Annotated in this window: 62 protein-coding genes and 1 riboswitch (2 of these 63 running past the window's edge); of the genes, 27 read left to right on the forward strand and 35 right to left on the reverse strand. The window is 57.6% G+C overall.

Going from position 1 to position 55,228, the window contains the following annotated elements:
* Positions 1-86, forward strand: partial view of a hypothetical protein gene (locus ACR0KG_RS18700; protein ID WP_480551476.1) — the 3' portion only. The gene continues 301 nt to the left of window position 1, outside the view; 86 of the gene's 387 nt are visible here — the last part of the coding sequence; its start codon lies off the left edge, out of view; it ends in the stop codon at positions 84-86.
* A 34-nt stretch (positions 87-120) separates the two neighbouring features.
* Here ACR0KG_RS18700 and ACR0KG_RS18705 read toward each other — a convergent pair whose 3' ends face one another.
* Genes ACR0KG_RS18705 through ACR0KG_RS18745 form a run of 9 tightly spaced genes read right to left on the reverse strand, consistent with a single transcriptional unit; the run spans position 121 to position 4,692 of the window.
* Positions 121-651 (reverse strand): flagellar basal body-associated FliL family protein, encoded by a 531-nt coding sequence (locus tag ACR0KG_RS18705; protein WP_480551475.1) that lies wholly within the window; start codon positions 649-651, stop codon positions 121-123.
* A 9-nt stretch (positions 652-660) separates the two neighbouring features.
* Entirely contained in the window at positions 661-1,392 is a 732-nt protein-coding gene (flgH, locus tag ACR0KG_RS18710; RefSeq protein WP_480545199.1) for a flagellar basal body L-ring protein FlgH, read from the reverse strand.
* A complete protein-coding gene (gene flgA / locus ACR0KG_RS18715) occupies positions 1,392-1,808 on the reverse strand; it encodes a flagellar basal body P-ring formation chaperone FlgA (RefSeq protein WP_480545200.1) in 417 nt (138 codons plus the stop codon). The genes flgH and flgA overlap by 1 nt, the downstream gene beginning before the upstream one ends.
* The gene (gene flgG / locus ACR0KG_RS18720; RefSeq protein WP_480545201.1) at positions 1,808-2,593 is read right to left on the reverse strand and encodes a flagellar basal-body rod protein FlgG; all 786 of its coding nucleotides are present in this window, start codon (positions 2,591-2,593) and stop codon (positions 1,808-1,810) included. The genes flgA and flgG overlap by 1 nt, the downstream gene beginning before the upstream one ends.
* 21 nt (positions 2,594-2,614) lie before the next feature.
* Complete coding sequence (locus ACR0KG_RS18725; protein ID WP_480551474.1) at positions 2,615-3,325, reverse strand: flagellar hook-basal body complex protein; 711 nt, start codon at positions 3,323-3,325, stop codon at positions 2,615-2,617.
* Positions 3,325-3,597: a flagellar biosynthetic protein FliQ gene (locus ACR0KG_RS18730; RefSeq protein ID WP_480551472.1), complete on the reverse strand. Its 273-nt coding sequence runs from the start codon at positions 3,595-3,597 to the stop codon at positions 3,325-3,327. The genes ACR0KG_RS18725 and ACR0KG_RS18730 overlap by 1 nt, the downstream gene beginning before the upstream one ends.
* Positions 3,598-3,600: 3 nt before the next feature.
* Positions 3,601-3,891 carry a flagellar hook-basal body complex protein FliE gene (gene fliE, locus ACR0KG_RS18735; protein WP_480551471.1) on the reverse strand — a complete coding sequence of 97 codons (291 nt, stop codon included), beginning with the start codon at positions 3,889-3,891 and terminating at the stop codon, positions 3,601-3,603.
* Positions 3,892-3,903: 12 nt separating this feature from the next.
* Complete coding sequence (gene flgC, locus ACR0KG_RS18740; protein WP_170537180.1) at positions 3,904-4,290, reverse strand: flagellar basal body rod protein FlgC; 387 nt, start codon at positions 4,288-4,290, stop codon at positions 3,904-3,906.
* A gap of 12 nt (positions 4,291-4,302) precedes the next feature.
* Positions 4,303-4,692, reverse strand: a complete 390-nt coding sequence (locus ACR0KG_RS18745) for a FlgB family protein (RefSeq protein WP_480551469.1) — start codon at positions 4,690-4,692, stop codon at positions 4,303-4,305.
* A 105-nt stretch (positions 4,693-4,797) separates the two neighbouring features.
* On the opposite strand from ACR0KG_RS18745, the gene ACR0KG_RS18750 reads away from it, so the two are divergent.
* The 6 genes from ACR0KG_RS18750 to ACR0KG_RS18775 all read left to right on the forward strand — a co-directional run bounded on the left by ACR0KG_RS18750 (position 4,798) and on the right by ACR0KG_RS18775 (position 12,014).
* Positions 4,798-6,117, forward strand: coding sequence for a FliI/YscN family ATPase (locus tag ACR0KG_RS18750; RefSeq protein ID WP_480828155.1), 1,320 nt, complete (start codon positions 4,798-4,800; stop codon positions 6,115-6,117).
* Between the two features lie 88 nt (positions 6,118-6,205).
* Entirely contained in the window at positions 6,206-7,039 is an 834-nt protein-coding gene (locus tag ACR0KG_RS18755; RefSeq protein ID WP_353012684.1) for a flagellar motor protein MotB, read from the forward strand.
* A gap of 91 nt (positions 7,040-7,130) precedes the next feature.
* Positions 7,131-8,426 carry a flagellar hook protein FlgE gene (locus ACR0KG_RS18760; protein ID WP_480551465.1) on the forward strand — a complete coding sequence of 432 codons (1,296 nt, stop codon included), beginning with the start codon at positions 7,131-7,133 and terminating at the stop codon, positions 8,424-8,426.
* A 32-nt stretch (positions 8,427-8,458) separates the two neighbouring features.
* Positions 8,459-9,910 (forward strand): flagellar hook-associated protein FlgK, encoded by a 1,452-nt coding sequence (flgK, locus tag ACR0KG_RS18765; protein ID WP_480551463.1) that lies wholly within the window; start codon positions 8,459-8,461, stop codon positions 9,908-9,910.
* Positions 9,911-9,912: 2 nt separating this feature from the next.
* Positions 9,913-10,920: a flagellin gene (locus ACR0KG_RS18770; protein WP_480828121.1), complete on the forward strand. Its 1,008-nt coding sequence runs from the start codon at positions 9,913-9,915 to the stop codon at positions 10,918-10,920.
* Complete coding sequence (locus ACR0KG_RS18775) at positions 10,917-12,014, forward strand: flagellar basal body P-ring protein FlgI (RefSeq protein ID WP_480828122.1); 1,098 nt, start codon at positions 10,917-10,919, stop codon at positions 12,012-12,014. The genes ACR0KG_RS18770 and ACR0KG_RS18775 overlap by 4 nt, the downstream gene beginning before the upstream one ends.
* 13 nt (positions 12,015-12,027) lie before the next feature.
* Here ACR0KG_RS18775 and ACR0KG_RS18780 read toward each other — a convergent pair whose 3' ends face one another.
* Genes ACR0KG_RS18780 through ACR0KG_RS18825 form a run of 10 tightly spaced genes read right to left on the reverse strand, consistent with a single transcriptional unit; the run spans position 12,028 to position 19,755 of the window.
* Positions 12,028-12,672, reverse strand: a complete 645-nt coding sequence (locus tag ACR0KG_RS18780) for a DUF1523 family protein (RefSeq protein WP_480551457.1) — start codon at positions 12,670-12,672, stop codon at positions 12,028-12,030.
* Between the two features lie 10 nt (positions 12,673-12,682).
* Positions 12,683-12,949 carry a hypothetical protein gene (locus ACR0KG_RS18785; RefSeq protein WP_480545212.1) on the reverse strand — a complete coding sequence of 89 codons (267 nt, stop codon included), beginning with the start codon at positions 12,947-12,949 and terminating at the stop codon, positions 12,683-12,685.
* A 1-nt stretch (position 12,950) separates the two neighbouring features.
* Positions 12,951-14,288, reverse strand: coding sequence for a DUF6638 family protein (locus ACR0KG_RS18790; RefSeq protein ID WP_480828123.1), 1,338 nt, complete (start codon positions 14,286-14,288; stop codon positions 12,951-12,953).
* A complete protein-coding gene (locus ACR0KG_RS18795; RefSeq protein ID WP_480828124.1) occupies positions 14,285-14,785 on the reverse strand; it encodes a hypothetical protein in 501 nt (166 codons plus the stop codon). Before ACR0KG_RS18795 ends, ACR0KG_RS18790 begins: the two co-directional genes overlap by 4 nt.
* 5 nt (positions 14,786-14,790) lie before the next feature.
* Entirely contained in the window at positions 14,791-14,931 is a 141-nt protein-coding gene (locus ACR0KG_RS18800) for a hypothetical protein (protein ID WP_480828125.1), read from the reverse strand.
* 5 nt (positions 14,932-14,936) lie between these two features.
* A complete protein-coding gene (locus ACR0KG_RS18805) occupies positions 14,937-15,227 on the reverse strand; it encodes a hypothetical protein (RefSeq protein ID WP_480828126.1) in 291 nt (96 codons plus the stop codon).
* Entirely contained in the window at positions 15,227-17,158 is a 1,932-nt protein-coding gene (locus ACR0KG_RS18810) for an AAA family ATPase (protein ID WP_480828127.1), read from the reverse strand. The genes ACR0KG_RS18805 and ACR0KG_RS18810 overlap by 1 nt, the downstream gene beginning before the upstream one ends.
* A gap of 57 nt (positions 17,159-17,215) precedes the next feature.
* Positions 17,216-18,340: a hypothetical protein gene (locus ACR0KG_RS18815; protein ID WP_480828128.1), complete on the reverse strand. Its 1,125-nt coding sequence runs from the start codon at positions 18,338-18,340 to the stop codon at positions 17,216-17,218.
* Positions 18,337-18,675, reverse strand: a complete 339-nt coding sequence (locus ACR0KG_RS18820) for a hypothetical protein (RefSeq protein WP_480551448.1) — start codon at positions 18,673-18,675, stop codon at positions 18,337-18,339. The genes ACR0KG_RS18815 and ACR0KG_RS18820 overlap by 4 nt, the downstream gene beginning before the upstream one ends.
* The gene (locus tag ACR0KG_RS18825; protein ID WP_480551446.1) at positions 18,676-19,755 is read right to left on the reverse strand and encodes a hypothetical protein; all 1,080 of its coding nucleotides are present in this window, start codon (positions 19,753-19,755) and stop codon (positions 18,676-18,678) included. It abuts the gene before it with no gap.
* Between the two features lie 247 nt (positions 19,756-20,002).
* Between ACR0KG_RS18825 and ACR0KG_RS18830 the strand changes: the two genes are divergently transcribed.
* Positions 20,003-21,478 carry an NAD-dependent succinate-semialdehyde dehydrogenase gene (locus ACR0KG_RS18830; RefSeq protein ID WP_480828129.1) on the forward strand — a complete coding sequence of 492 codons (1,476 nt, stop codon included), beginning with the start codon at positions 20,003-20,005 and terminating at the stop codon, positions 21,476-21,478.
* Between the two features lie 128 nt (positions 21,479-21,606).
* Positions 21,607-23,790: an esterase-like activity of phytase family protein gene (locus tag ACR0KG_RS18835; protein WP_480828130.1), complete on the forward strand. Its 2,184-nt coding sequence runs from the start codon at positions 21,607-21,609 to the stop codon at positions 23,788-23,790.
* A gap of 557 nt (positions 23,791-24,347) precedes the next feature.
* Here the strand turns inward: ACR0KG_RS18835 and ACR0KG_RS18840 are convergent.
* On the reverse strand, positions 24,348-25,004 hold the full coding sequence (locus tag ACR0KG_RS18840; protein ID WP_480828131.1) for a hypothetical protein: 657 nt from the start codon (positions 25,002-25,004) through the stop codon (positions 24,348-24,350).
* 260 nt (positions 25,005-25,264) lie between these two features.
* Here ACR0KG_RS18840 and ACR0KG_RS18845 point away from each other — a divergent pair, with 260 nt between their 5' ends.
* Positions 25,265-26,299 (forward strand): AraC family transcriptional regulator, encoded by a 1,035-nt coding sequence (locus ACR0KG_RS18845; protein WP_480828132.1) that lies wholly within the window; start codon positions 25,265-25,267, stop codon positions 26,297-26,299.
* A 626-nt stretch (positions 26,300-26,925) separates the two neighbouring features.
* Here ACR0KG_RS18845 and ACR0KG_RS18850 read toward each other — a convergent pair.
* From ACR0KG_RS18850 to ACR0KG_RS18875, 6 genes are all read right to left on the reverse strand, one after another.
* Positions 26,926-27,393: an Hsp20 family protein gene (locus ACR0KG_RS18850; protein ID WP_480545224.1), complete on the reverse strand. Its 468-nt coding sequence runs from the start codon at positions 27,391-27,393 to the stop codon at positions 26,926-26,928.
* Between the two features lie 124 nt (positions 27,394-27,517).
* Positions 27,518-28,333: a trypsin-like serine peptidase gene (locus tag ACR0KG_RS18855; protein WP_480551434.1), complete on the reverse strand. Its 816-nt coding sequence runs from the start codon at positions 28,331-28,333 to the stop codon at positions 27,518-27,520.
* Entirely contained in the window at positions 28,330-29,121 is a 792-nt protein-coding gene (locus ACR0KG_RS18860) for a trypsin-like serine peptidase (RefSeq protein ID WP_480551432.1), read from the reverse strand. The genes ACR0KG_RS18855 and ACR0KG_RS18860 overlap by 4 nt, the downstream gene beginning before the upstream one ends.
* 109 nt (positions 29,122-29,230) lie before the next feature.
* Positions 29,231-30,550 (reverse strand): glycolate oxidase subunit GlcF, encoded by a 1,320-nt coding sequence (glcF, locus tag ACR0KG_RS18865; protein ID WP_480551430.1) that lies wholly within the window; start codon positions 30,548-30,550, stop codon positions 29,231-29,233.
* A gap of 4 nt (positions 30,551-30,554) precedes the next feature.
* Positions 30,555-31,655 carry an FAD-binding protein gene (locus ACR0KG_RS18870; protein WP_480545228.1) on the reverse strand — a complete coding sequence of 367 codons (1,101 nt, stop codon included), beginning with the start codon at positions 31,653-31,655 and terminating at the stop codon, positions 30,555-30,557.
* Between the two features lie 64 nt (positions 31,656-31,719).
* Positions 31,720-33,168, reverse strand: coding sequence for an FAD-linked oxidase C-terminal domain-containing protein (locus ACR0KG_RS18875; RefSeq protein WP_480828133.1), 1,449 nt, complete (start codon positions 33,166-33,168; stop codon positions 31,720-31,722).
* 82 nt (positions 33,169-33,250) lie between these two features.
* Between ACR0KG_RS18875 and ACR0KG_RS18880 the strand changes: the two genes are divergently transcribed.
* Together ACR0KG_RS18880 and ACR0KG_RS18885 are read left to right on the forward strand one after the other, a co-directional pair.
* Complete coding sequence (locus tag ACR0KG_RS18880; RefSeq protein ID WP_480828134.1) at positions 33,251-33,949, forward strand: DUF599 domain-containing protein; 699 nt, start codon at positions 33,251-33,253, stop codon at positions 33,947-33,949.
* Positions 33,950-33,984: 35 nt separating this feature from the next.
* The gene (locus tag ACR0KG_RS18885; RefSeq protein ID WP_480828135.1) at positions 33,985-34,332 is read left to right on the forward strand and encodes a hypothetical protein; all 348 of its coding nucleotides are present in this window, start codon (positions 33,985-33,987) and stop codon (positions 34,330-34,332) included.
* Between the two features lie 3 nt (positions 34,333-34,335).
* Here the strand turns inward: ACR0KG_RS18885 and ACR0KG_RS18890 are convergent, their stop codons facing one another.
* The 3 genes from ACR0KG_RS18890 to rsfS are packed head-to-tail and all read right to left on the reverse strand — an operon-like array spanning position 34,336 to position 35,708.
* Positions 34,336-34,821 carry a flavodoxin family protein gene (locus ACR0KG_RS18890; protein ID WP_480551423.1) on the reverse strand — a complete coding sequence of 162 codons (486 nt, stop codon included), beginning with the start codon at positions 34,819-34,821 and terminating at the stop codon, positions 34,336-34,338.
* Between the two features lie 12 nt (positions 34,822-34,833).
* Positions 34,834-35,304: a 23S rRNA (pseudouridine(1915)-N(3))-methyltransferase RlmH gene (rlmH, locus tag ACR0KG_RS18895; protein WP_480551421.1), complete on the reverse strand. Its 471-nt coding sequence runs from the start codon at positions 35,302-35,304 to the stop codon at positions 34,834-34,836.
* A 44-nt stretch (positions 35,305-35,348) separates the two neighbouring features.
* The gene (gene rsfS / locus ACR0KG_RS18900; RefSeq protein WP_480828136.1) at positions 35,349-35,708 is read right to left on the reverse strand and encodes a ribosome silencing factor; all 360 of its coding nucleotides are present in this window, start codon (positions 35,706-35,708) and stop codon (positions 35,349-35,351) included.
* 299 nt (positions 35,709-36,007) lie between these two features.
* On the opposite strand from rsfS, the gene ACR0KG_RS18905 reads away from it, so the two are divergent.
* From ACR0KG_RS18905 to ACR0KG_RS18940, 8 genes are all read left to right on the forward strand, one after another.
* Positions 36,008-36,514 (forward strand): hypothetical protein, encoded by a 507-nt coding sequence (locus ACR0KG_RS18905; protein WP_480828137.1) that lies wholly within the window; start codon positions 36,008-36,010, stop codon positions 36,512-36,514.
* Positions 36,514-36,756 carry a helix-turn-helix domain-containing protein gene (locus ACR0KG_RS18910; protein WP_170537245.1) on the forward strand — a complete coding sequence of 81 codons (243 nt, stop codon included), beginning with the start codon at positions 36,514-36,516 and terminating at the stop codon, positions 36,754-36,756. Before ACR0KG_RS18905 ends, ACR0KG_RS18910 begins: the two co-directional genes overlap by 1 nt.
* 24 nt (positions 36,757-36,780) lie before the next feature.
* A complete protein-coding gene (locus ACR0KG_RS18915; RefSeq protein ID WP_480828138.1) occupies positions 36,781-36,876 on the forward strand; it encodes an isopropylmalate isomerase in 96 nt (31 codons plus the stop codon).
* 44 nt (positions 36,877-36,920) lie between these two features.
* Positions 36,921-38,324, forward strand: a complete 1,404-nt coding sequence (gene leuC / locus ACR0KG_RS18920) for a 3-isopropylmalate dehydratase large subunit (RefSeq protein WP_480545235.1) — start codon at positions 36,921-36,923, stop codon at positions 38,322-38,324.
* Positions 38,325-38,361: 37 nt separating this feature from the next.
* Positions 38,362-38,916, forward strand: coding sequence for an HdeD family acid-resistance protein (locus ACR0KG_RS18925; RefSeq protein ID WP_480828139.1), 555 nt, complete (start codon positions 38,362-38,364; stop codon positions 38,914-38,916).
* Between the two features lie 43 nt (positions 38,917-38,959).
* Positions 38,960-39,565 (forward strand): 3-isopropylmalate dehydratase small subunit, encoded by a 606-nt coding sequence (gene leuD / locus ACR0KG_RS18930; RefSeq protein ID WP_480551411.1) that lies wholly within the window; start codon positions 38,960-38,962, stop codon positions 39,563-39,565.
* Positions 39,566-39,896: 331 nt separating this feature from the next.
* Positions 39,897-40,727: a hypothetical protein gene (locus tag ACR0KG_RS18935; RefSeq protein ID WP_480545238.1), complete on the forward strand. Its 831-nt coding sequence runs from the start codon at positions 39,897-39,899 to the stop codon at positions 40,725-40,727.
* On the forward strand, positions 40,724-41,752 hold the full coding sequence (locus tag ACR0KG_RS18940; protein WP_480828140.1) for an endonuclease/exonuclease/phosphatase family protein: 1,029 nt from the start codon (positions 40,724-40,726) through the stop codon (positions 41,750-41,752). The genes ACR0KG_RS18935 and ACR0KG_RS18940 overlap by 4 nt, the downstream gene beginning before the upstream one ends.
* Here ACR0KG_RS18940 and ACR0KG_RS18945 read toward each other — a convergent pair.
* Positions 41,716-42,642 carry a Rossmann-fold NAD(P)-binding domain-containing protein gene (locus ACR0KG_RS18945; RefSeq protein WP_480828141.1) on the reverse strand — a complete coding sequence of 309 codons (927 nt, stop codon included), beginning with the start codon at positions 42,640-42,642 and terminating at the stop codon, positions 41,716-41,718. The genes ACR0KG_RS18940 and ACR0KG_RS18945 overlap by 37 nt on opposite strands.
* Before the next feature lie 83 nt (positions 42,643-42,725).
* Here ACR0KG_RS18945 and ACR0KG_RS18950 point away from each other — a divergent pair, with 83 nt between their 5' ends.
* Entirely contained in the window at positions 42,726-43,619 is an 894-nt protein-coding gene (locus ACR0KG_RS18950) for a LysR family transcriptional regulator (RefSeq protein WP_170537257.1), read from the forward strand.
* Positions 43,620-43,749: 130 nt separating this feature from the next.
* Positions 43,750-44,853, forward strand: coding sequence for a 3-isopropylmalate dehydrogenase (gene leuB / locus ACR0KG_RS18955; protein ID WP_480828142.1), 1,104 nt, complete (start codon positions 43,750-43,752; stop codon positions 44,851-44,853).
* Positions 44,854-44,903: 50 nt separating this feature from the next.
* Here leuB and ACR0KG_RS18960 read toward each other — a convergent pair whose 3' ends face one another.
* Positions 44,904-47,087, reverse strand: coding sequence for a transglycosylase domain-containing protein (locus ACR0KG_RS18960; protein WP_480828143.1), 2,184 nt, complete (start codon positions 47,085-47,087; stop codon positions 44,904-44,906).
* A 259-nt stretch (positions 47,088-47,346) separates the two neighbouring features.
* Here ACR0KG_RS18960 and ACR0KG_RS18965 point away from each other — a divergent pair, with 259 nt between their 5' ends.
* From ACR0KG_RS18965 to ACR0KG_RS18975, 3 genes are all read left to right on the forward strand, one after another.
* On the forward strand, positions 47,347-47,685 hold the full coding sequence (locus ACR0KG_RS18965) for a P-II family nitrogen regulator (RefSeq protein WP_480500528.1): 339 nt from the start codon (positions 47,347-47,349) through the stop codon (positions 47,683-47,685).
* Between the two features lie 33 nt (positions 47,686-47,718).
* On the forward strand, positions 47,719-49,029 hold the full coding sequence (locus ACR0KG_RS18970) for an ammonium transporter (protein ID WP_480551399.1): 1,311 nt from the start codon (positions 47,719-47,721) through the stop codon (positions 49,027-49,029).
* A 136-nt stretch (positions 49,030-49,165) separates the two neighbouring features.
* Positions 49,166-49,855: an aspartate/glutamate racemase family protein gene (locus tag ACR0KG_RS18975; protein ID WP_480828144.1), complete on the forward strand. Its 690-nt coding sequence runs from the start codon at positions 49,166-49,168 to the stop codon at positions 49,853-49,855.
* Between the two features lie 78 nt (positions 49,856-49,933).
* On the opposite strand, the gene ACR0KG_RS18980 is transcribed toward ACR0KG_RS18975, so the two are convergent.
* Positions 49,934-51,118, reverse strand: coding sequence for an amino acid aminotransferase (locus tag ACR0KG_RS18980; protein ID WP_480828145.1), 1,185 nt, complete (start codon positions 51,116-51,118; stop codon positions 49,934-49,936).
* Positions 51,118-51,972: a 3-mercaptopyruvate sulfurtransferase gene (gene sseA / locus ACR0KG_RS18985; RefSeq protein WP_480828146.1), complete on the reverse strand. Its 855-nt coding sequence runs from the start codon at positions 51,970-51,972 to the stop codon at positions 51,118-51,120. The genes ACR0KG_RS18980 and sseA overlap by 1 nt, the downstream gene beginning before the upstream one ends.
* A gap of 143 nt (positions 51,973-52,115) precedes the next feature.
* Positions 52,116-52,329, forward strand: a riboswitch (cobalamin riboswitch).
* 55 nt (positions 52,330-52,384) lie between these two features.
* On the opposite strand from sseA, the gene ACR0KG_RS18990 reads away from it, so the two are divergent.
* Positions 52,385-53,062 (forward strand): energy-coupling factor ABC transporter permease, encoded by a 678-nt coding sequence (locus ACR0KG_RS18990; protein ID WP_480828147.1) that lies wholly within the window; start codon positions 52,385-52,387, stop codon positions 53,060-53,062.
* Between the two features lie 15 nt (positions 53,063-53,077).
* On the opposite strand, the gene ACR0KG_RS18995 is transcribed toward ACR0KG_RS18990, so the two are convergent.
* Both ACR0KG_RS18995 and ACR0KG_RS19000 read right to left on the reverse strand, forming a co-directional pair.
* Positions 53,078-53,347 carry a CBU_0592 family membrane protein gene (locus ACR0KG_RS18995; RefSeq protein ID WP_480828148.1) on the reverse strand — a complete coding sequence of 90 codons (270 nt, stop codon included), beginning with the start codon at positions 53,345-53,347 and terminating at the stop codon, positions 53,078-53,080.
* Positions 53,347-53,907 (reverse strand): helix-turn-helix domain-containing protein, encoded by a 561-nt coding sequence (locus tag ACR0KG_RS19000; protein WP_480545249.1) that lies wholly within the window; start codon positions 53,905-53,907, stop codon positions 53,347-53,349. The genes ACR0KG_RS18995 and ACR0KG_RS19000 overlap by 1 nt, the downstream gene beginning before the upstream one ends.
* 106 nt (positions 53,908-54,013) lie before the next feature.
* On the opposite strand from ACR0KG_RS19000, the gene ilvD reads away from it, so the two are divergent.
* A protein-coding gene (ilvD, locus tag ACR0KG_RS19005; protein ID WP_480828149.1) for a dihydroxy-acid dehydratase crosses the window boundary here: on the forward strand, positions 54,014-55,228 show its 5' portion. Its footprint extends 618 nt past the window's final position; 1,215 of the gene's 1,833 nt are visible here — the first part of the coding sequence; the start codon lies at positions 54,014-54,016; its stop codon lies beyond the right edge, outside the window.

The following is a 55,228-nucleotide window of genomic DNA, read 5'->3' on the forward strand; positions in this document are numbered from 1 at the left end:
GGCGCCAGCAGGCCATCGCATCTGTATCCAAGACCATGCGGGATGCGCAGCAAAAGGCAAAAGGCAAGAGGCGCTTGAACCTTTGAAGGCCTGACCGGGACTGGTCAGGCCGGAGCGAGTTCAGCTATCTTGCCGGTTCACGCTCATGATCAACACCTGAGAAACATCCGACCCCAAATCCTTGCGCGCAACCTCAAGCAGCGCTTTGCGCAAAACGGTCAGATTGTCAGACTCTGTGAATATCCCGTCAAAGCCACCGGTATTGGCGTGATCAAAAAGCACCTGCAAAAACCTGTCCCTCAGCTTGGGTTCGATGGCATAGAAGGTCTCTGTGATGGCCGGATCAGCCTCAATGCTGAGAGACATCGTTACCATCGCCGTGATCTGATCATCCTTGACCACAGGAACAACAAACTGTTTGGGCAGCTTTAGATACTCAAAACCACCCGGTTCACCATCCTTCGACGGTTTTTTCGACGCTTCTTTCTTATCGTTTTTGTCTGCCTTGTGGCCTTTATCTGGCTTTTCCTTAGCCTCTTTATCCTCGGAAACCGCCTCGGGTGCTTTTTCAGGCATCAAGAACACGCCGGCGCCAATTCCGGCGCCCAGACCCAGGACAAGAAACACGACTGGAAGCAAGATCTTCATCATCTGCGATCCTCAGAAGGGCAAGAGCGAGTCGAGCACTTGCTGACCCAGGCGCGGTTGTTGAACATCGGTGATCTGGCCACGCCCACCGTAAGACACGCGCGCGGACGCGATTTTGTCATAGGTGATCTCATTCTTGCGCGAGATATCTTGGGGGCGGACATAGCCGGCCACCAAAAGCTCTCGCAATTCAAAGTTGACGCGCAATTCCTGCGATCCCGATATCGACAAAACACCGTTTGGCAACACATCCAGCACGGTCGCGGCGACCCGCAAGGTCAGCTTCTCGTTTCGCCGGACCGATCCGCGGCCGGAACTGGCGGAATCGGATTCAATCCCAACCGCGTCTTCCAACGTTACCCCTTCGGGCAAGTGGTCTTCTGCGCGCTGAGGCAGGCCGAACAGGTTAGGAACCTCAAGGGATTCCGAACCCGAACGCGAGCGGCTGGTATTGTTCGAGAATTCCGCCTCTTCGTCCAGCTCAATGACGACCGTCAGAATATCACCTTTCTTGATCGCCCTTTGATCACCCAGAAGGGATTGCTGACCACCACTCCAGAGCGACGACCTATCCACCGCGCGCTGGGTTTGAGTGTGCAAAGGCAATCCAGGCCACAGCATCGCCACCTGCTCGGGTGAGTCGTCTTTGGGTGTAAAGCTGGGCGGTTTGCCCAAGTGATCAAAACGGCTACAGGCCGAAAGCGCGAAAATCGTCAGCAGAAGGGGTTTAGACAGTCCAGACATTACTTCACCTCGATTTGACCATCGGGCCGGATCAGACCAGTGACCGTTGTGCGGGACGACAGGTTCATGACCCGGATACGCTCACCCACGGCGCCGCGCCCAAGGGCCCGCCCCTCAGTGCTGATCGACAGGGGTTGCCGATTAAAGACCAAGACCACCAGATCATTCCGATCCACGATGGCCGGTGGGCCGACATCTGCTGCGCGCACCGGTCGGCCCGGATACAGGGCGACCCGTGCTTCAAACCCGATCAGCTCCGCAGGGTCGCTTACAGCGCCGGGCATGTCAGTGTGTTTCAACTCCAGATCGGCGGCCGAGATGATCTCTTTCGCGCGTATTGTGCGGGTCGGAACCACGATATCCGCAAGTGCAGTTATCGGCGCCGCGATCAGGAAGATCAGACCAAGACCCCTCATCAGCGCACCTGTGTTGTGGCGCTCATCATCTGATCGACGGCGGTGATGACCTTGGCGTTCATCTCATATCCGCGTTGCGCTTCGATCAGTTCAGTGACCTCACGCACAGCATCGACCGAGCTGTCTTCCAGATAACCCTGTCGCAAGGTCCCAAGCCCATCCTCGCCAGGCACACCCTGGATTGGTGCGCCCGAGGCTTCGGTTTCCTTGAACAGGTTGCTTCCGATTGCCTCAAGACCTTTGGCATTGGAGAAACTGGCGAGTGAAAACTCGCCCAGCAGCTGCCCTTCGGGCGTGTCGTCGAAATAGGCGTAGACTTCACCAGATACGTTGATCGAGATCGACCGTGCGTCATCAGGAATCGTGATCTCAGGCGCCACGGCAAACCCGTCCGAGGTAACAATCAACCCTTCTGCGGATCGCTTCAGGCTGCCATCGCGCGTGAAAGCGGACTGCCCATTCGGCAAAGCCACCTCCAGATAACCGCGCCCTTCGATGGCGACGTCCAGATCGCTGCCTGTGGCCGAAATCGCACCTTGTGCCAATTGCACCGTGACGGCAGCAGGTCGGACGCCCAGACCCAACTGAATGCCAGTCGGCAGAACCGTTCCGTCCGAAGCATTGACCGCGCCGGCACGCGCCATCTGCTGATAGTGCAAATCGGCAAATTCTGCGCGGCGGGCGTTGTAACCGGTGGTGTTCATGTTGGCGAGGTTGTTCGAGATCGTTTCTACCCGCATCTGCTGCGCCGTCATGCCTGTGGCTGCGATTTTCAAAGCACGCATATCAATTTCTCCTTGTTCAGGTCAGCGCATCAGCGCGTCGAGGGCCCCGCGCACGCGCGCATCCTCGGTTTCCAGAAAGCTTTGACCCAGCTCATAGGCTCGCTGAATCTCGATCATGCGCGTGACTTGTTCGATCGCATTCACGTTGGACCCTTCCAGAAAGCGATGCAGGACAACGGGCTCATCGACGGGGTCGACATCGCCCTGAGGCCGAAAACGCGTGTTGCCCTCACGAACCAAAGTCTCGGGATCAGCCACCCGATAGATACCGATCTGCCCCAGCAACTGCCCGTTCACGCTGAGTGTTCCATCTGCGCCGACATCGATGCTCGCCGCATCCGGGGGAATGAAAACTGGTGATCCATTGCTGTCCAGCACGGCCGAGCCATCCGCGGCCACTAGATCACCCTGCGCATTTGGTGTGAAACTGCCCGCCCGCGTCAGGCGATTGCCGTCGGGCGTTTCGAGCAAAAAGAACCCCTCACCCTCGATGGCGAAGTCAAACTGCCCTCCGGTCTCAGTCAACACCCCCTGTTGCAGAGAGGTATTGCGCGCCTCGGCCCGGCTCATGGACAGGGACGGCGTATTGGGCATGTCACGAATGAATTCCGAGAACACCAACCCCTGCTCACGATAGCCGGTGGTATTGGCGTTGGCGATGTTGTTCGCCACCAGCCGCATTTCGTTCATCAACCCGGATTGACGGGATAAGGTGACATAGGCGGTATCCATCAGCGACCTCCGGCGATCAGCGGCACCAGGGTGCCTGTAAAAAAGGTGACAAGCGTTTGGGTCATGAAGCCCATGGAAATCCAGAACACGATGACGATTGCGATCAGTTTGGGCACGAAGGTCAGGGTCATTTCCTGGACCGAGGTCAGCGCCTGGAACAGACCAACGACCAACCCCGACACCAACGCCACGGCGAGGATGGGAACCGAGGTGATCACCGCGATCCACAACGCCTGGCGCACGATGTCATAGAACAGACCTTCGCTCAGCATCGCTCAGACCGGCATCCGCAGGATTTCCTGATAGGCCTCGACCACCTTGTTCCGCACGATAACCGCAGTTTCGACGGCCAGTTCGGTCTGGGCCAGCGCCTGCACCAACGCGTGCGGATCCGCCTGCCCGGTCATCGCGGCCTGCGATATCTGCTCGCTCTGTTTCAGCGTCGCCGCAAAGTCTTGAAAAGACGCGCGCATCCCCTGCGCCATAGCGCTGTGGTCAGGGTCGGCCTGCGTGGCGGGGCGTGCGCCGGCATAGCTCTGCGCGGCGGTAAGGGATCGGATATCCATTCTGGCGTTCCTTTATTTCCGGAGTAATTCCATTAGCGACGACGACATTTTGCGCGTCTGGTCGAACATCTTGAGATTGGCCTCGTAACTGCGCTGCGCTTCGCGCGCGTCGGCGATCTCGATCATCAGATCAACATTTGAGCCCAGGTAGTGCCCGCTTTCATCCGCCATCGGATGGCTTGGGTCGTGCACGCGTTGCAGATCGCGACGATCCAATTGCACGCGCCCAGCCTGCACCATGGCTTTGCCGTCCTGCTGCACCGTTTCAAACGGTACCGTCTTGCGCCGGTATCCGGGCGTATCCGCGTTCGAGATATTCTCGGACACGTGACGCAGCCGGGCCGCCTGCGCTCGCAAAGCGCTGGCCGAGGCCGTGAGGGAGTGGGAAAAATCGCTCATCTCACCCTCCGCTTACCCGCGACCCAGACTGGTGCGCAGAACGTTCATCGAGGATTTATAGATGGCCAGCGCCCTGTCATGCTGCCGTTTGACGTCGACGGCTTTCAGCATCTCTTCTTCCAGTGACACACCGTTGCCATTTGGATCACCGCTGGGGTCGGCTGCAAACTCAGCCCAGCTGTGCCCGGTCATGCCGACACCATTCAGATGCCCATGCCGGGTGGCCATCATCTGCGTTTGTGGACCGGTGTTTTCGAAGGCTGATTTAAAGGCCTCAATATCGCGGGGCTGGTATCCCGGCGTATCTGCATTGGCCATGTTGCGCGCAATGACAGCCTGCCGTTGCCCGGCATGGGTTGCCATAGCGTGCGCTGTCTTAAAGACGTTCAGGTCATAGAACATCGGGGCTTCTCCCTCGATCAATTTCAATCAAGGCTTAACCCCGATTCCTTTAGAAACAGTTTTCAGAACTCAGTTGGAGAACCCACGATGTCAGCCCTCGACCCGATGCTTCTGAAATGCGAATTCGACCGGATACCCACGGTACATCATGTCGGACTGGTATCTGGTGTGGCGAAAGGCACCATAGAAATCAGTGGGTTGAACCATCAGGCCCGCATCGGAGACTTGCTGACCTTGCACCGCCGATCCGGGCCCGATTTGGGTGGCGAGGTACAGCGCGTGGGCGCAGACCACATTCATATGATGCCCGGTGGCGCAGCCGATGGGGTGAGCCTGGGGGACAGGGTGATTCTGAACCCATCGCCGGGTTTTGCGCCCGGGATGCATTGGCTGGGCCGTGTGATCGACCCGTTCGGTAAACCGCTGGATGGCAAACCGCTGTTGGGTGGTACGCAGGAACTCGACATCATGCACCCCCCGCCCCCCGCTGTTGAACGCAAGCCATTGGGGGACCGGATGGCGACCGGTCTTGCCGCGCTCAACACCATGCTGCCCATCGTGCGCGGGCAGCGCATTGGTCTGTTCGCGGGTTCGGGGGTCGGGAAATCGACCCTGCTGGCAACCTTGGCGCGATCATTGCAGGCAGATGTGGTCGTCGTAGCCCTGGTGGGTGAGCGCGGGCGCGAGGTGAATGAATTCGTCACCCATGCGCTTGGACCTGAGGCGATGAAACGGTCGGTTGTAGTTGCAGCTACGTCAGATCAATCCGCCTTGGCGCGACGGAGGTGTGCCTGGTCGGCCATGTCGGTGGCCGAACATCTGCGCGATAAGGGGTTGAGCGTATTGTTGCTGGCCGATTCGGTCACCCGCTTTGCCGAGGCGCATCGTGAGATTGCCGTTGCGATGGGGGAAGCTCCTTCGCTGCGCGGTTTCCCTCCTTCGGTCACGCCCCTGATCTCAAAGCTCTGCGAACGCGCCGGGCCCGGCACGCCTGAACAAGGCGACATCACCGCCGTCTTCAGCGTTCTCGTCGCCGGATCAGATATGGACGAACCCGTCGCCGACATTCTGCGCGGGGTGCTGGACGGGCATATCGTGCTCAGCCGTGAGATCGCCGAACGTGGTCGCTTTCCCGCGATTGATCTCAGCCGGTCAGTGTCTCGATCCCTTCCAGCGGCAGCGACCGAGGCCGAGAATCAGATGATCACCGAAACCCGCAAGCTGATCGGCAGCTACGAACAATCCGAAGTGATGATCAAAGCAGGGCTATATACCGAAGGCGCCGACCCAATACTGGATCAGGCCGTCAAAGTGCATCAGGAGTTGGATGACTTCCTGGGGAAAGCCGATCCTGAAGGGATCGAAAACAGCTTCAATCGCCTATCTCTGATTCTGCGCCGCGCCTCAACCAGCTTGCCGATGTAAGGTAAAATCCGAACAGTTTTAAGTATTAAACGGGCCTTAAGACCTGCGCTGCTAAACCTCTATCCGGGTGATAAAAAAGGTGGTGGAGATGGGTGCGCAGACCAATGCGGCGCCAATCATCATCAAGAAGAAGCGTGTGTCGGGTGGCGATGGCCATCACGGTGGCGCGTGGAAGGTCGCGTATGCGGACTTCGTCACGGCCATGATGGCCTTCTTCATGTTGATGTGGCTGCTGAACGCAACGACCGAAACACAACGCAAGGGGCTGGCGGATTACTTTTCGCCTGCTATCCCGATCAGTCCCGATTCAGGCGGGGGTGACGGAGCATTTGGCGGCAACAGTGTATTTTCAGAAGAAACTCTGGTGATGGATGGCAAAGGGGCCACCGCGCGGTTTCCGACCGATGCGCGCAAGGCTCGCGGGACCACTGGTTTAGACGCCGATGGCAAGGGGGCCAAACAGGATTTCTCGACGCTAGAGGCGCAGCTCTTGGGTCGCACGGGCGAAAGCGTGGTGTCGGACAAGCTGCTGAAACACATCGTCACGCGTGTGACGGATCAGGGCCTGATCGTCGAGCTGTTCGATACCGAAGATCAGCCCTTGTTCGAATCGGGTACCAACAAGCCCACACCGGTGATGCGGGCGCTGGCCTTGCTAATCGCACGCGCATCCGATCTGGTCACCAACCCCATTGCGGTAGAAGGCCACGTCAGCGCCTCTCCGGTGGTTCTGGCCCATGACCCAGCCTGGGATGTGTCGACATCGCGCGCCCAGTCCATGCGCCAAATGCTGCAGGATAAGGGCGTTTCGCCACCCCGGCTGGATCGGGTGACGGGCCATGCCGACCGCAAATTGCACAGCGATGACCCGATGGCCCCTCGTAACAACAGGATCGAGGTGATTTTTCTGCGTGACCCCTAAAGGATAGAACGCATTTTACCTGTTAGCGCGCTGTTAAGGGGCAGTGCATTAGCTGTTGCATCACTGATTGACGCAACAGAAGGGCGTGCCGATGACAATTTCCTCTTCGCTAAATGCCGGTGTCGCCGCGCTGAAGGCAAATGCCAACAGGCTGGCGACGATTTCCGACAACATCGCGAACTCGTCGACCTTCGGCTATAAACGGGTCGAGACGGATTTTCATTCCATGGTCACCTCGGGCCAGGGCGGCAGCTATTCCGCCGGCGGGGTCAGGACCACCAGCCAACGTATGATCGACCAGCGCGGTTCACTGGTAACAACGAACAACTCAACCGATTTGGCAGTACGTGGCCGTGGGATGTTGCCGGTACGCTCTAGCTCGCAAATCGTGGGCGGCTCGAATGAGATGCTGCTGACCACGACTGGCTCGTTTCGCACCAATGACCAAGGCTATCTGGTCACCGAATCCGGGCTGGTTCTGCTGGGGTGGCGCGCAAACTCCGACGGTACAATTCCCCCGGTTCCACGCGATACGCCCGCCGCGTTAGAACCCGTCCAGCTAAGCGTCAATCAACTGTCAGGCGCACCAACAACGCAAATGAACCTGAGGATGAACCTACCCGCGACGGCCACTGACGCTGGCGCACCCGGCGACACGCAGCCTCTATCGGTCGAATACTTCGATAATCTGGGCAAATCCGAGAGTATTGATATCGAACTGGTTCCAACTGTCCCGGCGACAGGCTCCAGCAACGAATGGACAATGATCTTGCGCGACTCGGCATCGGGCGGCGCCGTGATCGGGGAATATACACTCACCTTTACCGACAGTCGCACCGCCGGTGGGACATTGGCAAGTGTGACGACCGTTTCGGGTGGGGCTTACGATCCAGCCACCGGCAGTGTTGTCGTCAGTGTGGCGGGCGGCCCGATGGAGGTAAACATCGGCCTGATCGGCGACGCGGATGGCATCACGCAATTGTCCGACACTTTCGCCCCGGTTTCCATCACGCGCGATGGTGCTGCGGTCGGCACCATGACCAGCGTTCAGGTGGACGAAAACGGTTATGTATATGCACTTTATGATACCGGCGTCAGCCGCCGTATGTTCCAGATCCCGCTGGCGGATGTCCCCAATCCCAACGGCCTTACAGCACTGGACAGTCAGACCTACGCGCCCTCACGCGATAGCGGGACCTTCTTCCTGTGGAATGCAGGTGAGGGCCCAACTGGCTCGCTGATCTCATTCGCGCGCGAGGAATCAACAACCGATGTCGCGACCGAGCTGACATCGCTGATCCAAACCCAGCGCGCCTATTCCTCGAACGCGACGGTGATCCAGACCGTGGATGAGATGTTGCAGGAAACAACGAACCTCAAACGATAAACCGAGTTTCGGACATAGATAAGGAGCAGGCCATGAACATGTCGACAGCTTTACATAACGCTTTGGGCGGTCTGACGGCGGCCAGCCGCGGCGCTGCCGTCGTGTCCGGCAACGTCGCCAATGCGCTCACGCCCGGTTACGCGCGCCGGTCACTGGAACTGACCACCAGCCCAATCTCGGGCAATGGAGTGCGCACTGTCGGCGTGATCCGTCATCAAGACCCGGTCCTGGTTGCCAATCGGCGCGCCACCGACGCGGATCTGGCGCAGCAATCTTCTTTGTCGGCGTTTCAGTCGCAATTCGCAAACCTTATCGGTCCCGCGGATGGTGCAACGTCACTGGCCGCGCGACTTGCGGCCTTTGATGGCAGCCTGATCACGGCATCCAGCCTGCCGGATTCAGCGCAACGGCTCGATCAGGCCGCCCGCGCCGGTCGGTATCTGGCCAATGAGCTGAATGCAGCATCCGAAGGGGTCCGTCAGGCGCGCTCGGATGCAGATCGGCGGATCGGGGCACAGGTGGAAAGCCTGAACCAGATGCTGAAGGATATCGAAGACCTCAACGCAAAGATCCCCGCCATTCGCAATTCAGGCGGCGATATCGGGGCCTTACAGGATCAGCGTCAGATCCTGATTGATCAGGTGAACACGCTGATCCCGGTCAATGTAATCCCGCGCGATAACGATCAGGTTTCGCTCTATTCCGATGCCGGCCTGATCCTGCTCGAAGGCAAAGCATCAGAGTTTGCCTTCACCACCACCGGCGAAACAAAACCCCATATGACAGTCGGCAATGGGCTGTTGTCGGGCCTGGAAATGAACGGAGACCCTATTCGTACCGGCGGCGATACAGCACAAATACGGGGCGGGGCGTTAGCCGCTGAATTTACCATCCGGGATGAACTGGCGGTTGAAGCCCAGCTGCAATTGGATACGGTCGCGCGGGATCTTATCGAACGCTTTGAAACGCCAGGTCTCGACCCAACAGCAGCCGCAACGGATCCGGGGCTGTTCACCGATGATGGCAGCCGGTTCGATCCTGCCATGGTCACCGGGCTGGCCGCACGCCTGTCGCTGAATACGATCGTTGACCCGGATGCCGGAGGCGACAGTTGGCGACTACGCGCTGGCCTTGGCGCAGCCACGCCGGGAGACCCAGGCGATTCAACACAGCTGCAAGCTTTTGGCGCAATCCTGAACGACGCAAGACCTGTTCCAGGTTCCCTGTTTGGCACCGGCAACCTGCGCGCAGCCGAAGTGACTGAGGCGTTGCTGTCTGACGCAGGCGCGCAGGCACACCGGGCCGAACAGCGCAAGACCTTCGCAACCGGTGCGCAGCAGCAGATGGCCCAGATCGAAGCTGAACAAGGCGTGGATACGGATCAGGAACTGCAGCGTCTGATGCAGATCGAACAGGCCTATTCCGCCAATGCGAGGGTGATGACGGTTGTCGATGAACTTATGGAAACACTGCTGAGGTTGTAAGAATGACACTGACCGCAATTGGTGATCTGGCGCGCGGCATGACGTTGCGCGCGCGCGCTTCTGAGATCAAAGCCCAGATCGAAACACTGTCTTATGAGATGTCGAGCGGTAAGGTTCAGGATGTCTCGGGGCATCTTGGCGGCGATCTTTCGCATCTTCTGGATCTCGATCGCAATCTTGCCCGACTGGACGCCTACAAGATCGCAACGTCCGAGGCCGGATTGTTCACCGATGTGATGCAGCAAAGCCTGACCACCTTTGACGAATCTTTGGGTGAGATGTCGGCCAGCTTGCTGGCCTTCGGCACCGCAAATCAGACCGTGACGCACGAACAGGCCTCGGTTCAGGCGCGGAATGAGCTGGACACGATGATCTCGGCCCTGAACACACGGGTCGGCGGGCGCAGCCTGTATTCTGGCGTGGCAACCGATGTCTCTCCGTTGGCCTCGGCCGAAACCCTTTTGACGGCGCTTGAAACCGAGCTTGCTGGCCTAACCACGATGACCGACATCCGCACGGCAGCCGAGGATTGGTTCAACGATCCGACCGGTTTTGACGCGGTGATCTACCAAGGTTCAGATACACCTTTGGCGCCGATGCAAATCTCCGAAAATGAGCGGATTTCCATCCCAATCACGGCGACCGATCCGGCCTTCAAGTCGGCACTACGCGACACGGCCTTGGCCACGTTAGCATCGGAAGACGCGCTGGCATGGTCCCCAACGCTGCGAACAAGCCTGTTCACACAGCTGGGTGTCGATCTGGCCAACGCAAAAGATGAAATGGTCAAGCTAAGGGCCGAGGTCGGCGCGGCCGAGGCCCGAGTCGAACAAGCCGCTACCCGAAACGCGGCATCGCGCATGGGTTTTGAATACAGCCGGAATTCCCTGATCGCAGCCGACCCGTATCAAACGGCAGCACAGCTGCAGACCGTGCAGTTTCAACTGGAGAGCCTTTATTCGGTCACGGTGCGCAATGCCAACCTGTCGCTGGTGAATTTCCTGAGATGAGATTTCTTGCTTTCCTCTTGATCCTTCTTCTTCCCGGTCTTGCCTCAGCGGGTGCAATTCGGCTGAAAGACCTTGTGGATTTCGACGGTGTCCGCGGCAACGATCTGGTTGGATATGGTTTGGTCGTTGGCCTGAATGGTACGGGCGACGGCCTGCGCAATTCACCGTTCACCGAAGAGATCATGTCAAACATCCTTGAACGTTTGGGCGTAAACGTTAATGGCGAAGATTTCCGGCCCAAAAACGTTGCGGCCGTCCTGGTGACAGCCAGCCTGCCCCCTTTCGCGCGCGTTGGCGGCCAGATTGACGTAACCGTTTCGGCGATCGGTGATTCCGGCAGCCTGCTTGGTGGAACCCTTATTATGACCCCACTAAATGCGGCGGATGGTCAGATTTACGCTGTGGCGCAAGGCACGGTTTTGGCAGGTGGGACGGTTGCCGAAGGCGATGCCGCCTCGGTCGTACAAGGTGTTCCGACCTCAGGTGTCATCCCGTCCGGCGCGCGAGTCGAACGAGAAATTGACTTCGATCTCTCGGCTCTGACGCAAATGCGACTTGCCTTGCGCGAGCCGGATTTCACCACCGCCGGGCGGATAGAAACTGCGATCAACACCGAGTTCAACCGCGCGGTGGCCATAATGCGGGATTCCGGTACGGTAGAGCTGAATATTGCGGCCACGCAATCGGTATCAACCGCCCATGCGATTGGGCGGATTGAAAACATCCTTGTTGAACCGGAAGCCAAAGCACGCGTGGTGGTTGATCAAAGATCGGGTACTATCGTCATGGGGCAGGAAGTCCGTATCTCACGGGTCGCGGTTTCACAAGGAAACCTGACCCTAACCGTGGAAGAGGCGCCGATTGCCGTTCAACCCAACCCGTTTGCCCGAGGTGAGACCGTAGTGGTGCCTCGCACCGTCGCCGGGATCGAGGAAGAAGAAGGCACAGGCTTGGCTGAAATCCCCGAGGCCACGACCTTGTCCGAGGTTGTCGCCGGGCTGAACGCGCTCGGCGTGTCGCCCCGCGATATGATCGACATCCTGAAGACGATCAAAGCCGCCGGCGCGCTTCACGCAGAGTTCATTGTACGCTGACAACGGCCACGCCTTACTTAGTTTTCCAGCTGTCCAACCAGCGGCGGAATCCCTTCTGCCGCTCCTCAATCGCATCACCCGCCGCATAAAGACTATCCTCGACACCATCGAGCATCGGATCGATGCGGCGCTGCCGGAACCTGCGCCAGCGCACCCAGATCGCCCAGATAATGGCAAAGAAAACGGTCAGGAAGATGATATTGAACCATGGGATCAGGCGTACATCCGGGCCATCAACATGTTTCAGAGAAACCGCATTGGGAAAAATCGACATAAATTCGTTGCGCCAGCCATAATGAGTCACCGCAACCCAGTCAGGGTCATCCTTATCCGAAATCGCATCATTGGCCTCTGTGTAAAGGTTAGCAGTATCGAACTTAAAATAAGGCGGCCAACCCCAGCTAGTGTCTTCGTTTCTGTAAACGATCGGCTTGCCATTTGCGCGCACCGCCTGGATGAACTGAACATCGCGGTTCGACAGGCTGGTCGATTGATCATCCGGCTCGGACCAGAAGATCCGGGTCCAGTCGTTCAGATCTTGCCGCTCTTCGTAAGTGTTCACGATGCGCACGATATCGCGCTGTGGCAGGGAGTACTGCAGAACGACCGCAATCGTGCCCCAGAAGATGATGATCAATGCCCATTTCAAATAGGCCATGCCAGAACCCTCACATATAATTCACAATATATATCAACGCGCCAATCGCCACCCACGGCACGATATAGACACCCAAGATCAGTTTGCGTCGGAACGAGTTGTCATACACGTGCAGACCGCGTTCGACAAAGGCTTGCTTGTTGCCTTGCTTGCCCTTCTCATCCCACCAGGTTTCCAGCTTGCGGCGGCGTGCGCTGCGTGAGTAGAGAGACAGTGCAAAATAGGCAACCGTCTGGATCACCAGCAAGATCAGAAACAGGCGCATCGCTCCGAACATCTTACTCTTTCCTTATCGCGCCCCAAGGCCCAACCCGCGCTATCACATCCTCGCTGACCCGATCCTCACCGGACATATCTGGTTCGTGGCCGAACAGGGCGGTGCGCGCGCCGGCTTTGTCCACCTGATACTCGCGCTCAAGGAAATCAGCAACATAGGCTTTCTTGGGTTCCGACCAGCCTTTGTAGGTTTTATAGAACAGCTCTTTATGACAAATAAACATCTGGCGCGGGTCCAGCGGGGCCAGCTCGGCCAGTAGCATGTTGACCAGATCGCGCTGTGACGTATCCGCCGCGCGTAATGTGTAGAAATAGGCCGGATGGTCCGAGGTTATCCGCGGCCAAGGCCCTCCGTCAGTAGCCCAGCGCAACAGTTGGGCCAAGCCGTGATAGGCCTCAGGCAACCGATCTGCATGGGTGCGCGCCAGGCGCCGCATATCGCTGCGATCCAAACCCGTAAGGTCAACATCGGCATCGGCGGCTGCGGCAACGGTCAGGAAATCCATTTTTTGCCGAAGGATCGCCGCCGCATCCACGCCGCGCGCTTTCACGATGGGTTCAACCAGATCGTTATAGTCAAGGAATTTGGCAATCTGATTCCGCTGGGACGGGTCAAAGGTGTACTTGATTTTCAGATCGTCAGGCTTTTCACCCACGCCAATCGCCGCTGGGTGATCAACGTCCGGGAACAGGTACAGCCCGCCGAAATGCGCCGTCCAGAAGTTGCGCTGCTCAAACGAGGTGTGGCGCAGGCGGATCGGGTTGCGGGTGACATCACCAGTTTCCTTGGCGGTTTCGATCATCCGGGCGATCAGCACGTCATCGAACCAGGCATCCTCGGCGGTTTTGAACTTTTCGACCATGCCCGCCAGTTGCTCGGCCTTGCGCAGGGTGCCGCCTGCAGTATCGGCCTCAATCTCGATCTTGCGCAGGTTCAGCAGATCATTGGGCGTGGTGAGTTTGAAGACCGAGTTCACCAGCTCTCCGGCCACCGCATCGGTGGCGGTCAGGGCGAACAGCTGCGCCTCGTTCATCTCGATGAACTCGCGCAGGATATCCCGCGAGGTCGAGAATTTGACGTTCAGCAAAGGCGCGCGTTTCTGCTCGGTCGTCAGCAGGATGAACTGTCGGTTGACCCCGTTCGGGTTGAGGTAGAGCTCATCCTCCAGTTCAATCCCCACCTCCGGCGAATATCCCGAGATATCGACATGGAAATCCGTCAGTGCCGTAGCCTTGCCCGCCAGATGCTGCAGCGCGCGATTGTACCGCTCGACCAGAGCCGGGCTGGAGATGTGGACGAGATTGCCGAACATCAGACCTTTTTCGATGAGGCGGATCATGATGTTGCCCCCATATCCGCCTTTAGTCGTTCCCACTCTCTTTTGAGAACTCGTTGTCCAACCCGCGGAGAAATTTCATCAATCTCATCTATAGCGTATTTTTCACCCTTACGTCGTGAAGCGTCATGGAGCTCGGCAGTAAGAGATTCTTGAAGTGCTTTGTAGTCCGGGTCAGTTGGGTTCATTCGCATCTTGAATCTATTCGAAAGTGTCATAATGCGGACGAAAAGCTCGTTCTTGTCCTCAAAATCTGATGCAATAAGGCACAACGCGCTGTATTCCGCCAAGTCATCACGCAGTTCGTTGATCCAAGATTGACGAAACTCAGCCAGCTTGAGGTTGCTTTCAAAGCTTCGCTGGACCTTTGCTTCCCGAAGTGATCGCCGAACTGCATAACTTGAAGATATCATCGCCACAACGGCACTGACCAACGGGACTCCCAGCGACAAAACTAGGAGCTGGTACTCCGTCAACCAGTTGTTGACTGCTTGCAGCAAGTACGTCACCCCTTCCCCTCCAGATACCACCGCTTGACCTCTTCAATCCGGCCCATCTCGCTTGCCGCGTTTTCGATGGCGACCTCGTCGCTCTTGTCGGCATTGATGAGCTCACGGTCGAGTTGGGTTTTCATCTCGCGCGCCACTTATCTCATCCCAACCTTTTGAAACGACCAACAACCACAACCGCCAACACCAACAACGGCAATGCAAACGCCCGCCCTGTGATCTGCAAATTGAACCCGAGGTAAGACACCACGCTGCCCTCAAACAGGATCAGGGACTCTTCCCATGAGGTGCCCTCGAACCCGCTGCCCGCGTTGACACCGAACTGGGTTAGAAACAGCACCGTCACGGCGCCCAGAAATCCGATCACGCCCCAGCGCAGAGGCAGGATCAAGCCCAATACAAGCGCAAAACCGGAAATCGCGTAAACGAGCATTATCCCTTCCCCTCCAAATACCGCCGCTTGGCCTCTTCCATCCGGCCCATTTCACGCACGGCGTTCTCGATGGCGACCTCGTCGCTCTTGTCCGCATAGCGGAATTCGCTGTCGGCGTAGCGGTTGATTTCCTGCATCACCATGTCCACCGTGATCGGCTGGCGCAGGTCCTCGATCATGGCTTTCTTGGTGTCGTAGTCGCGGAACAGGAACAGGTCGGGGTTTTCCATCCATTCGTCGGGCAGTTCGAAATCCATCGCACGGACCTTGACCGCGTCGGTGATGTTCTTGATCGCGCGGCCAGTAAAGCGCTCATCCGCCTGTTGGATCGCCTTGAGGTAGGTGCCCAGCTTGGCGATCGTGTCCATCTGGCCAATCTCGCCGGATACCCGGTCATAGACTTGCTGCAGAGCGTACTCATGCGGGCGGGAATGGCTTTCGAAACTGGCGGCAACGGCCTTTTTGATCTCCTGCGCGGCATAGGCTTCGTGCTCGCCCAGCGGGATATCGTGGTTGCGGCCCATCAGCAGGTGCAGGATGTCGATGTAATCCTCGCGCGTTTGCGGCCCGTCCACCAGGAACCGCGCGCCTGCGCGCTGGCGCAGGGCGTCATCCACATTCTCGGGGTAGTTCGAGAACATGCCAAAGGTGCAGTTGCCGCGCACAACGGTGTTGGCACCCGCAAAGCTCTCCATCAGCACGGCGGTGATTTCCAGCTGACCGGCCGAGGACTGCCGGTCGCCGCGTTTCCCCGCCAGTTGGTCGATATCGTCGATGGTGCCGAAGCCGATGACCGAAGGGTCGATGATCGTGTTGATAAACGTCTTGGCGTTCTGTCCGGATTTACCCTGATAGCTGTCGATATTGTCGGTGCTCAGGTTCTGATAGCGGAACGGATAGCCCGCGTTCTGGCAATAATCGTTGATCAGCCCGGCCATCATCTGGATCAGTGTGGTTTTGCCGGTACCCGGTTTGCCGTCACCCATGAAGGTGAAGATGAACCCGCCAAGCTCGGCAAACGGGTTCAGGCGGCGGTCAAAGTCATAGGCCATCACCATCTTGGCCAGCTTCATTGCCTGATACTTGGCGATATGGTTGCCGACCACCTCGTTCGGTTTCTTGAACGTCATCGTCAGGGTGGTGGATTTCGCCTTCGAGGCCGGCTCAAACCCCCGGATCGTGAGATCATCGGCCTCTATATGCCAGGCGGAGTTTTGGAACGAGGCCAGATGGCCAGCGGATTGCGAACGCAGGGCGGCTTTTTCCATCAACTGCTCGGCATAGGCGCTGGTGGCGGCGATCAGGTGGGCGTCGTCGGGGGCATATTTGGCCAGCACCTGATCCAGCTCCCACAAGGCACCGTGCAGGGCAAGCTGGCCATTGTCGGTCAGAACCTCTTCGATCTCACCAAGGTCAACCGTGTTTTCGCCCAGATGAGACGACATCAGATAAGCCAGCGCATTGCCCAGCACATGAGATGTGATCAAAGCCTCAGCCGTCAGCAATTCCGAAAACTCGGTCTTTCGCGCAACAGGCAATTCCCCCGCCAGATTGGCCCGCTTCAAATCGGCCAACGGAGTCTGTTCGGCATATGCCTCGGCCACGGCCAGTGCGATTGCAATAGCGCGCCGAATGGCTTGCTGCGCTGTGGCCTGAGGGGGCGAGACCAGCGTATCACCATGATCCGAGGCCTCGATCCGCTCAACCAGATGCACCCCATCCGCCCGTACCGTGCGCCGCGTCACCAAACCGGGCGTGGTCGATCGAAACCGCCGCCCCGTCGATACACCCGAGGACCGCTCAACTGCCACTTCAACAGCTTTGGCAATACGCGGCGCATGTTCGAACCCGTTCAACAAGGCCGTCGCCGCAGGGTAATGCTTGCGAATATCGTCTTCGCGCAATTCCATCTGATCTGACGTCAAACTCATCTCAAAAACCGCCCATTCTTCTTCTGTTCAAAAATACCTCCGCCGGAGGCAAAAATTCTAATAGCGCAACACCTGCCCGGCCTTGCTGACCACGAATTTGCGCACATCGGCAAAGCCCCGCGGGTTGCGCTCGGCCAGAACCTGAAACGGACGTTGAGGCAGAATGATCGAGCGCTGCATGCGCGTCGCTCCGGTCTCAGCCCCTTGCCCGCCAAACGGGTCCAGCGCAAACACCTCACGCTCGACGGTCGAGAACCACCCGGCGCGTTCCTCGATCACCTCTTCGCTCTCCAGCTCCTCAGTCGTCCAGGCCAGCGCCCAGTCCTGCCCCTGAGGCGCCTGCGCGTCCTCTAGCACTTGTCGCAAGGGGCCGGACTGCTCGGTAAAGGCCGATGAATACATCGGCCCCACATGAATGCGGCGTAGGTGCTTGGGGTGCAGGTCGTCGAAATCCTGATCGAAGCCCTTTGCGATGGTCACCAGTTTCAGCCCGCCCAAGGATTGCGCCATCAGATGCGCCTGCACCTCGGGCCATCGACGCTGATCCTTGGGCAGTGCTGTCTTGCCGCTATCCTCCAATTGCATCAGGTAGATGACCGGCAGGTTGATCTGGCTGTCATAAACCGCCCAATGGAGCAGGAATTTCCGCCGCTCACCCTCATTTCCGATCCAGTGGCATTCGGGATCGTTGCGGGCCCAGAACAGTTTGCCTTTCAGCAATTCCGCGTAGTAGAGCCTTTGGGACAGCGCGAATTGCAGCTTGGTCGGAATCTCCTGGTCGCCAATGATCGTCCGCACCATGTCGGTTTTCAGGTCGTCTTCCGAAGGCATATCCGCCAGATGCACCTGCGCCTGCTGCGCGTCGTTGGCCATGGTCAGCAACTCGGCCGCCACCGGAAACCCGCTGTCGCGCTTGTCCATCGCAAGGCTGCCAAAGAACCGCCCGGTATCGCGACCGACCAGCAGGTATTTCATGGATAGCGCGCGGAAGGTGTAGAGCAGCCCCGAGAGGTAGCGCGACACGATCCGCACCTCTTGCTTGCTGATCGCGCCCTCCGCCTCCATCGTCGCGGCCACACGCAGGAGGTGGACGGTGATCACCTCGAATTTGCGGAAATAGCGCCGCGAGGCGAAGGTGTCGGTCAGGCCAACATGGTCTTGGGTCGGGTTATTCCCATTCATCTATTTAAGTCTCGATCAATGCCGTTTTCATCGACGTGAAAGAACCATCGATTGAAACGTGCGCTAGACGTATCCCTGAACGCTCCTTGTGGCGTCAATCCCATCCGGTCGAGCCACGGCGCACCGGCATTGTTTAGCCAAACCACGCGCAGCACCCAACGTGCAAACACTGCCCACAACAAAAATACTCCAACATGCTGCAAATCCAAAAGTTCGCCGGTCATTTCCAGCGTGTCGGCGGGGCCGTGTCTTGGTTGAATGAAGCCCGTCCAAACAGCCGTGAACCAAACAAATGCAACCGCTAACGCGATCAGCTGCTGAGTTCTAAAACGCACTTAACCCCCATACAAATTCTTATCATGCTTCTCGACAATCGAGGCGAACCGGCGGGCAAAGCGTTCATCCGCCTTGGCCTTTTTCTCCAACACGTCGCGGGCAAAGACCATGTGGTCCTCATGCGCCTCAAGCATGTCGGCCATTTTCTGATTGGTGGCGGTGCCGATGGCGGCCATGGCGGTTTGCGCCTCCTGGTCGGTCTGCACGCCGATCTCGTTTATGCGGTGGGCGACGTCCTGCTGCTGTGCGGTTTTCAGCGATTTGGTCAGAGCGTCATACAGCACCACGCGCTGCTGCGTGTCTGTCTGCAGCTTGTTGATCAGCACCATCTGCGTCGCCGCCTGATTTTGCAGTGAATCGACCCAGGTCTTGCCCTTTTCGATATAGCGCTCCAGCGTCTGTGACTTGGCCAGCTTGACCTGCTCTTCCTGAACCTTGGCGTTGTATTGCTTGTTCAGCTCGGCCAGCTCGGTTTCCAGCTGGGTGCGCGCGGCGGCATCCTGTTCGACGCTGATCTTGTTCTCCAAGGTGATGATCGCTGGGTCCATACCCTGAATTTCAGCGCGCAGGGCCTCAAGCTCGGCCACAGTCGCCTCGCGGTCGTCCAGCGTGACGGTCAGGTTGTCCTCGACCTTGACTCGCTGGTCTTCCAAGACGGACAGTTGCCCTTCCAGAAGTTTGACGATCACGTCGGATTTGGCGATCAGGTCCTGAAGCTTATCATCGATATTGGCCGTGCGCATCCGCTCTTGCCGCATCGACTCGGATTTACCCTTCGAGAAGACACCGACAAACGACTCCCACCCGGTTTTCGAACGCATCTCGTCGAAATCCTTTGAGAACGCGCTGGTCACATCGTCCAGACCCATGATCAGCTCAGCGATATTGGCGTTCATCACCTCGGTATGGGCATGCACGTCTTCAAGCGTGGCGTTTTCGATGTCGATATCCGCCTCGGCCGTGCCGATCTTGGCGCGGGCCGCTTCGATCCGTGACGTCAGATTCTGGATCTGCGACTGGCTTTCGCGCACTTTGCTTTGCGTTTCTTCAATCAGCGCTTCAAATTGCTGGTTCGACATCTCTGCTGTCCCTTTTTTATCTAATTACCCAATAAGATAGGGAATGTTACGATCATTTACATCCCTTTGGGTCCAAATTTCCACCAGACTTTGGCAAACTCGCACCGAAAAAGATAGGTCCGAGGCCACCGGGCAGCGACAGTAATTTGATCAAATCTGGATTGATCCGATGGCTATAGTGGACATAGACAATCCTAACCTCACCTGATTGAGTGCGCGCAACACTAGAACTGCCGGAGGCTGACCCATGCTGGACGCAACAACCGATCTGAAATCCATTCTGAAAAACCCTGACCTGTTGGTGACCAAGGCCTATATCGGCGGGCAATGGATCGATGGGGACGATGGCACCTTTGCCGTCACCAACCCTGCGCGCGGCGATGTGGTCGCTGAGGTTGCAGATGTTAGCCGCGCTCAGGTTGCCGGGGCGATTGCGCAGGCGGAGGCCGCGCAAAAGGAATGGGCCAAGCTGACCGGCAAGGAACGCGCCGTGATCCTGCGACGCTGGTTCGATCTGATGATGGCAAACGCCGAGGATCTGGGCAAGATCTTGACCGCCGAACAGGGCAAGCCGCTGGCTGAGGCCGTCGGTGAGATCGCATATGGCGCGTCTTTCATCGAGTTTTTCGGCGAAGAAGCCAAGCGGGTCTATGGTGAGACCATTCCAGGCCATCAGCGCGACAAGCGGATCATGGTGCTGAAACAGCCCATTGGTGTGGCTGCGTCGATCACGCCTTGGAACTTCCCGAATGCAATGATCACCCGCAAGGCAGGCCCAGCTTTGGCTGCAGGTTGCGCATTTGTCGCGCGTCCGGCGGCGGAAACGCCCCTATCGGCGTTGGTTCTGGCATTGCTGGCCGAACAGGCCGGCATACCGGCAGGCGTGTTCAATGTCGTGCCATCCTCCAGCGCCAGCGAGGTCGGTAAGGAGTTCTGCGAAAACCCCGGCGTGCGCAAGCTGACCTTTACCGGCTCGACCGAAGTGGGGCGCATCCTGCTAAGGCAAGCGGCAGATCAGGTGATGAAATGCTCGATGGAACTGGGTGGTAATGCGCCGTTTATCGTGTTCGACGATGCCGATCTGGATGCCGCTGTCGAAGGCGCGATGATGTGCAAATTCCGCAACAACGGCCAGACCTGCGTTTGTGCCAACCGCATCTATGTGCAGGCCGGTGTTTACGACGAATTCGCAGCCAAGCTGAAGGCGGCCACCGAAGCGCTGAAGGTTGGCGATGGCCTGGCAGACGGCACAACAACTGGTCCGCTGATTAACGCCGAAGCCGTCGCCAAGGTTGAAGAGCATATCAAGGATGTCACCGACAAGGGCGGCGCAGTTTTGACCGGCGGTTTGCCCCATGATCTGGGTGGCACGTTCTTCCAGCCGACCATTGTGACCGGCGTGACTCAGGACATGATGGTGGCGCAGGACGAAACCTTTGGCCCACTGGCCCCGCTGTTCAAGTTCGAGGATGAAGATGACGTCATCGCCATGGCCAATGACACGATCTTTGGTCTGGCCTCGTATTTCTATGCCAAGGACCTGAGCCGCGTCTACAAAGTGGCAGAGGCGCTGGAGTACGGCATCGTGGGCGTGAACACCGGCATCATCTCGACCGAGCTGGGGCCGTTCGGCGGCGTCAAACAATCCGGCTTGGGCCGCGAAGGCAGCCATCACGGCATGGAAGACTATCTGGAAATGAAATACGTCTGCCTGTCGGTCTGATCTGATCTGGCTCCGGCGCACCGCGCCGGAGCCAGTTGGTTTGTCACAAAACTGCAAACAAACCGTCACATCCCTGCAATGACCTAAGGTCATCCCCTTTTCATCCAAGTGAGAGGGGATACCTACCGATGTCATTGCGCTTTGTCTGCCTGACATCTGCCCTTGCCCTGACCGCCGGTCAGGCCATGGCAGAAATGAATTTCAACCGAATTGCATCTTTCCCGGTCGTCAAGAACATGGCCGAAGGCGCGGATACCACCCGCGAAACCTCGCCCGAGATCATTGCGGCCACCGCAGATGGGATGACGCTGGTTTATACCGACAGCCCGCTAGGCGTGATCGGTATGGTCGATATCACCGACCCGGCAAAGCCCACACCGCTGGGCGCGATGGAGGTGGGTGGCGAGCCGACCTCGGTCGGGATTGTTGGTACAACGGCCTTTGTGGGCGTGAACACGTCGGAAAACTACACCGCCCCTTCGGGCAAGCTGATCTCGGTCGATATAGCGGGCAAGGTGGAAACCGGCGCCTGTGATCTGGGCGGTCAACCCGACAGTGTCGCCATTTCGCCTGATGCCAGCTTTGTCGCCGTGGCAATCGAGAATGAGCGTGACGAAGACTTGAACGACGGTGTTATCCCGCAGCTGCCCGCCGGTTCGCTGGCACTGGTGCCACTGAAAGACGGCGCGTTGGACTGTTCGGGCATGAAAATGGCCTCGCTGACCGGTCTGGCCGAGGTTGCCCCCACCGACCCAGAGCCCGAGTTTGTCGACATAAACGGCCTTGGTGAAACTGTCATCACCCTGCAGGAAAACAACCACATCGCGGTTGTCGATAAGGATGGCAATGTGATCAGCCATTTCTCGGCAGGCGCGGTTGATCTAGAGGGCATCGACGCCACCGACGAACGCGGCGCGCTGATCTTCACCGAAAGCCAGCCCGGTCGCCTGCGCGAACCCGACGCAGTGAAATGGATCGACGATAATCATTTCGCCACCGCCAACGAAGGCGACTACGAGGGCGGTTCGCGCGGCTGGACGATCTTCCATAAGGACGGCACCGTTGTTTATGAGAACGGCACCGATTTCGAGAAAGCCATCATCCAGATCGGCCACTACCCCGACAAACGCTCGGATAGCAAAGGTGTTGAGCCAGAAAGCGTGACAGCAGCGACCTTCGGCGGTACGCCGATGATCTTTGTGGGCGCCGAGCGCGCTTCGGTCGTGGGGGTTTATGACGCTACCGATCCGGCCAACCCGGTTCTGAAACAGTTGCTGCCCTCAGGCGTTGGGCCGGAAGGTTATGTTGCCATCCCCGAGCGCAACCTGCTGGTCTCGGCAAACGAAAAAGACCTGATCGAAGATGGCGGCCCGCGCGCGCATGTGTCGATCTTTGAATACCAAGACAGCCCCGCGAACTATCCGCATCTGACCTCGGAAGGCACAGATGAGCTGATTGGTTGGGGAGCTCTGTCCGGTCTGGTGGCGGATGAAGACGGCATGATCTATGCGGTCAACGACAGCTTCTACGGCTTCCAGCCGTCGATCTTCAAGATCGACCCCAGCCAGACCCCGGCGCGCATTGTCGATGTGATCCGCATCCACCGTCAGGACGGCAACCCAGCGCAGAAACTGGACCTGGAAGGCATCACTCTGGATGGCAAGGGCGGTTTCTATGTCGCCTCCGAAGGCCGCACCGACCGCGTGATCCCGCATGCGATCTACCATGTCTCGGCAGACGGGCTGATCAAAGACCGCAAGGGCGAAATCGGTCTGCCGCCGGAACTGATGGCCGTCCAAAAGCGCTTTGGCTTCGAGGGCATCACAAAGGTGGGCGACACCCTGTGGATGGCGGTTCAGCGCGAGTGGAAGGACGACCCTGAAAACCACGTTAAACTGGTCGCTTACAATCTGGAGTCCCAGGAATGGGGCGCCGTGCACTATCCCAAGGCAGACCCGGAAACAGGCTGGGTTGGTCTGTCGGAAATCGTGGCCTATGGCGATCATGTCTATGTCATCGAACGCGACAACCAGCATGACCACCGCGCCGTGACCAAAAAGGTCTATCGCATCCCGCTGTCGGAAATGACCCCAGCCCCGCTGGGCAGTGAACTGCCTGTTGTCAGCAAGCAAGAGGTCCGCGACCTGCTGCCCGACCTGACATCAACCGGCGGCTACGTTCTGGATAAAATCGAAGGTCTTGCCATCCTGCCCTCGGGCGAAGCGTTCGTGATGACCGACAATGACGGCGTCGACGATGCCTCGGGCGAGACGATGTTCTGGTCGATCGGGTCGGTTTCGGCTGGGAATTGACTTGCTTTCAAAATGTTGAAGGACCCCGCACCAAACTGTGCGGGGTCAGTTTATGCATGGCGTCGGCTTAGTGCGTAGAACAGCTGATGATTGAATCGATAATGGGGCGCCGATAGCGTAGGCTACTAAGTGGCAAGACTTACCCAGCTCGTGTTTCGCTGATTTGACTCGACGCAAGCGTCGATAAATCGAAGACCATGTATTCCGTCGTTTATTCAGGGTAATGAAACGTCGAGCTTTCCTCCCCGGATAAGCTTTGCTGCATCGCCATAAATGTTTGCAAAACCTTCCAAATATCCTTCTGGATGCCCGGGCGGTGTCCGGGTCCAGTTCGCCGAACGCTGGGCAACGCCAGTGCGGCTTGATCCTAGTCGTGCGCGGCAATGTATCGCTTTTTGGGTCTCTCTCTCAAATAACCTTAGATAGCTGGGTCAACCAATGACCCAGCCACCTTGGATTTGGACATCTAATTGCGTTGGACTGCGTTGTTTAGGCGCCTTGGAGGTTCGAAAGAGATAGAGCGCTTTGTCGCTATGACCTATCCCAGTTCGAGCAGCTTAAAACGTTGCTGCATCGGCAGTTTTACGTCCGATTGGGGGTTTGGTGGGATTATCTTGCCATTGCTTGAATTTAAGTACGCCCCCTACGGCTTTTCCAAACGCATCAATGTACTGACCTCCAGACATGTCTTGAACCTTTTGTTCAGCGTTCTGTTCGATGGATCCATCCACAGTCCCAACACGCGCGTTGGCATCAATAGGTCCGGTATCACTAACCATGTGAGCAGATTGAAAATGTGCTTCACCATCCAGATAATAGTCACCGCTGGCCTTCTGTGACACAGACGATTTCTCAACCTTGTCGAAAACTGGACTTTCCGAACTCTGCGTGGCCTCAGGCTGAGAAAGATCAGTGTTCGGAGCGACACCTTTGCCGGGAACAGCCTGGAACTCCTGCGGGGTGCCCATTTCTTGCGTCGCATCTAGCGGAGAGAGATTGGCAATGAGGTTCACGACTTTCCCAACGACAGTTGTAGTCGTATCCGCGCCTTGGCCTGCCGTGTCCCGGGCCGCTTCCGACTGGCTGATCTGAGCGCCATGATGAACATGACCACCAGAGTGATGACCCGGTCTCGCCATGGCAGATCCTGCGGTCAGAGCGATTACCAATGCTGGCGCGACAATGAGTTTCTTAATTGCGTTGAAGTGTTCCATTTTTTCCTCCTTACCTTGCGGTTACATCTCCAACCTAAGAACAAGACAGCTTTTGTTATTGTGAGGGGAGCTCAGTTTTTTGGTAATTTCCGTCAAATTGCCAAGCTGTTGTTCAACTGCGTGACGCGGTGCTTCAATTTTCTGTCTCTGACAGCAAGTAAACGATTGCCTGGCATGGCCTTTGCGCATCGCTTATTATTGTATTCAATAGAAAAAGGCCCGGCTTGGTCCTGTTCCTGGGTTTCAGACGGCATACCAACATGAAAGAAAACAACATGACGCCTGATAGTCAGACTTGGAGTGTTCCCGGTTTTGGCGTGCATCACATAGCCAAACTGCTAGACAATCGTGGTTCAGATATCGCTGCGCTTCTGAGATCGGCCAATCTTCCCGTAGATGCGCATGAAACTCCTCCGAATTCTGTTGATGTGCGGAATGAGCTGCGTCTGTTGGAACTTGCCATCGAAGAATGCAGCGACCCCATGTTTGCAATCTCTGCGGGGATGACGTTCAACCCGCGAAAAACAACACTTCTCAGCTATGTCGTTCTGAATTCCCCAACCGTTGGTGAGGCAATCGAGAAGGCGGCAAACTACGCCCGTTTGGCGCGGAGCTTCGCCAAACTGTCATTCTATGAAGAAGAGCTTGGCATGTTCTTGCAGATAGATTCCGAAGCACAGCTTATGCATGCTGATGGGGCGCACAATGAATTTCGAATTTCCGCCCTGCTAACCAGTCTTCAGATTGCTGCGGAGACACCGCTACCAGTGCTCGAGTTACGTTTTCCGCACGAATTAACCACAGAAAAGAAAACTCAGATCTCCGACGCACTCTCTGTCAATGTCAAACATAATCAAAGGGTTCCAGGTATACTATTTGATAAGGCAGTAATAGACATTCCGATCAAGGACACAGATCCTGCGTTGCTTTTGCATCTTGAAACGCATGTACAAAGCCTGATGAAGGATTTGCCGCCAGCCATCGGAGAAACAAGCTCGTTGGTTCAGGGTGAAATTACGTCGCGACTGTCATTTAGCGCGCCAACACAAGATGAAATCGCCAAGACGCTTGGGATGAGTGTCAGCACACTTGGGCGCAAACTTGCCAAAGAAGACACGACCTACAAGCAGCTTCTCAAGGATATTCGCAAAAGACTGGCCGAACAATATCTTGATGACCCCAAGCTGAGTCTTTCTGAAATTGCATTTGCGCTCGGCTACTCTGATCAGGCTGCGTTTACCAATGCCTATAAGGCTTGGACTGGCCAATCTCCGGGCAGCGTTCGAGCGGGCTAGAGTGCCTGTCAAGGTCCAGCCGGGCGCCCGCTGTTAACGCTTTGGCACATCTATGACCAGGCATCAGTGCACGAGTCGCAATCATCCGCGTGCGAATACTCTGAGTTCACAAAAAAGCCAGAGCCATCCAATTCACTGGTTTGGTGGCCATTGCCGCTCAATGGGCTCGCCACAGATACTCCCGCACTTACAAAAAGCGCGAACACGGTGGCGGATGTAATCATTACCTTTTTCATCTCTTGGCTCCTTTCAGTGAAGCGAATTTGATACGCTCTGCATGCATTCAATATGTCGATCTGTTGTGCAGAGTTATTGCGTTGGCACGTCAAGGTTTTGCGAGAAAACATCATGCTGCCCGGTATTTTTGACCAGCCCACCGGATCGCGGCTGGGTTGCTTTCAGCGTTGCGGTCATCCGAGCAAGCGCCGCAGCGAAGCCGCCAGTCGTGGATTTTTGATATCAGCGCATGGACCCCACTGGCATCCTTCGATCTTCAACCACAGACGATAATAACGCCCACGTTGCGAATATCCCGATCCGAAAAAACAACGCCCCGCGTCTGGAGGAACGCGGGGCGTGTGTTGCGACAGTCTGGGAGGAGGCGACTGTCGCAGAACTTTCAGGTGTTAGTTGACCGCCTTCGCGTCAACCACATCTTTTTCGATTGCCTTGGACGATGAAATCTCGATCCGGCGCGGTTTCAGCGCCTCGGGTACTTCGCGTTTCAGATCGATATTCAGCATGCCGTTTTCATGGCTCGCGCCGGTGACGCGGACATGGTCTGCCAGCGCAAAGCGACGCTCAAACGCGCGGGTGGCGATGCCGCGGTGCAGATAGCTGCGCTCTTTGTCCTCGGCGGCTTTCTTCCCTGCCACGACAAGTGAATTTTCCTTCACTTCGACAGACAGGTCATCCTCGGAAAAACCGGCGACGGCCACGGAAATCCGGTAGGTGTCGGCATCGGTTTTTTCGATGTTGTATGGGGGGTAGCTGGGCTGTGCGACGTCATTGGTCAGAACGCGGTCCATCATGTCTGCGATCTGGTCAAACCCAATAGTGGCGCGGTGCAGCGGTGCAAAATCAAAAGTACGCATGTGTCGTATCCTCATCCTTGAGCGATTTACGAATTCAGCCCTCCAATTGGACGGGCGATTAGAGATACCGAACCCCATCTGTGGCGATCCGGTACAATTCACATGGGTAGCAATTTGACTGAGTTCAACCCCCGCCAGAGCTGATGAATTTCGCGCCCGAGCTGGATTTGTCGGACCCAACCTGCAAACGACGGATCGAGGCTTTGGGTTTGGGCGCATTGCTGCGCATGATCGCCTTTAACTCAGAGACGACATTTTTTAGTTCCATCCCAAACCCTATCTTCTCGCCACCGCGCACGCTGACTGCCGATACGACCGACAGAATCTGCCAACGCGCGCCGTTCTTGGCCAGGATCGCCGAACCGGACGAACCAAAAGTGATATCGCAGTTGAAGGTGATTAGCCCCAGACGCCGTTGCAGAATGCTGCAGGACCGTTCGCGTGTGATCGCCTCGGCCCGTCCGCGGCCATAGGATGCAATGCTGATTTCACCATTCGGTACCCGCCCATCATGCAGGGCAAATGGGTCAGCAACCGAATAGGGGATCGGTTCTTCCAGCCGCATCAATGCAACGTCATCGCGAATATTCTCAACCGACAAAGCTGCGCCCGGGTCATAGCCAGGGTGGGGCACGATTTGCACCACTTCGCGTTCAGCCAGCGCGGTGCCATTGCTCAGCCCAGCGCGAAACGTGACTTCACCGGGCACATATGGCTTGCCGGTTGCCCTGTCCAAAGCACAATGCGCCGCCGTCAAAACCAGATCCTGCGTGATCAGCGTCCCTGTGCAAAACGACTGCGTGCCAACGTCGAGCCGCCCGATCGCCTCCCACCCGTACAGGTCTTCACGATCCGTCAGTTTGCGTTTGTTGGCCTGCGCCTCGGCTGTTGTTGTCAAAAGGGCGAGACTGAAAAGAGCCGTGAATATCGTCTTGATCATGGCTTGATAAACCTCGCTCCGACATTTTTGCCGCCACTGCCGTTCAAAGCAGATGAATCGATCCCACGCCCGGCCTCAAGTTCAGCCCGCAGCAACTCGAACGCCGTTTCGACAGTCGTACCGATTGCCACACTTTCCCCATTCATGCTGGCCTTTGCAGAGATAACCGAGACAACCTGCGGTTCTGGTTCAGAAAACAGAAACACCGGCGCCCCCGATGATCCGAAATTCACATCGCAGGACATCACCACAACATCCGATTGCCGGTTCACGACCGAGCACACCTGTTGCAGCGAAGGAGCCTCGGCCCGGTTTTGCGCATATGAGACCACACCTACCTTTTGGCCCCGCTTTGGCGCGGCACCGATCTCAAAAGGAGATACTGATATGTTTCTGATAGGCTGCCACAGCTCAACCAAGGCAACATCACAACCGAAGCTATTTTGGGATATCTTTGCTTGGAAACTATAATCGGGATGAATCGCCACGCGGCGCACATCGCGATAGGCCAGCGCTCTACCTAAGCGCCAGCCAGCGAGAAATTCCATATCCGCCGGATCGATAAGTTGGCCCGTGGATTTGTTGTACATGCAATGTGCGGCAGTCAGCACGAGATCTGGTGCAACCAGAGTGCCGGTGCAAAACCCAACACCTTTGATGTCCAGACGCCCGACAGCCATCCAATCCCGCCCGGAATCCGATGTATCAAGGCTTTTCAGCCCGCTATCCTGCGCGGTGGCCGCTATAGGCAGCACACAGAGCGCGATTGCTTTTATCCAGTTTCGCACGCGGTACTCCGCCCGATTCCCCCGGCCAACTGTCGTACGGGGCGGGTACGGCGAAAATAGGGCGGTCAGGGAATTTGCAGGTCGTGATGCGGCGGTGCATCACGCCGGTTCAGCGCAAGACTGGCACATCGGACGCCATATACCCAGTGCTCAACGCCCGTGGTTTCGGCCCGCCTGTGACCCAATCCAACAATTCGACGGTGTGCACAATCGGCACCTCGGTAGCCGAGCCAATCTGCATCATACACCCGATATTCCCTGCAGCGATGATATCAGGTTTTTTGGCTTCCAATGTTCTGACCTTGCGGTCTTTCAGCTTGGCAGAGATTTCGGGCTGCATCAGGTTATACGTCCCGGCACTGCCGCAGCACAGATGGCTGTCCGATGGTTCGACCACCTTGAAACCCGCGCGTTTCAACAGGTCCTTGGGGTAGGTCTTGATCTTTTGCCCATGCTGCAAAGAACACGCCGCGTGATACGCAACCGTCAGGCCTTGATCACCCTGTTCGGGCATATCCAGCTGCATCAGCAACTCGCTGATATCCATAGTCATGCCTGAGACTCGCGCTGCATCCTCTGCCAGATCCTCATTGCGGAACATATGCCCGTAATCTTTGACGGTCGTGCCGCAGCCGGAGGTGTTGATCACAATCGCATCCAGGCCATCCCCATTCATCTCCTGCGTCCAGGCGCGGATGTTTGCGGCGGCGGCGGCGTGGCTGTCGCGGCTTTTACCCATGTGGTGGGTCAGAGCGCCACAACACCCCGCGCCTTCGGCCACGACAACCTCGCATCCCAATCGGGTCAACAGCCGGATTGTGGCATCATTGATATCGGTGTTCAGCGCCTTTTGCGCACAGCCTGTCATCAACGCGACGCGTTTCTTGCGCAGCGCTTTGGGTGCAAAGCTTTGAGGATCATCATTCCGACTGACCGGAGGAATGTACTTGGGTGCCATATCCAACATTGCCCGCAATCGCGCATCCGGCATCAGCGACCGAAAAGGCCGCCCCAGCTTGGCCCCGATCAGCGCCCAGCGAAACCGCATCGGATAGGGCAGAATCTGCGCCAGAACCCAGCGCAAGATACGATCAGAGAGGGGGCGTTTGTAGTTGTTTTCGATGTATTCCCGCGCGTGATCGACCAGATGCATATAGTGCACGCCTGACGGACAAGTCGTCATACAGGCCAGACACGACAGGCACCGATCAATATGTTTCACCGTCTTTTCATCCGGCACACGCTCGTTCTCGAGCATATCCTTGATCAGATAAATCCGGCCTCGCGGGCTATCCAGCTCATCCCCCAGAACCTGATAGGTTGGGCACGTTGCTGTGCAAAACCCGCAATGAACACAGTTGCGCAGAATCTCATTCGCGCGCCGGGTTCCCGGGTCTTTCAGCTGGTCTTCGGTGAATGTCGTTTGCATCGGATTACCCCATAAGCCCCTGATTAAAAAGGCCTTTCGGATCGAACTTCCGCCGCAAGTCCCGTGTTAAGCCTGCCAGCGGTTCGGACTCGGGCTGAAACCGACCAAGTGTTTGAATTGTTTCTGGCGCTGCGCGAACAAGCGTGGCGTGGCCATCGAATTCACCCAGTCGCGCGCGAATATCTGTTCCCGCATCCACAAGCGCCCAAACAAGCCCGCCACCCCAATCCAGCAGCAGGTTTTTGGCTTCCAACCGCGCCGCAACTTCTGCCGCATCCGAGGGTTTTATGGAAATGCGCCAAACATCACCTTCTTTGTCGGCAAACCTGCCCACATCCCGGATCGCGCGCCATGTTTCCTCTGGCCCTTCGATCTGGGCAGCCTCGCCATACACGGAAAGCTCACGTTGCAACTGATCGATCCGATACGCGACCGAGTCGGCAAACCCTTCGATCCGCAACAGAGCCTGACCCAATTCGGGATCATAAGCGGCACCGCTCACCTCAAACGGGGATTTCAACGCGGCCGACAGCATCTGAACTGCGGCGGACACCTGCGTGACTGGCATGCCCAATACTGCCACAGCCTCTGGCTTTGGCAGCACTTTCAGAGACACCTCGCTCAGCACTCCCAACGTGCCCCATGACCCGGCCATCAGCTTGACCAAATCATAGCCGGTGACATTCTTCATCACTCGCCCGCCGTTTTTGATGACTTGCCCCCGCCCGTCGACATACCGCACACCCAGCAGAAAATCCCGGCACGCCCCGGCCTGTATCCGCCGCGGGCCCGAGATATTGGCAGCCACAACGCCACCAATCGTCGGCTCGCCCGCACTGCCCAGCAATGCACGATAGTCCGCAGGCTCAAACGCCAGTTGCTGTCCTTCTGCCGCAAGTGCTGCTTCGACCTCTGCCACCGGTGTCCCGGCCTGCGCCACCAAAGTCAGCGCGCCCGGCTCATAGAGCGAAATTCCATTCAACCCCGCCGTACTCAAAACCGGTTCAGGCCCAAACACGCCGCGCGTTCCTCCGCCCTGAATACGCACCGGCTCGTTCAACCCGGCCACAATATCGGCCAGTTCCATCTCTGTCTCAGGTCTCATGTCACTTCTTCTGTTCAAAAATACCTCGGGGGAGGCGCGCAGAGCGCGACGGGGGCAGAGCGTCCTATTCCGCCGCCATCTGCGCCACGCGGCGGGCTTCGGACACATCCAGCGGAAACACCTTGGCCGGATTCAGCAGCCATTGCGGATCAAACACGTCCTTCACCGCCATCTGCGCCTCAAGGTCTGCAGGCGTATATTGATGCGACATCAGATCCCGCTTTTCGATACCCACCCCATGTTCTCCGGTAAGGCAGCCGCCGACATCGACACACAGCTTCAGGATATCCGCACCAAAGGCCTCGCATTTCTCCAGATCACCGGGTTTGTTGGCGTCAAACAGGATCAGAGGGTGCATGTTCCCGTCGCCCGCGTGGAACACATTTCCGACTGACAGACCGTAGTCCTTGCTCAACTCACCAATGCGCCGCAGCACTTCGGGCAGAGACGACACCGGAATCGTACCATCGAGGCACATGTAATCGTTTAGTTGCCCGATCGCGCCAAAGGCCGACTTCCGACCCAACCAGATCTTGGCGCTTTCTTCGGGTGACTGGCTTTCACGCAACTCGACAGGGTTGTGGCGGTTGGCAATCTCGATGATTTTTGCCAGTTGGTCGTCAATCTCCTTTTGTGAGCCTTCAACCTCGACAATCAGCAAAGCTTCGCAATCGGGATATCCAGCATTGGCAAAGTTCTCGCAGGTCTGAATACACAGGCGGTCCATGAACTCTATCGCCACCGGCAGGATGCCCGATTTTATGATGTCCGAAACGCACTGACCGGCCACCTCATTGTCATCGAACCCCATCAGCACAGGCCGCGCGCCTTCGGGCTTGCGCAGGATACGCAGCGTCGCCTCAGTCACCACGCCCAACTGCCCTTCCGAGCCGCAGATAACCCCCAACAAGTCCAGCCCGCCGGAATCCAGATGCGCGCCGCCGATCTCGACCACGCGTCCATCCATCATCACCATCTTGACACCCAGCAGGTTGTTCGTGGTCACGCCGTATTTCAGACAATGCGCCCCACCCGAATTCATCGCGATGTTCCCCGCAATTGCACAAGCCAACTGCGATGAAGGGTCCGGCGCATAAAAGAAATCTTCTTCCTCAACCGCTCCGGTTACGCTCAGATTGGTGCGGCCGGTCTGAACGCGGACAAAGCGGTTGTCATAGTCGGTCTCCAACACGTCGTTCATGCGCGCCACACCCAGAATCACGCAATCCGCCGTCGGCAGCGCACCACCAGCTAGCGACGTTCCTGCACCGCGCGGAACCACGGGCACGCCCTCCTCGTGGCAGATACGCAAAACATCCGAAACCTCTTGTGTCGTCGACGGCAGCACCGCCAGCATGGGCGGGCAGCGATACGCAGTCAGCGCGTCACATTCATAGGCGCGTGTTTCTGCCGGGTCGTGGATCACCGCATCCTCGGGTAGAACTTGCTGCAACCGCGCCAGAACGCGGTGCTTTCGCGCAAGTACATCGGGATTTGGCTGGGGCATTTCCATGGCTGATCCTCCAATTTGGTAAAATAATATTACCAATTTCCGCATCTGGCAAGTTTCGATCTTCCGACTTAGTGTCGCAGTCATGTCCTGGATCGCTCAATCCCTTCCTTTTTCCCTGCTCGACTATGCCGCTTTGCTGCTGTTGCTGGGGTCCTGGCTTTGGATCGGTTGGCGGGTTGAAAACGCCTCCGCTCAGAAGCCCTCGGTCAGTCGTATCATGGATGGCTATCGCCGGGATTGGATGAAGGAAATGGTCACCCGACAGCCGCGCATGTTCGATGCGCAAGTGGTTGGCACGATGCGGCAGGGAAGCACGTTTTTTGCCTCGACTACTATGATCGCTATCGGCGGAGGGCTCGCCTTGTTGGGCAATCCTCAACGTTTGGCCGGGCTGGCCGAGGATTTGGCACTGGGTACAGCACCTGCATTGGTGTGGGAGGTCAAGATATTGATCATCCTTCTGTTTCTGGCCAATGCATTCCTGAAATACGTCTGGGCACATCGCCTGTTCGGCTATTGCGCGGTGCTGATGGCCGCAGTCCCGAATGAGCCTGACGACCCCACAGCTTACCCACGCGCCGCACAGGCAGCCGAGATCTGTGTCACCGCGGCGCGCAGTTTCAACCGCGCGCTACGTGCTACCTATTTTGCCCTGGCCGCCGCGGCTTGGATATTGGGACCAATCCCGTTGATTCTGGGCACGATGATCACGATGGCCATGCTCTATCGGCGGGAATTTGCATCGCAATCGCGCACGATTTTGCTCGACACCGGATCGTGATCGTCATGGTGGGCAAGACAAGGTAAGATCACCACATGAGATACCTTGTTCTTTACGCCCTGCTGGCCACCCCTGCCTTTGCCGATGCTCCGGTGATCGAAAACGTCACCGCCCAGCGCAGCGGTGAAACCTGGCGATTCGACGTCACCATCCGGCACCCGGACACAGGCTGGGACGATTACGCAGACGGCTGGCGTGTTTTGGACATGGACGGAACCGAATTGGGTATGCGCGTGTTGCACCACCCGCATGTTGATGAACAGCCCTTCACCCGATCCCTTGGCGGAGTTGCCATTCCAGAAGGCACCACCCAGGTCCAGATCCAAGCTCGGGACAATGTCGGGGGGTGGAGCGACAACACCACCGTGATCGACCTGAACTGAGGGTCAGAACACCCCTAGGCTTAGACCTGCTGCCATCGCTGCGCCAATTTCGCGGCATTTATCCAACTCATTTTCGGGGATGACCTTCTCGGCCAGTATCGCCTCGGGCGTCTGCGCATGGGTACACAGGATCAGCGGCGGCTGTACCTCTTTCAACCGCCAGCCGGTGGCGATGCGGGCGGTTTGGCGTGCGGCATTCTCTCCGTCGGACCCGGCGCAGATCATCTGTGCGTAGGGGCGACCCTCGATCCGGCCCAGAACTGGATAGTAGCTGCGATCGAAGAACTCTTTCATAAGGCCCGAAATAGCGGCGAGGTTTTCGGGGGCGCAGAAAATGTAGCCGTCGGCGGCCAGCAAGTCTTCGGGCCCGGCCTGATCTGCGGTTTTCAAGACGATGTCTGCCTCATCCCCACCCGCCTCAGCTGCCGCCTCAGCCATTTGCCGGGCACCGCCAGTGCGTGAATGATAGACAATCAGAAGCTGCGCCATGTCAGACCCGTTTTAGACCCGGTGATAGGGGCCGCCAGACAGAATGGTTGCGGCCCGATAGAGTTGCTCGGCCAACATCACACGGACCAGCATGTGGGGCCAGACCATGGACCCGAATGAGATGGAAAAATCCGCCTCGGACCGCAGCGAGGGGTCTATACCGTCTGCTCCTCCGATAATCAGCGCCAGATCCTGCCGCCCAGCATCACGCCAATTGCCCAGCTTTTGGGCGAAATCCGGTGAGGACATCAACCGTCCGCGCTCATCCAGCGTACAGATCACAGCGCCTTTGGGCAGCGCCTTGCGCAGCAACCCGGCCTCGGCGCCCATGCCTGCGTTTTTCTTGTCTTCAACCTCGATCACCCGCGCAGGACCAAGGCCCAAGCCACGGCCGGTCCGGTCGAAGCGGGTCAGGTAGTCGTCAAGCAGGGATTTCTCGGGTCCAGCGCGCAATCGCCCGACCGCAACTATGCTGATACGCATATCTCTCTCGGCTCCGGCCTTTCAATACAGGCCAGGATGGCGCCTCAGTTGGCTGAGGCGCTGCCGCCCGCAGGCAGCCACATCTTTTCCAGCTGGTAGAATTCACGCACTTCGGGGCGGAAGATATGGACGATCACGTCGCCCGTATCGATCAACACCCAGTCGCCGGCATCCTTGCCTTCGACCTTCGAGGTGAAACCAAACTCCTGCTTGATGCGATCCGTCAGCTTTTCCGCCATGGCCGCGACCTGGCGGGTCGACCGACCCGAAGCAATCACCATGTGATCCGCAACCGAGGACTTACCACGCAGATTGATCTGCACGACATCTTCGGCCTTGTCATCGGAAAGTGAGGAAAGGATGCGTTCAAGCAGCTTGTCGCTGATTGACTGAGAGTGGGCCATCACTGCGGCCCCGTCTTCGGCAGGCAAACCCGCCTGGGTATGTAGAGACAGGACATAGTCCTCCTTTGCTATACGCCGCCAAATCCCCGGCGCCGGGATAGTCATAAAGTAACAAGCGCCCCGTGACATTTCAATGAAGGCCCGAATGCAATCTTTGTTCAAATCGAATCTGGTGCATCGATGCATAATTTGTTGGCCAAAAAAGCAGGGGCATAGCACCAATAAGAGCCTAAAATTTCATTCTTTCTAATCATTCTTTATTGTTATACAATAAATTATTGCTTGAAAGAGATAAGCTCATGCGACACCGCGTTACACATATGGCGAAATGGCTTAACCGACTAACCAATGGCGCGATCTTCGTGATCCCGGCTTTGGCGATCTACGCAGCCGTCAGCGGTGAAATTCCTTCTTTGTCCAAGGCATGGTCCGATGCGCATTTCGTCCGTTTCATTGCTTTGGCGGTGATCGCAGCGATTGGGTTGGCATTGTTGATCCGAATGCTATGGATCCTGCGCTCAATCCTAAAAGACTGCGTACGCGGCGCTGTTCTCGTGCCTGAGACTACGGAAAACGTGCAGCGTTTGGGACGGGCGATACTGGCGCTCGCTGTGTTCCAATCCTTTGACAACACATTGATCAGCCTTGCTGAAAGCATCGGAGAAGCCAGCGGAGATCGTAGCCTAGTGGTGAGTTTTGGCTCATCAGACCTTCTCATGCTGCTATGCGCGGGGCTTGTCTATCTGATTGGATGGATCTTTGCAGAAGCCATATCGATCGATCGCGAGAATCGGGAATTCGTTTGATGCAGATAATCGTGCGGCTTGATGTCATGATGGCCAAACGCAAGATCAAGGGGCGTGACCTTGCATTGGCGATCGGCATCACAGAGCAGAATTTGAGTCTTTTGAAATCCGGCAAAGTCAAAGGTGTGCGGTTCGAAACACTTGCCAAGTTGTGCCAGGTCTTAGACTGCCAACCGGGCGACTTGCTGGAAGCCATGATAGACGACCCGTCCATTTCCCTTGAACCAATCTCAAGCGGATAGTATCTGGTGCCCATGAGACTCAATGTGGCCCAAGAACAAAATCTAGAAGATCGCGCGCGCCTGCGCGAGAGGTTCTATGGGGCTGCCCGCACGGTTCTGGCCCGCCTACCCGCGGCCTAAGCCACCTCGCCAGCTATTTCTCATTACATACGGGGAGAGGACAGATGTCCCCCAAAACACTCTATGACAAGATCTGGGATGCCCATGTCGCGCATGAAGCCGATGATGGCACCTGCCTGCTTTATATCGACCGCCATCTGGTGCACGAAGTCACCAGCCCACAGGCGTTCGAGGGCCTGCGTATGGCGGGACGTCAGGTACGCGCACCGGAAAAGACAATTGCCGTGCCCGACCATAATGTGCCCACCACGCCGGATCGTGTGAACGGAATTGAGAACCCGGAATCGCGCATTCAGGTTGAAGCGCTGGATAAGAACGCCAAGGATTTTGGTATTCACTACTACCCAGTGAATGACGTGCGTCAGGGTATCGTTCACATCGTCGGCCCGGAACAGGGCTGGACCCTGCCCGGCATGACCGTTGTTTGCGGCGACAGCCACACCGCCACCCATGGCGCGTTTGGTGCACTGGCCCACGGCATCGGGACGTCTGAGGTCGAACACGTTCTGGCCACCCAGACCCTGATCCAAAAGAAATCCAAGAACATGAAGGTGGAAATCACCGGCAAACTTCAGCCGGGCGTGACCGCGAAGGACATCACTCTGGCGGTAATCGGTGAGACCGGCACTGCTGGCGGCACCGGCTATGTCATCGAATATTGCGGCGAAGCGATCCGCGATCTGTCGATGGAAGGCCGTATGACCGTCTGCAACATGGCCATCGAAGGCGGCGCCCGCGCTGGCCTGATTGCGCCGGATGAGACCACGTTCGAATATGTCAAAGGCCGCCCGCATGCGCCCAAAGGGGCCCAGTGGGAAGCCGCGATGGACTGGTGGAAAACGCTCTACACCGATGAAGGCGCGCATTTCGACAAGGTCATCACCCTGCGGGGCGAAGACATCGCGCCTGTCGTCACATGGGGCACCAGCCCCGAGGACGTTCTGCCGATCACCGCATCGGTCCCTCACCCCGAGGATTTCGAAGGCGGCAAGGTCGACGCGGCCCGCCGGTCTATCGAGTATATGGGTCTGGAAGCCGGTCAGAAACTCAGCGATGTGGAAATCGACACCGTCTTTATTGGGTCCTGCACCAATGGCCGGATCGAAGACCTGCGCGCTGCAGCCGAGATCCTGAAAGGCAAAAAGATCAAAGACGGCATGCGGGCCATGGTCGTGCCGGGGTCGGGCCTTGTTCGCGCTCAGGCCGAAGAAGAAGGTCTGGCCGAGATATTCAAGGACGCTGGTTTCGAATGGCGTTTGGCCGGATGCTCAATGTGTTTGGCGATGAACCCTGACCAGTTGCAACCGGGCGAGCGTTGTGCCGCGACCTCGAACCGCAATTTCGAAGGTCGTCAGGGCCGCGGAGGGCGGACCCACTTGCTGAGCCCGGCCATGGCCGCCGCAGCTGCCATCACAGGACGTCTTACAGACGTTCGAGAGTTGATGTAAGCTGCCCTCATAAATCAACTTTTGAGGGAATTCACAGATGAGTGATTGGGTCAAATGGCTGTTGCTGGGACTGCTGTCCACCGCGTTCGGTATCTTTGTGCTGGGCGCGCCGGTTGTGGCGTCGATTGCCGTGACGGTGGTGACCGGCGTGCTGTTGCTGGTCTCGGGCGCGCTGCAGGTTGTCGGCGCGTTCACCGTCGAGGGCGCCGGTAACAAGATCCTGTCGCTCATCATGGGTGCGGTCATGCTATTCCTTGGCTGGTCCTTCCTGGATCACCCGCTACAAGGCACGCTGACCTTGGCGACCGTGATGCTGATCCTGTTCATGGCAGGTGGCATCGCGCGGATCATCCTGTCCTTCCAGATGCGCGGAACGCAGTTCTTCTGGCCAACGCTGATCTCGGGCATCTTGTCGATCGTGCTGGCCGGTATCATCTGGAGCTATGTGGGGCAGGAACCGCAGGCGCTGCTGAGCATTCTGGGGATCTTCCTGGGCATCGAGATGCTGTTCAACGGGTTCGGATTGGTCTTCATGGCGTTCTTCGTCAAGAACGCACCCAAGGACGAAACAACAGAAGCGAAAGAAGCTTAAACGCGGGATATGGGCGCGGCCCTCTCTCGCAGGAGTGTAGAACATGGAAAAGTTTGAAAAAGTCCACGGGGTGGCCGCCCCAATGCCGCTGATCAATATCGACACCGATATGATCATCCCTAAAGTGCACCTGAAAACCATTAAACGGTCGGGTCTTGGCGTCGTTCTGTTTGATGAGATGCGCTATCATGATCATGGCGGCGAGAACGAAGAGTTTGTTCTGAACAAACCCGCTTATCGCAACACCGAGATTCTGGTGGCTGGTGACAATTTCGGCTGTGGCTCGTCGCGGGAACATGCGCCCTGGGCGATCAAGGATTTCGGGATCAAGGTTGTGATCTCGACCAGCTTTGCCGACATCTTCTTCAACAACTGCTTCAAGAACGGCATCCTGCCCATCGTGGTTGAAGAAAAGCATCATGCAGTTCTGATGGACGATGCGCACAAGGGCGAAAATGCCCGTATGACCGTGCATCTGGAAGATCAGCAGATCACCACATCGGACGGAGTGGTGATCGAGTTTGACATTGATCCCCACCGCAAGCACTGCTTGTTGAATGGTCTGGACGACATCGGCCTGACAATGGAAAAAGACCACCACATCGACAAGTTCGAGGATCACGCGAGTCAGGCCCGCCCCTGGGTATGATTCTGTGGATGATTCTGTGGGCACTCAACCCTATGGGGTCGCAGTCGCGACCTCATTCGCATTTTAGGGGTTGAAAATCGCAAAACCACAACATCTAGGTATCAAATTGAGATACACGTCGGATTTGCGTCGAAAATGATGCAATCCCGCACCAGTTGCGCCATCTTTTTGCCCGAAATCACGTGTTATCTGCACCCTGGCTTGAGCGGAATGCCGCTTATCGTCCAAGGTGTCGGAAACGAGGCATCCGTCACTTTAACAAACGGGCGGGCACAAGTTGGAACCAAGTTGGCAAAGACCGGCTGGTCCAGTTTGAAAAAGGGTTCGGATAGTGATTGCGCGCACATCAGGGGCGGCGATACGTGGAATATTGGTCGCGCTTATGGTGCTGACCCCCGCGTTGTACCTGCCAGTAACATCGACGAACGGGACCGAAATAGTGGTCTTTCTCGCGATACTCGCGTTTATTCTGACATTTGCCGAATATAACTCTGCCTTTCCAAGCTTTATCGAATTTCGCGACGCCCCACCGGTGAATCGGTTGCGGTTTGTTGGACTGTTCTCGATGGTCACGTTCCTGACGTTGATCTGTAAGAATGGCTACGCTCCGACACAGCTGACCACATTCTCGTATTCTGTGGGTCTGGCAGTCGCAAATGTGGTCGATTTCCCGTATTCGCCGGTGCGCCTGATCGTGCTGATGCTGCCGGCTGATGCCAGCGCGCCGCTGGTAGAGCTGGTGCGCATAACCGCCAGCATCGCCTACGTTGCGGCGCTGGTGACGATTGCCAGCTTTGCCTATGCGGTGAAACTGAGGGGCTGGCCAACCGGGAATGGGGCATTCAATGTCTGGACCAACCTGCCACTGTTTGACCCCACCAAAGGCGGAGACGTGGTCAATCGCCTTCAGCGCGATGGCCGTCTGAATATCTGTATCGGCATTCTACTACCTTTCCTGATCCCTGCTGTGATCAAGCTGCTGACCAACTTCGCCAATCCGATCTCGCTGAGCAATCCGCAGACCCTGATCTGGACTATGAGCGCCTGGGCCTTCCTGCCCGCCAGCATGATCATGCGAGGCATGGCGACCATGCGCATTGCCGGGCTGATCGTCGAAAAGCGCCGCGCCTATTCAACATCCGAGACCGCTCAGGCCGCATGATCCGCGCCTTGGTCCTGCTCTTGCTGCCCGTCGTGGCGCAAGCAGACGTGGTGCGTATTGCAACCTACAATACCGAGCTCAGCCGCAAGGGCCCTGGACTTCTGCTGCGCGACATCCGGAGGGGTGACCCGCAGGTTCAGGCCGTTGTCGATGTGCTGACATCCGCGCGCCCAGATATCGTCGCGCTTCAGGGCATCGATTGGGACATGGACGCCCTTGCGCTGACCGCGCTGGCCGGCGCGTTGCGCGAGGCCGGGTTGGACTATCCCTATCTCTTCACAGCTCAGCCAAATTCCGGGCTGGAAACGGACCTTGATCTGGACGGGGACGGCAAAACACACGGCCCCGGAGACGCGCAGGGTTGGGGGCTATTCACCGGCCATGGCGGGATGGCAGTGCTATCGCAGTTTGAAATTCTTAGCGCCGAAGCGCAGACGTTCGGAACGCTGCTTTGGCAGCAATTGCCCGGGGCAGAGCTGCCGGTATCTGACGGCAAACCCTATCCGTCAAGGCAAGCGCATGACGCGCAACGCTTGTCATCAACCGGTCACTGGATCGTACCGATCAACACACCTCTGGGTCGGCTGGACCTGATGACCTTCCATGCAACGCCCCCAGTGTTTGACGGCGCCGAAGATCGCAATGGGTTGCGCAACCGGGATGAAATCCGATTCTGGTCTGTGCTGTTGGACGGTGGTCTTGGCCCCGCACCTAGCGCCCCCTTTGTCATCGCGGGTGACGCCAATCTCGACCCGCAACACAGTGATGGCCGGACCGAGACCATCGCCGCGTTGCTCTCCGATCAACGCCTACAGGACCCGCAACCCAAGTCTCCTTTGGGCGAGATCGCAACCGTGCATTGGAAAGCGGTTGGCGCGCTTCGTGTAGACTATGTATTACCATCCGCCGATCTGCAGGTTGTGGATGCGGGCATATTCTGGCCGCATCCCGACGATGAGCAAAGAGACAGCGCCGAGCAAGCCAGCCGTCATCGGCTGGTTTGGGTGGACGTTACGGCCCGATGAGACTTCGCGGTACTCAAAGACCCGATCCTGTTCTTGTGCGCGATGGCCGACCGCATCGCCTGATCCAAATCGGTATGCGGTGCATCCTCGATCAGTTCTGACAGGAATGTGCCATCCAGCTGATGTGGAAGGTCCCACAAGTATCGCATCTCAAGCAGGTGCGGGGCCATTCGCCAAAACGGGCGTACAAGTTGTATGGGCCACCACTCCATCTTGGCAATCGCAACCTCCTGCCCGGTAACGCGGGACAGCGATTGCGCTATCTCGGTGCCCGTCAGCGTGTAACCGGGAAAAGGAACATCGCAGAACCGAGGCAGTTCATGCCGCATCTCGGCCAGCATCACTGCGGTGAGAGTCAAATCAGGCAGATAGGCCCAAGCATGCGGGATGTCTGGGTTGCCGGGATACGTCAGACGACCCTTGGACAAACCTTTGATCATGATCTGATCGAACCAATTGCCCGAAGCGCAAGTGTCAATGAAATCGCCAGCGCGCAGAATGATCGTCCGGACGGATGAGCTGCGGTAGGCCTCCTCCATCTCGATCCTGATCTGGCCCAGCGGGTTTTGCGCGCGATGCGGGCTGCCTCCGTACCAGGGGCCCGGGGTCTCTGCACCGAAGACATAGACATTGCCGGGTACGATCACGGTTGCCCCTGCCTGCGCCGCCACATCGATCACCTGACGATGCAAGTCAGGCACCAATCGCGCCCAATCCGTATAAGGCGGGTTCCAGGCGTTGACGATCACGTCAACCCCTTGCGCGGCCTGTTCCAGCCTGTCCGCTTTGCGATTGAATGTGCGAACAGACCAACCTGCCTCATGAAACGCTAGGCTAGCGTTGCGGCCAAATCGGCCATTGGCCCCCAGAATAAGCACAGATTGCTGCATGACACGCTCCTTTCCGGATCAATCTAGCCATACAAATACTTAATGGAATTGCCGAAAACCGCAGAACGTGTATTCATTTTTGAATGGACAGATCTATCACCCATTCCGACTGGTCTCTGATCCAGAGCTTTCTGGCCGTGGCCGAAACCGGATCTTTATCTGCCGCCGCCCGACGCCTGGACCGCAGCCAGCCGACGCTGGGGCGCCAGATCCACGCACTTGAGGATGAGCTGGGCGTATCCCTGTTCGACCGCCATGCGCGCGGGCTTAAGCTGAGCGAGGTAGGCACGCAGTTGCTGCCAATGGCGCAGCAAATGCACTCAGCTATGAGCACCTTTAGCCTGACGGCAGCCGGGCAGTCGCAACAGCTGGAAGGTTCGGTCCGCATCACAGCATCAGTGTTTGCCTCACATCACTTGCTGCCTCCTATTCTGGCGCAAATCCGCGCCCAAGAACCTGCCATTCAGCTGGAACTGGTCGCCACGGATGCGACTGAAAACCTGTTGTATCGCGAGGCCGACATCGCCGTGCGCATGTACCGGCCCGAGCAGATGGATATCGTCTCGCGGTATCTCGGGGATGTTCCTTTGTGTTTCTGTGCCGCCACCTCGTATCTGGACCGTGCAGGGCGGCCAGAAAAACCCGAGGATCTGTTCGATCATGATCTGGTTGGCTTCGATGCCAATGAGCAGATCATCACCAAAATGCGCCAAAAGGGTTGGCCCGCCAGCAAAGGAAGCTTTGCCACTCGCTGTGATCTGCAAAGCGCCTATTGGGAGCTGATCCGCGCCGGATGTGGTATTGGCTTCAGCCAGGTTCAGGTGGCCGAGGCTGACCCGCTGGTCGAAGTTCTTCCGCTGGATGTTGATATTCCGGTGCTTCCTGTCTGGCTGGCTGCGCCACAGGCGATGCGACAAACGCCGCGAATCCGCCGTGTCTGGGACTTACTGACCGAGGGGTTGAAGGCCTCTCTCTGACCGGTTTCCAGCGCGTAAGGCCAAGAAACTCGATTTCCCGCATAGAACCTGCGTTTAAGCCCGCTCGTCTCATTGACCCTATGCGGCGCAGGCGCTAGGGCCTTTGCTGTCAAACGCAAGGAGATCCTTCATGTCCAACCCCTCGCTCCTCATCCTGCCCGGAGACGGAATTGGCCCCGAAGTCATGGCCGAAGTACGCCGCATCATCGACTGGTTCGGCACCAATCGCGGCCTGGAATTCGACGTGAGCGAGGATCTGGTCGGCGGTGCGGCCTATGACGCCCATGGCAAGCCATTGTCAGACGAGACCATGGCCAAAGCGCAAGAGGTCGACGCGGTTCTACTGGGCGCTGTCGGCGGTCCTAAATACGACGATCTGGATTTCAGCCTTAAGCCCGAGCGTGGTCTGCTACGCCTGCGCAAGGAAATGGACCTGTATTCCAATCTGCGTCCGGCGCAGTGCTTTGACGCGCTGGCTGATTTCTCATCGCTGAAGAAAGACATCGTCGCAGGTCTGGACATCATGATCGTGCGCGAGCTGACCTCGGGCGTCTACTTTGGCGAGCCGCGCGGCATTTTCGAGGAAGGCAACGAGCGCGTGGGTATCAACACTCAGCGCTATACCGAATCCGAAATCGAGCGCGCCGCGCGTTCGGCCTTTGAACTCGCGATGCGCCGGAACAAGAAGCTGTGCTCGATGGAAAAGGCCAATGTGATGGAGTCGGGAATTCTGTGGCGCGAAGTGGTCGAGCGCGTGAGCGCCGATTACCCCGAAGTCGTGCTGTCACATATGTATGCCGACAACGGCGCCATGCAGCTGGTCCGCGCGCCCAAACAGTTCGACGTGATCCTGACCGACAACCTGTTTGGCGACATCCTGTCGGATTGCGCCGCGATGCTGACCGGTAGCTTGGGCATGCTGCCCTCGGCCAGCTTGGGTGCACCGATGGCCAATGGGCGCCCCAAGGCGATGTACGAGCCGGTGCATGGTTCGGCCCCCGACATCGCCGGCGAGGGCAAAGCCAACCCGATCGCCTGTATCCTCAGCTTTGCCATGGCGCTGCGCTACAGCTTTGATCAAGGCGCCGAGGCTGGCCGCCTGGAAGCTGCGATCGAAAAGGTTCTGGCCGATGGCGTGCGCACCGGTGATCTGTTGGCGGATGAAGGTGTTCAGCCGGTTTCAACCTCGGAAATGGGCGATGCCATTCTGGCGGCACTGGACGCAAGCGTCTAAGTCCTGCCACAGCTGAAATTCAAAAGGCGGTGCCCAGCGCACCGCCTTTTTTAGTTACCGCCAAAAATCCCCTTGAGCAGATTGTTGATGTCTTCGGCAAAACCACCCTGCCTGCGACGCGGCTGCGGCTGTGCCACTTGAACGGGCGGTTCCGGCACGATCATCGGCAAGGGTGTTGGCGTCATCCCTTCGGTCACCCGCACCATCGTCTCTTTCCAAATCTCGGCAGGCAAGCCACCGCCAGTGACACCGGACAAGGGCGTGTTGTCATCATAGCCCATCCACACACCGGCCACATAGTCTGCCGTAAATCCGATGAACCACGCATCCCGCGCGGCCTGCGTAGTGCCGGTTTTACCTGCAACCTGCCAGCCCGGCAGCTTAGCCCGCCCGCCAGTGCCTTCGGACACAACACGTTCCATCATCCAGGTCAGCTGTTTCGCGGCGCTGTCATTGATCACACGCTCGCCGATGCCGGTGGTTGTCACCATAACAGGTTCGGTCTCGCCCAGCAGCTTCAACTCGGTCAGGCCATAGGGCTCAACCGATGATCCGCCGTTCAGGATGCCTGCATAGGCGCCGGTCATCTCGATCAGCGTGCTTTCAGACGCGCCCAGCGCCAGCGCTGGTCCCTGCGCCAGATCGCTGGCAATCCCGAAACCGCTGGCGACGGTCCGCACATTGTCCAGCCCTGCAACCTCGGCCACTTTCACAGCCGGAATGTTCAGAGAATTCTTCAACGCATCCGCCAGCGTGACACGACCATAGAACCTATTCGTGTAGTTCTTTGGGCACCATTCACCCGATCCCGGAATGCTGACGCAATAGGGCTCGTCCATCACGGTGGCATAAGGTGAATAGCCCAGCTCCAGCGCTGTGGCATAAACAAAGGGCTTGAATGAGGACCCGGTCTGGCGCAGTGCCTGAGTGGCCCGGTTAAACGCGCCCGAGACCCGGGTTTTACGTCCGCCGACCATGGCGCGCACCGCCCCATCCGCTGACATCACGACAATCGCCGCCTGCGCCTTGGACCCTTCGCGCACCTTTTCCTGAAAGATGTATTGCAGCGCCTCTTCGGCAGATTTCTGGATGCGCTGATCCAGCGTGGTGCGGATCACCACATCTTCGGTGGTGTTGCGGGTGAAAAACTCCGGCCCGCTGGCCATCACCCAATCGGCGAAGTAGCCGCCCGCCCGCGCAGCGGCAGCGGCAGACAGTTCTGCCGGGCGCGCACGCGCTTCGCTGGCCTGTGCGCCTGAGAGATACCCTTGATCCTCCATTAGACCAACCACAAGCCGGGCGCGATCTTGTGATCGTTGCAGGCTGTTGGTGGGGGCATAGCGCGTGGGTGCGACCAGAAGACCGGCCAACATAGCCGCTTCGGCAGGAGAAACCTCGGCTGCTGATTTGCCGAAGTACCGCTGGCTGGCAGCTTCGAACCCACGTGCACCAGCCCCTAGAAACGCACGGTTCAGATAGATCGTCAGGATTTCGTCTTTGGAGTATTTGACCTCCATCGCCAGCGCATAGATCGCCTCTTTGCCCTTGCGCCAGAGCGAACCCTGGCGGCAATCCGCTTCATATGCGGCCTCGGACTCCCACTCAGTCGGATCATAAGGCACACCCAGACACAGCAGCTTGGCTGTCTGTTGGGTGATGGTCGAGCCTCCATGGCCCGACAGTGGCCCGCGCCCTTCGCTCAGGTTGATACGCACCGCACTGGCAACCCCACGCGGGCTGACGCCGAAATGGCGATAGAACCGCTTGTCCTCGGTCGCAATCACAGCGTTTTTTAGATGGGGTGAAACCGTATCTGCTGTGATCACCCCGCCAAACTGGTCTCCGCGCCAGGCAAAAACCTTGCCATCCCGATCCAGCAAGGTCACCGATCCGCGCGCGCGCCCATCCAGCAGGGCGTCCGCATCGGGCAACGAGGTATAGACAACGCCAACGGCCAAAGCGATCAGCATCGCGATAACGGCACCCACGCGCCATGTGACACCCCAGATCAGTCGCCAGATCCAACGGAACAGACGGCGGAAAAACCCCCCGCCATTGCCACCCGAACGCTTGCGCGTCTTCTTTCGAGCCGTCTTGCGCGTGGTCGTCTTTCGGGCGGTGGATTTCTTGCCCGCCGGTTTCGCAGTCCTCTTGGTCGTCGAAGGTTTGCGCCCCTTCGACGGGTATCGTTTATCCGCGACCAATCTTGGCTTGCGGCGCTTGGACTCAGTCATGCTCAAACTCTGCCCGGTTATTCTTTTGGCACACCATACCCCGGCGACATAGCTATGTAGAGGTCCGATTTTCCGGAATTTCCCCTCTCATATTCGCCTAATTTTTAGTCGTTCGGCAAGTTTTGTGCAAAAATTGTGCAACTTTGCGTCATTTTCGAACCATTTAACGACGGGGAATCGTTCCTAAACGCCCCTCCTCAGGCTCTTTTTCTGCAGGTGCAAACAAGCCGGTGTGACCGGAGAAGCAGAGGGGACTGACGTGAAACTCATCATTGCGACAATCAAGCCGTTCAAGCTCGAGGAGGTGCGCGAGGCACTGACCCAGGCTGGTGTGCGCGGCATGATGGTGACCGAAATCAAGGGCTTCGGCTCACAATCCGGTCACACAGAAATCTATCGCGGCGCAGAATACGCCGTGAACTTCGTACCCAAGATCAAACTGGAAATCGTGGTCCCAGCCACGATGGCCGACCAGATTGTTGAGACCATCACCAACACCGCCAAGACCGGCAAGATCGGTGACGGCAAGATTTTCGTCCTTGATGTCGAGCAGGCCATGCGCGTGCGGACCGGGGAAACAAACGAAGAGGCGCTCTGAGCGCCGACACTCACATAAATTCGAGGACTGACAATGAACCTGATGAAATCTCTCATCCCTGCCGCCGCGCTTGTCGTGCTGCCGCAGATGGGTCTGGCGCAAGAGGCCGCTACCGGCGAAGCCGCGCTGCACACCCAGTATATCTTTACCACCCTGCTGTTCCTGATGGCGGGCTTCCTGGTCTTCTTCATGGCGGCAGGCTTTGCCATGCTGGAAGGCGGTTTGGTGCGTTCCAAGAACGTCGCCATGCAGATGACCAAAAACGTGGCACTGTTTTCCATTGCCGCGATCATGTACTGGTTGATTGGCTTCAACACAATGTATCCCGGCGACTTCAATGGTTTCTTTGCCATTGGCGGCCCAACCGTGCTTGATCCAGTTGGTGTTGACCCGGCCGAGGCTGCTTTGGACTATGCCTCAATCGGTTCGGACTTCTTCTTCCAGCTGGTCTTTGTGGCTGCAACCGCCTCGATCGTGTCCGGCGCCGTGGCCGAACGGATCAAGCTGTGGCCGTTCTTGATCTTCGTGGTCGTGCTGACCGGTATCATGTACCCGATCTCTGGCTCCTGGCAGTGGGGCGGCGGCTGGCTGTCCGAAGCTGGCTTCTCGGATTTCGCTGGTTCTACAGTTGTGCACTCTGTCGGTGGCTGGGCAGCTCTGGCTGGCTGTCTGATCCTTGGCCCGCGTATCGGCAAGTATAAAGACGGCAAGGTTCACCCGATGCCCGGTTCGAATCTGGCGCTGGCCACCTTGGGTACCTTCATCCTGTGGCTGGGTTGGTTCGGCTTCAACGGCGGCTCACAGCTGGCCATGGGCACCGTGGGTGACGTAACCGACGTGTCGCGCATCTTTGCCAACACCAACATGGCTGCCGCATCTGGTGCAGTTGCTGCCCTGATCCTGACCCAGGTTCTGTATAAGAAGCCTGACCTGACCATGGTGCTGAACGGCGCGCTGGCCGGTCTGGTCTCGATCACCGCTGAACCTCTGGCTCCGACCCTGTTTGGCTCGCTATGGATCGGTGCAGTTGGCGGTATCATCGTGGTCTTCGCGGTTCCGATGCTGGACAAGTTCAAGATCGACGACGTTGTTGGTGCCATCCCTGTTCACCTGTTCGCAGGCATCTGGGGCACCATCGCCGTGATCTTCTACGGCGAGGCCAGCCTGATTACCCAGCTGACCGGTATCGTCGCATACGGTGTGTTCACTTTCGTCGGCGCTCTGATCGTGTGGTCCATCCTGAAAGCGGTAATGGGCATCCGTGTCAGCGAAGAGGACGAGATCAACGGCCTCGACATGGCAGAACTGGGTATGGAAGCTTATCCGGAATTCTCTAAAGGCTAAGACCTGGGACAGACACTGCAAAACCGGGCGTTCGCGCCCGGTTTTTTTTGTTCTGGGTACACTATGATTTCTTGACGAGATCATCCGATGGCGGCACTTCAGATAGGATCAAGCGGCGCAGGTTTCGGAGCATATCGTGAAAACAATCGGCATTCTCGGTGGCATGTCTGCGGCTTCGACGCGGATTTACTACCGTATCCTATGCGACTTGACCCGAGATCGTCTTGGGGGTCTGCACTCACCCCAGTTGCTCATCCGCTCACTGGATTTTGCGGAAATCGAAACCCTGCAGGTCCAGGGGGATTGGGACTCTGCCGGGCACATTCTGAACCAAGAGGCATTGGCTTTGGAACGCGGCGGGGCTGATTTCATCATTCTCGCGACCAACACGATGCACAAACTGGCCCAGCAAATGATGGCGGGCGTTTCGATTCCGTTGCTGCATATTGCCGATGCAACGGCACACGCCATTCAAGATGTCGGGCTCCAATCGCCCGGTTTGATGGCAACAGCTTTCACCATGCAGCAGACGTTTTACACGGATCGCCTGCGCGCGGCTGGATTGGCCCCCGTTCTGCCGACCCTTGAAGACCAACAGACAACACATCGCATAATCTATGAAGAACTATGCAAGGACATCGTCAAGGAACAAAGCCGCTCGGACTTTGTCGGAATTGCGCAGCGGTTACACGACGCGGGTGCGGATTGCCTCATTCTCGGCTGCACTGAAGTGGGCATGTTACTGAACACTGAAAACGTGCCCTACCCGGTGTTCGACACCACACATATTCACTGCCAAGCCGCGTTGGACATGGCTTTGTCCTGACGCCCGGATCAACGGAATTTGCAATTGAAACGAAAAAGGCCGCGCGAATGACGCGGCCTTTGCCAATAAGTGCGAGTATTAAACCCCGACGTCGACAATCGCCTGTGCCAAGATCGGAACGGTCGTCGCGTTTAGACCTGCAATATTCAACCGGCTGTCCCCCACCATATATATGCCGTGATCGTTGCGCAGTTGCTCGACCAGTTCGGGGGCCGCGCCGAGGCGTGAGAACATGCCGCGGTGCTGGGCGACAAAGCCGAACCGGTCTGATCCGGTCAGCCTCTGCAACTCGCCGGCCAGTTGCTGACGCAGCCCCAGCATCGAAAGGCGCACCTCCTCCAGCTCAGCGGCCCAATCTGCGCGCAAGGCGTCGTCGTTCAGGATGGTGGTCACGACCCGTGCGCCATGGTCCGGCGGAAACGAGTAGTTCTGGCGGTTCAGGAAGGCCAGCGTCGACTGGTTCAATGCCGTCTGCGCCGCATCATCGCTGATCGCCATCAGCAGGCCGGTCCGCTCACGATAGACGCCGAAGTTCTTCGAACAAGACGCCGCGATCAGGCAGCGCTTGACCGACGATGCCACCAGACGGGTTGCCTGCGCGTCTTCCTCAAGACCGTCGCCGAAACCCTGATAGGCGATGTCGATCATGGCAACCAGCCCAAGCTCGTTGATCAGGTTCACCACCTCTTGCCACTGCACGGGGTTCAAGTTTGCGCCGGTCGGGTTATGGCAGCAACCATGCAGCAGAACCACGTCGCCCGCCTTGGCAGTTTTCAGGTCCTCGATCATACCGTCGAAATCAACGCCGCGGGTTTCGCCGTCAAAATAGCGATACGGAACCGCCTCGATACCCAAGTAGCTCAGGATCGACAGGTGGTTTGGCCATGTCGGGTTCGATACAAACACGCGCGCCTCAGGATTGGCCATGCGGATCATCTCGAACGCTTGACGGCAGGCACCCGTCCCGCCCGGTGTCGCAACGGCGGCAATTTTGGTACGCGGCACCGTATCGCCAAGGATCAGCCCGATCATCGCATCGGCATAGGCCGGATCACCTGCCAGACCGGTATAGGCTTTGCTCTCCTGCTCCTCCAGAATGCGCTTTTCGGCGGCTTTGACCGCACGCATTACCGGGGTAACACCTTCGGCATTCTTGTAGACGCCGACACCCAGGTCGATCTTCTGATCACGCGGGTCTTCGCGGTACATCTGCATCAGCGCCAGGATTTTGTCGGCGGGCTGCGGTTTGAGGTTCTCGAACATCAGATTTCTCCGGTTGCGACGGGCAGGGTTGGGAAGGCACCCCATTCAGCCCAGGAGCCGTCATAAAGCGCGTGGTCTTTTTTGCCCATGCGTTCAAGCGCAAGGCTTAGGATTGCAGCGGTCACGCCTGAACCGCACGAGGTGATCGCCGGTTTATTCAGATCCACGCCTGCGGCCTCAAACACGGCGCGGCACGCATCGGGCGACTTCATCGTGCCGTCACTATTTAGCAGGCTGCCAAAGGGCACGTTGCGCGAGCCTGGTATGTGGCCCGATCGCAGCCCTTCGCGCGGTTCAGCCTCGGTTCCGGCAAAGCGGGCGGCGGCACGGGCATCGATGATCTCATGATCAGCCAGTTTGGCGGCGGCGGACACCTGTGTTACGTCGCGTACCAGATGGTTCTGTACCCGGACGGTCATATGGCGATCCCGGATCACAGGGGGCAGATCTTCGACCTCTCGCCCTTCGGCCTGCCATTTCGGCAAACCCCCGTCCAGAACGGCGATATTCTCTTGCCCCATCAGACGGAACAGCCACCAGACCCGCGCGGCCGACATCAGCCCGGCCCCGTCATAGACGACCACCTGATGACCATCGCCCACGCCGATCGCCCGCAGGCGTGACATGAACTTCTCGACCGGCGGCGCCATATGCGGCAAGTCCGAGCGGTGGTCCGAAATGTCATCAATATCGAAGAAGCGCGCGCCGGGGATGTGGCCCGCATCATATTCCGCCTTGGCATCGCGATTCTGCGCGGGCAGATACCACGACCCGTCCAGAATCCGCAGATCCGGGTCCTTGATATGCGCAGCCAGCCAGTCGGTAGATACCAGGGTTTTCGGATCGTCTTGCATCAAAGCCTCCCCTAAGCGAGTCTGAGTTTCCCTATATCCGAGCGGCCAAACGTGCAAGCCATGCCAAGGCCTGCACCCCCCGGCGCGCTGACAATTTTTTCCAAACATACACGTTTGCCTGCTTGACAGGCGGCACCCCGCGCCAGACACCTGCCGGACATGGTTTCCAAAGGGGAATTCCCCCTGAGGAATGAAAAGGGAATCCGGTGCGACAGTACCTGTCAATTCCGGAACTGCCCCCGCAACTGTAGGCGGAGTTTCGCCCCATCATGGCCACTGACCGAGGCAATCGGTTGGGAAGGCCGGGATCGAAGCCAATCCGCAAGTCAGGAGACCTGCCATGTGCAAACCGGGCGAAAGCCCAATTCTTAAACCTTTCTGCCGTCGGGTGTGACGGGAAGGAGACTAAACTATGCATATCGAACCGGGCGTCGTAAATGGCGCCAAACTTGTCTTGAGCTACGCCACCGCAACTGGCGTAGGGCTCTATACCGCTAAACTGGCATGGGACAGCCTGAAAAGCAGCGGCCTTGCCAGCCTGGCCATTCGCTCAGCCCTGACCACCGGGCTGGTTTTCACCTTCTTTGAGGTGTTGCCGCACTTCCCGGTCGGGGTGTCGGAGGTTCATTTTATTCTGGGATCGACCCTGTTTTTGTTGTTCGGTGCGGCCCCTGCCGCTATCGGCCTGATCGCGGGCTTGTTTATCCAGGGGTTTTTTCTGGCGCCTTTCGACCTGCCACAGTTCGGAATGAACATGACAACGTTGCTGGTACCGTTGTTTGCCTTGCAGGCCTTGGCCAACCGCATCATTGCGCCGAATACAGCCTATATTGATCTGAAGTATTCTCAGGCACTTGCGCTATCGACGGCCTATCAGGGCGGTGTCGTCATCTGGGTGGCGTTCTGGGCCTTTTATGGCCAAGGATTTGGGGCCGAGAACTTTACAGCGGTCGCCAGTTTCGGCGCTGCCTACATGCTGGTTATTCTGATCGAACCGCTGGCCGATCTAGCCGTGTTGGCCGCAGCAAAATCCATGCGAGGTCTGGGCCGGATTGGGCTGTTTACGCCCCGCCTCCACAACGCTGTATAACCCTATTGCGCCGCGCTACCCAGCGCGGTGCAACCTGAAATGCTGAACAATTCCGATCACGCTTATGATGATCCAAAAGCCTTCAATCAGCATCGACGCCAGATTGAAGTTCTGAAGCAACGAATAGACGATCAAAACAGACCCCAGCAGGTTCACCACGGGAAACGCCAGATCTTCGGAATTCATATACCGCATCTGCGTCGCGAAATAGGCGGCAACCACGATCAGAGCCCCGAAGGAACCGATGGCGTCCACGATGGTCAGACTGTTGAAAAACTCACTCATCAATGAACCTTGCCGTTTTCCTGAACATCCGGCTGTTGCGCATAGTGATGCATGTTCAAAAACGCCGCCCCTTCAGCACCTGCGCGATATCCGTGCGGGACATCCGCTGCAAATCGAAGTCCCTGCCCCGTTTGCAAAGACACCCAAGCCTCACCTTTCAGAATGTCCAGCGTGCCGCTGAGCACAAAGACCTCCTCGGTCACACCAGCGGCATGGGCAGGGGACTCATGGCTTTGGTTCGGGTCGAGGTTGACGTGAAATGTCTCTGCCCCCAAGGCCGGATCAAAGGGGAAAACGATCTTGACCTCGATACTGCCGGGAAAGGTAACGGTTTGAAAAACCGACGGATCACCATTCACGGTGTCGATCAACGCGCTGAGCGGCAGCTGAAATCCTTTGGCAATCTTCCAGAGCGTGGCGATCGTCGGGCTTGATTCGCCGCGTTCGATCTGACCTAGCATCGCTTTGCTGACACCGGTGATTTCGGCAACTTTCGACAGGCTCAACCCCGAAGCGGCCCGCACATCCCTTAGTTTCAGTGTTATTTCGTCCGGAGCCATGCCGTTGTCTTTCGAATCCTCTTGTGCGTTATAGCGCACATATGATACGTGCGCTATAACGCACATTCCCCGCATATCGCAACCGGGGCAAAAGGGAAACAGCATCATGCCAATGTACCGATCCAGAACCTCTACCCACGGCCGCAACATGGCCGGTGCCCGCGGCCTGTGGCGTGCCACCGGTATGCAGGACGATGATTTCGGCAAGCCGATCATCGCCATTGTCAACTCCTTCACTCAATTCGTGCCGGGTCACGTCCACCTGAAGGATTTGGGCCAGATGGTCGCGCGAGAGGTTGAAAAGGCTGGCGGTGTTGCCAAGGAATTCAACACCATCGCGGTGGATGACGGCATCGCCATGGGCCACGACGGGATGCTCTATTCCTTACCCTCGCGCGAAGTAATCGCGGATTCGGTGGAATACATGGTCAACGCCCATTGCGCCGATGCGATGGTCTGTATCTCGAACTGTGACAAGATCACGCCAGGCATGTTGATGGCTGCGATGCGTCTGAACGTTCCAGCGATCTTTGTCTCGGGCGGGCCGATGGAGGCTGGTAAAATCGACATCGCTGATCTGGATGCCAAGAAGATCGACCTTGTAGATGCCATGGTCGCCGCCGCTGACGACCGGTTCACCGACGAGCAGGTTCAGCATATCGAGGAAAACGCCTGCCCCACTTGCGGCTCGTGCTCGGGCATGTTCACGGCGAACTCAATGAATTGTCTGGCCGAGGCACTGGGTTTGGCACTGCCAGGCAATGGCTCCACCCTCGCCACTCATGCGGACCGCAAACAGCTGTTCCTTGAAGCAGGTCGCCGGATCGTCGAGATCACCAAGCGGCACTACGATCTGGACGAAAAAGGCTTCCTGCCACGCGAGATCGCAACGTTTGATGCCTTCGAGAACGCCATGAGCCTGGATATCGCCATGGGTGGATCGACCAACACGGTCCTGCATCTGCTGGCAATCGCCCACGAAGGCGGCGTCGATTTCACCATGTCCGACATGGACCGGTTAAGCCGTAAGGTGCCGTGCCTGTGCAAAGTCGCACCGAACACCGAGAATGTGCATATGGAGGACGTCCACCGCGCCGGTGGCATCTTCTCGATCCTCGGTGAACTCAGCCGCGCTGGGTTGTTCCACAACCACTGCAGCACTGTTCACACGCCGACCATGGGCGAAGCAATTGCCAATTGGGACATCAAGGTTGCCAACAACCCGGCGGCGCAGGACCTGTTCAAGGCAGCCCCGGGCGGTGTACGCACCACGCAGGCGTTCAGCCAGTCGAACCGGTACAAGGAACTGGACACCGACCGC

The organism is Ruegeria sp. H4 (assembly GCF_056533065.1).

Coding starts and splice junctions, on each gene's coding strand:
- ACR0KG_RS18755 (WP_353012684.1), top strand. CDS start 6,206: ATGGGTGCGCAGACCAATGCGGCGCCAATCATCATCAAGAAGAAGCGT.
- ACR0KG_RS18945 (WP_480828141.1), bottom strand. CDS start 42,642: ATGCAGCAATCTGTGCTTATTCTGGGGGCCAATGGCCGATTTGGCCGC.
- ACR0KG_RS18890 (WP_480551423.1), bottom strand. CDS start 34,821: ATGGCGCAGCTTCTGATTGTCTATCATTCACGCACTGGCGGTGCCCGG.
- ACR0KG_RS18830 (WP_480828129.1), top strand. CDS start 20,003: ATGCTGGACGCAACAACCGATCTGAAATCCATTCTGAAAAACCCTGAC.
- flgK (WP_480551463.1), top strand. CDS start 8,459: ATGAACATGTCGACAGCTTTACATAACGCTTTGGGCGGTCTGACGGCG.
- rlmH (WP_480551421.1), bottom strand. CDS start 35,304: ATGCGTATCAGCATAGTTGCGGTCGGGCGATTGCGCGCTGGACCCGAG.
- ACR0KG_RS18940 (WP_480828140.1), top strand. CDS start 40,724: ATGATCCGCGCCTTGGTCCTGCTCTTGCTGCCCGTCGTGGCGCAAGCA.
- ACR0KG_RS18810 (WP_480828127.1), bottom strand. CDS start 17,158: ATGAGTTTGACGTCAGATCAGATGGAATTGCGCGAAGACGATATTCGC.
- sseA (WP_480828146.1), bottom strand. CDS start 51,972: ATGCAAGACGATCCGAAAACCCTGGTATCTACCGACTGGCTGGCTGCG.
- ACR0KG_RS18775 (WP_480828122.1), top strand. CDS start 10,917: ATGAGATTTCTTGCTTTCCTCTTGATCCTTCTTCTTCCCGGTCTTGCC.
- ACR0KG_RS18950 (WP_170537257.1), top strand. CDS start 42,726: ATGGACAGATCTATCACCCATTCCGACTGGTCTCTGATCCAGAGCTTT.
- leuC (WP_480545235.1), top strand. CDS start 36,921: ATGTCCCCCAAAACACTCTATGACAAGATCTGGGATGCCCATGTCGCG.
- ACR0KG_RS18745 (WP_480551469.1), bottom strand. CDS start 4,692: ATGTTCTATGACCTGAACGTCTTTAAGACAGCGCACGCTATGGCAACC.
- ACR0KG_RS18970 (WP_480551399.1), top strand. CDS start 47,719: ATGAACCTGATGAAATCTCTCATCCCTGCCGCCGCGCTTGTCGTGCTG.
- ACR0KG_RS18845 (WP_480828132.1), top strand. CDS start 25,265: ATGAAAGAAAACAACATGACGCCTGATAGTCAGACTTGGAGTGTTCCC.
- ACR0KG_RS18815 (WP_480828128.1), bottom strand. CDS start 18,340: ATGAATGGGAATAACCCGACCCAAGACCATGTTGGCCTGACCGACACC.
- ACR0KG_RS18925 (WP_480828139.1), top strand. CDS start 38,362: ATGAGTGATTGGGTCAAATGGCTGTTGCTGGGACTGCTGTCCACCGCG.
- leuB (WP_480828142.1), top strand. CDS start 43,750: ATGTCCAACCCCTCGCTCCTCATCCTGCCCGGAGACGGAATTGGCCCC.
- ACR0KG_RS18760 (WP_480551465.1), top strand. CDS start 7,131: ATGACAATTTCCTCTTCGCTAAATGCCGGTGTCGCCGCGCTGAAGGCA.
- ACR0KG_RS18790 (WP_480828123.1), bottom strand. CDS start 14,288: ATGATCCGCCTCATCGAAAAAGGTCTGATGTTCGGCAATCTCGTCCAC.
- ACR0KG_RS18725 (WP_480551474.1), bottom strand. CDS start 3,325: ATGGATACCGCCTATGTCACCTTATCCCGTCAATCCGGGTTGATGAAC.
- ACR0KG_RS18885 (WP_480828135.1), top strand. CDS start 33,985: ATGAGATACCTTGTTCTTTACGCCCTGCTGGCCACCCCTGCCTTTGCC.
- ACR0KG_RS18875 (WP_480828133.1), bottom strand. CDS start 33,168: ATGGAAATGCCCCAGCCAAATCCCGATGTACTTGCGCGAAAGCACCGC.
- rsfS (WP_480828136.1), bottom strand. CDS start 35,708: ATGGCCCACTCTCAGTCAATCAGCGACAAGCTGCTTGAACGCATCCTT.
- ACR0KG_RS18850 (WP_480545224.1), bottom strand. CDS start 27,393: ATGCGTACTTTTGATTTTGCACCGCTGCACCGCGCCACTATTGGGTTT.
- flgA (WP_480545200.1), bottom strand. CDS start 1,808: ATGAGGGGTCTTGGTCTGATCTTCCTGATCGCGGCGCCGATAACTGCA.
- ACR0KG_RS18780 (WP_480551457.1), bottom strand. CDS start 12,672: ATGGCCTATTTGAAATGGGCATTGATCATCATCTTCTGGGGCACGATT.
- ACR0KG_RS19000 (WP_480545249.1), bottom strand. CDS start 53,907: ATGGCTCCGGACGAAATAACACTGAAACTAAGGGATGTGCGGGCCGCT.
- leuD (WP_480551411.1), top strand. CDS start 38,960: ATGGAAAAGTTTGAAAAAGTCCACGGGGTGGCCGCCCCAATGCCGCTG.
- ACR0KG_RS18770 (WP_480828121.1), top strand. CDS start 9,913: ATGACACTGACCGCAATTGGTGATCTGGCGCGCGGCATGACGTTGCGC.
- flgG (WP_480545201.1), bottom strand. CDS start 2,593: ATGCGTGCTTTGAAAATCGCAGCCACAGGCATGACGGCGCAGCAGATG.
- ACR0KG_RS18995 (WP_480828148.1), bottom strand. CDS start 53,347: ATGAGTGAGTTTTTCAACAGTCTGACCATCGTGGACGCCATCGGTTCC.
- flgH (WP_480545199.1), bottom strand. CDS start 1,392: ATGTCTGGACTGTCTAAACCCCTTCTGCTGACGATTTTCGCGCTTTCG.
- ACR0KG_RS18750 (WP_480828155.1), top strand. CDS start 4,798: ATGCTTCTGAAATGCGAATTCGACCGGATACCCACGGTACATCATGTC.
- fliE (WP_480551471.1), bottom strand. CDS start 3,891: ATGGATATCCGATCCCTTACCGCCGCGCAGAGCTATGCCGGCGCACGC.
- ACR0KG_RS18910 (WP_170537245.1), top strand. CDS start 36,514: ATGCAGATAATCGTGCGGCTTGATGTCATGATGGCCAAACGCAAGATC.
- ACR0KG_RS18990 (WP_480828147.1), top strand. CDS start 52,385: ATGCATATCGAACCGGGCGTCGTAAATGGCGCCAAACTTGTCTTGAGC.
- ACR0KG_RS18870 (WP_480545228.1), bottom strand. CDS start 31,655: ATGAGACCTGAGACAGAGATGGAACTGGCCGATATTGTGGCCGGGTTG.
- ACR0KG_RS18805 (WP_480828126.1), bottom strand. CDS start 15,227: ATGCTCGTTTACGCGATTTCCGGTTTTGCGCTTGTATTGGGCTTGATC.
- ACR0KG_RS18905 (WP_480828137.1), top strand. CDS start 36,008: ATGCGACACCGCGTTACACATATGGCGAAATGGCTTAACCGACTAACC.
- ACR0KG_RS18880 (WP_480828134.1), top strand. CDS start 33,251: ATGTCCTGGATCGCTCAATCCCTTCCTTTTTCCCTGCTCGACTATGCC.
- ACR0KG_RS18730 (WP_480551472.1), bottom strand. CDS start 3,597: ATGCTGAGCGAAGGTCTGTTCTATGACATCGTGCGCCAGGCGTTGTGG.
- ACR0KG_RS18960 (WP_480828143.1), bottom strand. CDS start 47,087: ATGACTGAGTCCAAGCGCCGCAAGCCAAGATTGGTCGCGGATAAACGA.
- glcF (WP_480551430.1), bottom strand. CDS start 30,550: ATGCAAACGACATTCACCGAAGACCAGCTGAAAGACCCGGGAACCCGG.
- ACR0KG_RS18855 (WP_480551434.1), bottom strand. CDS start 28,333: ATGATCAAGACGATATTCACGGCTCTTTTCAGTCTCGCCCTTTTGACA.
- ACR0KG_RS18980 (WP_480828145.1), bottom strand. CDS start 51,118: ATGTTCGAGAACCTCAAACCGCAGCCCGCCGACAAAATCCTGGCGCTG.
- ACR0KG_RS18785 (WP_480545212.1), bottom strand. CDS start 12,949: ATGTTCGGAGCGATGCGCCTGTTTCTGATCTTGCTGGTGATCCAGACG.
- ACR0KG_RS18835 (WP_480828130.1), top strand. CDS start 21,607: ATGTCATTGCGCTTTGTCTGCCTGACATCTGCCCTTGCCCTGACCGCC.
- ACR0KG_RS18840 (WP_480828131.1), bottom strand. CDS start 25,004: ATGGAACACTTCAACGCAATTAAGAAACTCATTGTCGCGCCAGCATTG.
- ACR0KG_RS18825 (WP_480551446.1), bottom strand. CDS start 19,755: ATGTCGAACCAGCAATTTGAAGCGCTGATTGAAGAAACGCAAAGCAAA.
- flgC (WP_170537180.1), bottom strand. CDS start 4,290: ATGAGCGATTTTTCCCACTCCCTCACGGCCTCGGCCAGCGCTTTGCGA.
- ACR0KG_RS18705 (WP_480551475.1), bottom strand. CDS start 651: ATGATGAAGATCTTGCTTCCAGTCGTGTTTCTTGTCCTGGGTCTGGGC.